Source organism: Neobacillus drentensis, from assembly GCF_036962125.1.
Taxonomy (GTDB): Bacteria; Bacillota; Bacilli; order Bacillales; family Cytobacillaceae; genus Neobacillus; species Neobacillus drentensis_B.
Genome location: NZ_JBALOA010000006.1, coordinates 1 through 57671 on the forward strand (window position 1 = coordinate 1; position 57671 = coordinate 57671).

Consider the following 57671-nt stretch of genomic DNA (forward strand, 5'->3'; position numbering starts at 1 on the left):
TATATGCGGAAGTAGTTCAGTGGTAGAACATCACCTTGCCAAGGTGGGGGTCGCGGGTTCGAATCCCGTCTTCCGCTCTCTATTTTTGCCGGGGTGGCGGAACTGGCAGACGCACAGGACTTAAAATCCTGCGGTAGGTGACTACCGTACCGGTTCGATTCCGGTCCTCGGCACCACAATTTATGTTGTAATTACGGGAAGTAGCTCAGCTTGGTAGAGCACTTGGTTTGGGACCAAGGGGTCGCAGGTTCGAATCCTGTCTTCCCGACCATTCTTATTTACAATACGGGGTCTTAGCTCAGCTGGGAGAGCGCCTGCTTTGCACGCAGGAGGTCAGGGGTTCGATCCCCCTAGACTCCACTTATTCGGAGGAATACCCAAGTTTGGCTGAAGGGATCGGTCTTGAAAACCGACAGGCGGGTCATACCGCGCGGGGGTTCGAATCCCTCTTCCTCCTCCATATATTCTATTGTCGCGGGGTGGAGCAGTCCGGTAGCTCGTCGGGCTCATAACCCGAAGGTCGCAGGTTCAAATCCTGTCCCCGCAATTTGGTCTGGTAGTTCAGTTGGTTAGAATGCCTGCCTGTCACGCAGGAGGTCGCGGGTTCGAGTCCCGTCCAGACCGCCATCTTTATTCCAGTAGGTTACCTACTGTTTTTTATATATTTTTTTTAAAATACATATCATTAGGCTCAGTAGCTCAGTCGGTAGAGCAAAGGACTGAAAATCCTTGTGTCGGCGGTTCGATTCCGTCCTGAGCCATTTATCAATTTTAAAACACCTTTTTTAGTTGGAGGGGTAGCGAAGTGGCTAAACGCGGCGGACTGTAAATCCGCTCCCTCAGGGTTCGGCGGTTCGAATCCGTCCCCCTCCACCATTATGGCGGTTGTGGCGAAGTGGTTAACGCACCTGATTGTGGTTCAGGCATTCGTGGGTTCGATTCCCATCAGCCGCCCCATTTATTTTAATAGTAAGGCAGCATAGCCAAGTGGTAAGGCAGAGGTCTGCAAAACCTTTATCCCCGGTTCAAATCCGGGTGTTGCCTCCAAACTTTATATGCGGGTGTAGTTTAGTGGTAAAACCTCAGCCTTCCAAGCTGATGATGAGAGTTCGATTCTCTTCACCCGCTCCAAAATGGGCCTATAGCTCAGCTGGTTAGAGCGCACGCCTGATAAGCGTGAGGTCGATGGTTCGAGTCCATTTAGGCCCACTATATTTTTATTCCGCAGTAGCTCAGTGGTAGAGCTATCGGCTGTTAACCGATCGGTCGTAGGTTCGAGTCCTACCTGCGGAGCCATTTTTCTACATACCATTATTCTTTTATATCAACCACCTTTAAAAAAGTAACCATTTTTTGAAGGTGGTTTTTTTGTCTTTAGATGACTTCAAAATAGGGTTAGCATGGTTCTATTTATGGGTTTCGCAAATAAAAGTGTCACTTTCGCAAATAAATCCTATGGTTTCGCAAATAAACTCTGTACTTTCGCAAACAAATCCTCTAGTTTCGCAAATAAACTCTTTCTTTAAAAAAATAGAAGTAACTTTTTGACCGATTACCACATATTTGAGGTTGTATTGGCGACCGAACGCATGAAAAATCGGCGAGGCCGGTAGCTAATCGCCCGTATTGGCGACCGAACGCATGAAAAGTCTGCGAGCCTGGTAGTTAATCGCCTGTATTGGCGACCGAACGCATGAAAAATCCGCGAGGCCGGTAGTTAATAGCCGACCGAGCACTCATAATGCATTTACTAGAACTAGAACCTTACTATTTCTTTCACTTTTCCCCTAGCTCCGCTCCGCCAGGCTTTCACTGCAGATAAAGATACCTTTTCTAGTTCGGCAATCTCTTTGATTGATAACCTACCACAGACGGTGTACAGGAGCCATTTCTTTTGATTAGGGGTCAGCGTGTGACAGTAAGATAGGAGGATTTCTTTCTGTAATGGTTCGTCAGAGTAGCTGTCCGCTGCTAAGTCCCAGAATTCTGTATCTGGTTGTACATATCTTTCCTGTTCTTGGTGGGATTTCTTTAATTCCATCAGGAGGTAGCCCTTGATGTAGGTGTAGGCATAGTTGGTGAAGCTGCCTTTTTTTGAGTTGAAGCGTTGGCTTGCTTCCCAAAGGGCGATGAGACTGTGCTGATAGAATTCGTCATGGTTTTTGTAAAGGTGGAGCGAGTGAATAATTTTGTGGAGCATGGGCTGGTATTGGTCAACTAATTGTTCAAAGCTTTCCAAGGGAGAGTCCTTCCAGAAAGCGCGCTTTTCATGTATTCCCGGGTACCTCTACCATAACGGGAATCCTGCAGCGGAGCGAACGAACATTTTTCACATTTGGAGGGATTTTTGGCCTTAAAGAGGCTATTTTTGCTTCCAAATATCATATTTGAAGGTGATTTATGCAATTTTAGTTAATTTTGGGGTGAATTGCACGCTAGGCTTTTTTTAAAATCCTCGAAATTAAAAAAGCTAGCCTTTAGGTTTTGCCATCAGATCCCAATCTGTTCCCCATGCCCTATGGCCAAATTTTCCTCCTTTGTCAGTATCAATTGTTTGACGTAAATCCTATATTGATATATTATGAATTCGAGATACTTATTTCAAGGATATTAAAAAAGGAGAGTTTAAATTAATGAATATATTAGTAGTAAAAGCCAATAACCGTCCAGCATCTGAAGCTGTTTCTAGTAAAATGTATGAAACTTTCATGGAGAACTTAGAAGGCGTCAATGTCACAACATACGATGTATTTGCTGAAGATATGCCTTACTTTGGACAAGATTTATTCAACGCATTTGGTAAGTTACAATCAGGTGAAGAAATGTCAGATGTTGAACAACGCATTTTAGCAGCTAAGCAAAAGGCAATGGATGCTTTGTCTGCTGCAGATGTAGTGGTATTTGCGTTCCCATTATGGAACTTAACGATTCCAGCTAAATTACAAACATTCATCGACTATGTTTACGCTGCGGGTTTCACTTTCAAATATAGCGAAACTGGTCAATTAATTAGCTTAATGAATGACAAAAAAGCAGTGATTCTAAGTGCGCGCGGCGGCGTATACTCTTCACCAGAAGCGGCTCCAATGGAAATGGCTGCTACTTATATTAAAAATGTGGTTGGCGGCGTATTTGGAATGCAGATTGTTGATGAAGTGATTATCGAAGGTCATAATGCAGCGCCAGATCAAGCTGAAACAATTATTGCGGAAGGCCTAGCTAAAGTGGCTGAAGTAGCTAAAAGTTTTTCAGCAGTAAAAGCATAAAACGTTCTAAATTATTAAAAATGCCCTGGTGAGATTCATCTCTCCCAGGGCATTTTTTTCGTGTTAGGACATTTACTGCATAGCTTGGAAATACTATACTAAAAGTATGCCTTATGACAAGGAGTAGTAGTGATGTTGATTAGTGATTTTATCGGTTCTTTGATTGGTGATCTACTAGGTGGTTTATTGGAGGCAATTATCCCTACTTCGAAGTCGAAACTAGAAAAAAACATTGATGAGTTAAGGGGAGAAGACTGGTTTTTTCAATTGAATCAGGACGTCCGTTATAATTACATCATTTGGCATAACCACAAGGTAAAACGCATCTTAAAGAAGCCTGAAAATATAAAACTTCTCAAAAGTAGTGACGAAGAACGCGAAAAATTTATTGAGCTTGTTATTAAGGAACATAAAAAATTCGTAGGGATTCGTTGAGTATTTTCCACGTTCCTGTTTGCACATGTGGAAATGGCCCATAGTGGAGCATTGAGCAATAGGGCACATATGCTGGTTCAGCAGCTACAAAAGGTTCCTTTTAAAAAGAAGGCGGGGATGAGTATGAGTAACTTACAAAAATTAGATTATCAATCACCGATTGGTGTGTTAGAAATTGTCGGCACGGATGAAGCTATTTGTTCCATCCTGTTCTCGGAGCAGGAGAAGGCTCAACATTTCCGTAACAATGAGACGAGCGAGGTTTTAGTTGAGTGCTACAGTCAACTGGATGAATATTTTAAGGGGACGCGTCAACACTTTACTTTCCCTTATATTTTTGAGGGGACTCCTTTTCAAAAATCAGTTTGGAACGCTTTAACAAACATACCTTATGCTGAAACTGGGTCCTACAAGGATATTGCTGTTTCGATTGGAAATGAGAAGGCGATTCGAGCGGTGGGGAGTGCGAACGGCAGAAATAAGTTAACGATTGTCATTCCGTGTCATCGTATTATTGGTTCGAATGGGAAATTGACGGGCTATGCCGGTGGTTTATGGCGAAAGGAATGGCTTCTTAAGCATGAGACAGCTTTTAAATAAGTAAGTCATGGAGCAGCCTGACAAGGTTGCTTTTTATTGTGAATTTTACAGATATTATTCGACTTCTCTTCTTAGTATGTCATCGAGTTTTTTTTGTATTTGGTTGACTTTGTTTATATCCAGATGGTTTTCTTCGATTTCTTCCATTTTCCACAAATTAATATCATGTTTTAATTCTGTTAGGCGATGTAAGGTGGAGGTTTTCTGTTTGATAATTTTTGAATCTGCAATGACTCCCTCATAGGCAATTAAGGCAGGTATGACGGCACTAAAAAGTGCAATTAAAACATTAATAATTGCTTCATTCAAGCCAATGAAGGTGAGATTTGCTCCCGATAAAAAGGTTATAAAGAATGAAAAGACGATGGTTGAAATTTTTATTTTCCTAGCCTTTAGTTTAATTTTTCTTATGCAATTCGAGTACAAAATGATTTTCTCCTCGATATCACCTCTAACATCATCTAGGTGTTCCGAATTAGTCACACAATCCCTCCTTAGCTTGTTCGATTATATTAGGATATGAGAAATACCCCAATCAGGTGAAAACCAAGCCAATAGTTATCCGCCAATTTTAAAAAAAATAACTGGAAGATTTTCTATTTTTGAAGCAAGGAAGAAATTGGTGGGTTCCCACCCCCATAAGACATTCTAGTGTGTTCGTATTCTATTAGTATAAGAACAATTTAACTACGAGGGGAATCACATGAAAAAAGTAACCAAGGGAGCTGTTGCCATGGTGTTAGCGGGGGCTGTTACGTTTTCTGCCGCCAACGCTTTGTTGGTCAACACTACTCCTAAACGATTAATAGAAGAACTTGCTACACCTCTATCGGCGGACCGAAAAAAAGCCGATGCATTCGACCAATCATCTAAGAAGAAGTTAGCTTCGGCGCCAACCACGAAGAGGAAGGACCAGGATCGTGCTGCTGTCCAGGTATCTTCAAAAAATAGCTATCTAGCAAAAGAAGCTATTCAGCCGAATCAACAAAGCGTAAGCAAAAAAACGACAACCAATCCTGATACTACGACAACTAGAACGTCTACACCAACACCGATATCAACCAGAACGGGAACAACTAGTGTGACGACAAAGCCTGTTGTGGCGACCAAGAATGTTGCCGTGACAAAACCTGTTACAGCGACAAAGCCCGTTGCGACGGCAAAACCCGGAGCAACGACAAAACCTGCGACAACGACAAAACCAGTGACAACTGCAAAAGCACCAACGACAACGTCGAAACCTAGGACAACAACTTCATCCACAACAAAGAAAAATACAACAGCAAGTGCAGCCACAACAAAAACGAATACCCAAAAGACATCCACCACCACAACTAACCGTGGACAACAGGTTTCTCAAGCAGCAAAAGAAAAGGCTGCAAACCGTAAAGATACAAAAGGAACCAACCAAAAGAAAATGTAGTTTATCCGAAGGAGTCACCATAAGCTGGTGACCCTTTCTTTTTGTATACAGAAAAGGCCTTCCCTAAATTAGGAAGGACCTGTTCAAAGATTGATTACATCGTTTCTTTCACCTTCACGATCGAGGTTTCCTGCGTTACATTTCCTTTGCGCTTTAGTTTACCCCAGCCAACGGTGACTCCCTTAATCGCGGAGAAGATTGATTTTACTACCACATAGGTCATCAGTTGTTTGTACAGGATTCGTTGTAGGAACAAGGACGCTAGTGGTTTCGGACTTTCTTTTTCTAAGCGGAACGCATAGAGAGATGTACCCAAGTCCAGCAGGTAAAATAGGATAAAGCCAATCGCTGCTTTTTCAGGATGCGGGTTAAATAGAGCGATAATGAACAAAAGATCGGCAATCGGTGAGATCGTTTGATAAATATATTGGAACAGCCACATATTTGGCAGAGCGAGATAGCCTAATGAGTGATGCTTTTTATTGAATAACGCCGAACGATGCTTCCATAGGCATTGTAAGGTACCATAAACCCAGCGGTACCGCTGCTTGGCTAGACTCCTAATATCCTCCGGCACTTCTGTATAGGCATACGCTTTTTCTTCGAATTCAATTGTTTTCCCCATTCGTAAGAGGGTAAGCGTGATATCAGTATCCTCTGCCAGTGTATCTTCTTGATAGTAGCCCGCCTCTGCTACGTCCGATTTCCGCCATGCGCCAATCGCACCTGGTACAACGGTAATACAATTGAGTGCGGCGAAGGCCCTTCTCTCAAGGTTAAAGCCTGTCACATATTCGATATGCTGCCAGTTTGTTAGGAGTGTCCCTTTGTTACCGACCTTGACATTACCGGAAACCGCTGCAACATTTTCATTTTTAAAATGGTTGACTAGCAAGGAGATTGCATTTTCAGCGATGAGTGTATCAGCGTCCAGGGCGACGACGATTTCTCCGTTTGCTTCTTTAAATCCAAGATTGACAGCGGAAGATTTTCCTCCGTTTGGTTTTTGAATTAAATGGACGAGAGGATGGTTTGCATATGTTTCTAGGACAATATGCGCTGTCTCATCCTTTGATCCGTCGTCGATTACCAGTATTTCAAAGGCAGGGTAATCGCTCGCTAATATTGAATCAACGGTTTTGCAAATGACTTTTTCTTCGTTATAGGCGGCAATTACGACACTAACCAACGGGATAAAACTTGGGTCAATTTCGGTCTCCTTATACCTTTTTACCTGTTTTCTCGAAAGGAACACGAAGAGAATCAGACGCAAGATTCCTAAAATGATTGCGGAATAAAACAGAAAGCTTACTCCGGAATGCCAGCCTTGAAGGACATTGAAAACAGCTTTGTCATAAATCAGATACGGGTTATCACCGTTCGTGGCAGCCGGCATGATCTGAGTAGCCTTTTTTTCCGTTAGACCAGCAATGGTCGTAAAGGTGTAGCCGCGCTGTTTGAGCTCATTAATCATCATCGGCAGGGCCTTTACGGTATTTGAGCGGTCCCCGCCAGCATCGTGCATCAAAATTATATTACCTTCTGGGAGTTGTTTTATCGCCCGGTTGACAATTTCCTTACTGGATAGACGCTGCCAGTCATCTGTGTCAATTAATTCACCGACAGTGGTATAGCCCATCTCTTGTGCCCGCATGATGGGCTCGAGTTCGTTCTTTGTGTTCGGTTCCGCATCGGCAACATAGGGCGGCCGGAAAAGAGTCATCGAATGACCGGTAATTTCTTGAACCAAGCGTTGATTGGCGTTCAGTTCTACTTTCGTTTGAAAAGGGGTGGTCGATGCGATATCGCGATGGGTAAAGGTATGGTTGCCAATTTCATGGCCCTCCTCATACATCCTTTTTACCAGCTCTGGGTATTGCATCGCATTTTCGCCTAGGATAAAAAAGGTCCCTTTTACGTGATTCTTGTTCAAAATGTCCAATATTTGCGGTGTATAGGTTGGGTCGGGACCGTCATCAAAAGAGAGAACGATTTCCTTCCCTGTTGATTTTCCATACCTTTCAACCACAATAGGCTTAGGAAATTTAAGATAGCTTTCCGCTTGAATCATCCCTTGGGAATCCATTTGGATGGTTCTTTTTCCTTGTTCTAATTGAGAAGTAATTTTTAAAATCTCTCCAGCCCCGGTAAAGTGAACAGGCTTAGGATTAACTAAGGTCTCCAGAGCCTGGGAAGGATCGTTTAGAGCTTTTGGTTTATTGATATAATTCCATATCGCAGGATCTTCAGAACCGAGACGCCATATCGCCAGACCGCTTGAACCTCGATTACTCACTAACTTCATTTGGTTATAAAAGGTGGCGGCATCTAAGAACCAAACGGTATGATTTTTTCCATTTACTTTGTAGCGTAAATAAGGATTGCCTGCTTGTTGATTCCAATGGATTTGGAGGTTGGTTCCGATTCCTAAATTCATGATATCAGCGAATGTCCTCGTTTCGGCAGGCTGATTGGAACCTTCTTCCCAGTCATAGCCGAAGCTTCCTAAACCGATAATCAATTTTTCGGAAGGAATGTTGAGCTGGTTTAGGGTTGCTTGGACCCAATCTGCCTGTGCCACAGGTCCAGGCTTACTCGTGGAGTGGTGTTGGTCATAGACCATTACAATCATTCGATCAACAGTAGTTGCTAATGCAGGATAGTTAAAACTATTATTCTGCGGCGGAACATCCACTGTCACCATGAGTCCGTACTCGTGAAAAGCCTCATTCACTTTTCCGATAAACTGTGTGAAATGGTCTTTGTCACTTGCATTGACTTCTTCAAAGTCGATATTTATTCCGTCAAAGTCATTTGTTCTTACATAATCCACCATCTTTTTGATAAAAAGATCTTCCGCACCTGGTGTAGTAAATAGGCGGTGAAGCGTTTGGCCATCCCATTTATTATTAATAAAGTTATTTACTAATGGGAGAATCTTGATATGGTGCGCCTTTGCCTCTTTAATAATCGATTGGTCTGTGCTGGTTGAAAGGGTAAGGCTCGAATTGAGCTGCAGCCACCCAGGTACTAAGGTTGTAATCGAATCGAGATTCTTTTTAAAAGAATCACGGCTGTTTTTGTCCCAACCGACGTAAAAACCATAGACATCCTGTTCTTGGTTCAATTGCCCGGCCTTTTTTTGAATGGCAGGGGCTGGATTCATTTTTTGAACCTGCGAGGCGAGCTCTTTTGCACTAAAGCTGATATTAATCGGCTCAATTCCACTCATAGCGGTGCTTCGCTTTAAGTCCAGCTTGGGGAATTCTGGATTCGTATTCAAGCTTTCTATAAAAATAGTTGTTACTAAAATGATAAAAACTGTAAAGCCAGCGCTCATTCGTTTGATGACGGACCAGCGTCTTTTGGCAGGGTCAAGAAAAACATGATCAGGGTGATTCTCTTTCTTTTTCAGCCCTAAATTGTAAAACCAATGGAAGAAGAAATAACAGACAAGCCCAATTAAGCCCCCTAGGATTCCCGGTGCAATGCTGTGTGACAGTTGGATTTTGGATTTTAGGGTAGATATGAACCAGTAATCTTCAAACCGACTTAAATCAAGGATGGGTAGATGATTCATTTTTGGGATGAAAATCGGAATCAACGTTCCAAGAAATATGGCGATGATATTCAGACGTAACACGAGCGAAAGAACAAGCAACAAGGGAATTCTTAAATTATCTATTGGTAAAAATCCGAGGAAAAAGCCAAGCGTACTTGCGATCGCCCCGGCACTTCCAGTGACTGGTGCAAATAAAGATCTAACTATCCATCTAAACATTCGATTCACATAGACGCCTCCTTTTGGGTTCGTGTCGTTTTTCTATTTTAATAGAATGATTTTATCATTTAACGGAAGTTTGCGATTTAATAGGAAAGATTTTTCGACATAAACTGACTATCTCCAAAAGGTTAGCATGTCATGAGGAGATTTTGGGGGTAGGTGGGAAAGTTCTTTTAATTATTAATTGGTAATCGAGGGTGACTGGTACCAGTTTAGGGGAGAAATCGGGTCAGCGATCAACAGAGGGGCCGACTAATGCCCGTCGGGAGTGAAAAAGTGGTTCAACGGTAACTAGAGGAGCCGACTAAAGCTTGCGGAGGATATTTTGGTGATTTAAATTGGAAAAAAGTTGGGAATTACAGTATGATTTTTACTTAAAATGGAAATTTTAAAGTTACTAATACCTGAGGGAGTCAAATAATGGTTGGGATTATTCTAGCGGTTTTCATCTTTAACGTTATTGCACTAAAAGTAAGAAAGCGATTAACCCGAAGCGAAATGCTGCAAATTTGGTTATTTACATCTTTACTCCAGTTGGTATTTGATTTATTTGTCAGCCTGAAATACCATGGGTACTGGTACTTTAACAAAGGTGTAGATGGGGTGTCACTCCTTGTTTACCTTTGTTTAGTCCCACCCGTAAATATCATTTTCTTAAATTTGTTTCCTTTAAAAAATTCATTGTGGAAACAAATTTCCTTTTTTCTAGCGTGGAATGTTGGAATTGTTTTATATGAGGTATTAACGTTATTACCTGAACCATGGGGATATTTCCATTACGGTTGGTGGAGGCTGTATCACTCCATTTTGCTCAACCCTTTTCTGCTCCTCAGCTTATTGGGGTTCTACAAATTGATTGGCAGGTTAGAGCAGGGGAGTCATGGTAAGCAAGTATAGTTTAGGGGAGAAGTGTTCGCGCACTTCTCCTCTTTTCATGGTTATTTTGTTTGCTCGACGTTGAGTTCGATTAAGTTGCCATCAGGATCGGCACAGAAGATTTGGGCGAAGCCGCTGATGCTGTTGGGCTTCTCTAATAGCTCAACACCCTTACTTTTCAACCAATTCAGTGTGGCCTCATAATCCTTCACTCTAAGTGCAAAGTGACCCTCCCTGCTGCTCAAACGTTTATCTGGGCGAATGGTTTGGGAGGTGGGGAGAACGATGAGATGAAGCTGTTGTTCTCCTATTTCATACCAAGCACCCGGAAAATCAAAATTAGGTCGCTGGATTTCTCTCAAACATAAGATGTTACCATAAAAATTTTTAGCTTGTTCTAAATCAGTAACCGTTAGACTAACGTGATGGAGGCATTCATATTGAATCACGGCGGTATCTCCTTCATTTTTTAGTACCATAATAACATAGAATTATGGTTTGGCGGTTTATCATTGGCGCGATTTGTCGATCTGATTACAAGGCGGACTAGGTTCCTTTTTATAGGATGAATGTCGTTTCGCAAACAAATGCCCTACTTTCGCAAATAAACCGGTTGCCTTCGCAAACAAATGCCCTACTTTCGCAAATAAACCAGTTGCTTTCGCAAACAAATGCCTTAGTTTCGCAAACAAACCGGTTCCTTTCGCAAATAAATCACGAACCGCGGCAATACCAATAAAAAACACTGCATTAGAATGCAGTGCTGGTGTACATTTCCTATATAGTAGCCTTTTTATATCTCCGATAGATGGTATTTTCCATTAGATGGCCCAAACCACCCATCAATAATCCCAGTAAAAGCCCGTTAAAGACAGGGAAATCCAGAAATCTCAAAGCTGAATAATGCTGGATCAAGCCAGAGTCGTGCCAAAATAATCCGAAATCCATTCCTACTACAACTCCTATAAAAAAGCCAGATAAATAGGTGCGATGGTCTACCTCTTGACCATCGAGTTTATTATTATTGGCCCTGGCTGCATTATAGGCCTGCCAAATCCCATAACAATAAACGGAGGGGTAAAATAGCGCCCAGCGATAATCAATCTCGTGATGGGCTAAATGAATATCTCCGATAAAAGAATCTATTAATGAGAGGTTTAGGTTAGAATTCAAATTGACGATAAATTCCAAGCCTAGTAAGACTGCGCCGATGAGATAATCTTTGTTGTAAAATTGCCCGAAGCCTGGCAACACACATGACCATAACATTGCCGCATAGGGAGATTGATATTGGCGACTTGTTCTCATGGCGCAATCCCTCCAAATGAGTATGTTACTATAATTTCTCCAGCGTCCTTCTAAATCCCTCTATTTATACATATTTTGGTAAATTGATCCTATTTCAGCGATTTTTTGCAAACCTTATTTCTACCACTAATAGGTGAAAAAACTAGGTATCAAGCCCGTAGAGTTCTGGTAAGGCAGATAAAATAACATTATCTTTACAAAAGTTTTAAATTTTAAGATAAATTATAGAAGGATAATAGCTTACCTTGTATAATTGGTTAAAAAAGCATGCATTTTTGCTATATTCGGTATCTATTTCATGTGGAATCTACTACATAGATGATGCTAAATGGGGAATCGTTAATCATGAAGAAAAAGAAAAGTTCAATTCGGTTGTTCATAAGCATTTCATTTATTGTTCTTATGGTAGGGACGATTATTGTGATTGGCAATATTACTTTTTCAAATTGGAAATTATCTTCCTATAGTTTGATTGACCGAATGGGGAATGACGCAAGTAAGGATATATTCACAAGAATTGAAGCGCTGATTATGGTTCCACTGCATACAAATGAAAACAATCATTTTTTAATCCAAAATGGGATTGTTGACCTTAACAATAAGAAAAGGCGCGAAGCCTATTTTGCCGGTACCCTTCAATCAAGTAGCGAGGAAATCTATAGTTTTAGCTATGGTTTGGAGGATGGGGAATACTACGGGGCGCGCAGGAATACTCGTAACAACATCGAAGTTTATCAAAGTAATCGTGAAACCAATGGGCACTCTCTCTATTATTCGATGACAAGTGACATGACGGCAGGGAAATTCATCGAGGACTTTGGTGCGTTTGACCCACGGACAAGACCATGGTATAAAATGGCGAAGAAAAGTGGGAAGCCTGTTTTTTCTCCATTGTATAAGCACTTTGTCAAGAATGACTTAGTCCTTTCTGCTGCCTATCCGATTTATAGCAAGGATGGAAAGTTGCAGGGTGTATTAGGAACACATGTGACCCTTTCGGAATTAAGTACATCTTTGAAGGAAGCGGTAGCAGAGAAAAAGGCCATTGCCTATGTTATTGAAAAAAATACAGATATGCTTGTGGCTAGCTCAGTAGATAATCGAACCTTTCTACCGCTTGCCAATGATTCCTTTAAAAGGATAGCGATGGACGAAATTGATAACAAATCAATCAAACAGGCCTATCAAAGGTTTAAAAAAACAGCAGACACCAAGTTTACGATCAAATCTAATGATGATCAATTCCATATCAAACTATCAGAGTATAAAAAGAATGGCATTGATTGGCTCGTAATGACAGCCATTCCAGAAAGCCAATTTACGGGTGAAATTAATAAAAATATCCGGACAGCATTAATTTTATCGTTGATTGCCCTCGTTATATCAATATTCATCTATATAAAAAGTACGAAGTACATTTTAAAGCCGATTAACAATTTAATCGATGTCGCCGAAAAATTTTCAAAGGGAGATTTATTACAGCGGGCGGAGATTTTTAAAAATGATGAAATTGGCCGGCTTTCCGGTGCGTTTAATAAAATGGCGGATGAAATTTTCACTCATATTATTACCCTGGAAGAAAAAGTAAAAGAACGAACGGTTACCCTAGAAAAAATTAATCGGGAATTAAAATATGCCAAGATGGAAGCAGACCGGGCAAATGAAGCTAAAAGTGAATTCCTTGCCAATATGAGCCATGAAATTAGGACCCCTCTTAATGCGGTGATTGGTTTTAGTGAACTGCTCCAACATACGTTAAAAGAGGAAAAAGAAAAGCGATATATTAAATCCATCCATCTGGCTGGGAATAGTTTATTGACGATAATTAACGATATTCTTGATCTTTCGAAGGTGGAGGCAGGGAAAATTGAGCTGCAATACAAGCCTGTTAAGCTCAGAAATATTATTAAAGAGATTGAGAATATTTTTTCGGAGAAGGTTGAGGCAAAAAATCTGGAATTGATTGTTGAGATTCAAGACGATTTTCCGAGGACCATACTCATAGACGAAGTGAGAATCAGGCAAGTCCTGCTGAATACAGTCGGAAATGCAGTTAAGTTTACAGAACATGGCTATGTGAAAATTTCATTAACCGCAACGGCCGCTGCCGCTTCGAATGACTTTAGCAGTATCGATATTCATCTTTCTATTGAAGATACAGGAATTGGAATTCCCGAAAGTGAGCGTGCGAATATCTTTGAAGCATTTAAGCAAGTATCGGGTCAAAGTGCCAAAAAATATGGCGGGACAGGACTAGGGCTTTCGATTACCAAAAAATTGGTCGAAATCATGAATGGAAAAATGGATGTAGAAAGTACGGTCGGCAAAGGAAGCATTTTTTATGTGGAGTTTGCGAATGTGGAGATCGCGGCGACTGAGCAGCTACCCGATGTCATTGAGAGATCTTACTTTGAAAAGTACAAGTTTTCTCAAGAGAAAGTCCTCGTCGTTGATGATATCGAGACGAACCGTGTTTTATTGATGGAATTGCTTTCTAAGGCAGGAATGAGGGTTTTGACTGCTGAAAATGGGTATGACGCACTGCAGATTTGTGAGGTGGAGCGACCGGATTTGGTGATTACAGACTTGGTGATGCCGGTGATGGATGGATTTCAAGCTTGCCGAGAACTAAAAGGGAACCCTGAATTATCCCATATCCCAATCATCGCTTTAAGTGCATCGACGGCCCATGCCTTGCCTGAAGTGAACCTATTTGATGATTTCTTAATGAAACCAGTACATGCGGAAGAGTTGCTCCGCAAAATATCACTGTACCTGAATAAGAACACACAGTTGGAAAATGACTTTTTTTCAAATGCAGGCTCAACGATTGGGATGGTACATACCATGGACCCTGAAATTCTAACAGAAATTAGAGAAAAATTGAAACCTCTCATCCTAAAATTAGAAGCCTCGCTCATCATCGGCGATGTGAAAAATTTGGCCGACCATTTCATTTCATTAGGGCAGCACTATCAATTGAGGTTTTTAGTGGCTGATGGGATTGAACTGATGAAGACTGCAGAGTGCTACGATATTGTTAGTATAAAATCAAAATTAAAACAAATAGAAAGATTCATAGATGAGGATAATCCAAATGAAAAATAGAAAAAATGATTTGGTTTTAATAGTTGATGACAACCCTAATAATATTCAGGTATTAGCGATGATTCTTGCAGAGTACGGTTATGAGCTTGGAATTGCTCAAAATGCCTATGAAGTCTATACGTTTCTTGATGAAAACACTCCTGAGCTCATTTTACTAGATGTAGAGATGCCGGATATCGATGGCTACGAGGTGTGTCGGACGATCAAGGCAACTGAAGATTATAACGATATTCCCATCATTTTTCTAACAGTAAAAAGTGAGCAGGAGGACATTGTCAAGGGCTTTGATTTAGGTGCGGTAGATTATATGACCAAGCCTTTTCATCGGAAGGAACTGATATACAGAGTAAGAAACCATATCGCATTAAAGCAGTCAAAAGATGATCTGGGAAAGAAGAATAAGGAACTCGAAAGGGCGTTAAAAGCTAGAGAAGAAATAGAACAAGAACGTGATCGGTTAATGATTGACCTATGCAAGCATCGCGATCAGCTCGAGGAGATTGTGCTTGAGCGCACGAAAGAGTTAAGGGATTCCAATCGGCGGTTTATTCATGTAGCCGAAAGTATTAATGATGGATTTTTATTATTGGATAAAGAATGGAGGTTTATCTTCGTCAATCGAGATGACTTCTTACCTTTGAACCAATCAAAAGAATCTGTCGTTGGCAAAAATATTTGGGAGTTATATCCAAAAGATATTGGTACAACCCTGTTTGATGAGTTTCACCGTGCGATGAACGAGCGGATTCATGTTCATTTTGAGACGGGTTCTAAATATACCGATATCTGGTATGACCTGTCGATTTATCCCTTTGATGATGGAATCTGCTGCATTATTAAGGACATTACGGATAAAAGGAAATACGAGAAAGAATTGAAGCGATTATCCGGCTTAGATTTAATCGGGCAAATGGCCGCCGGCATCAGTCATGAAATTAGGAATCCGATGACAACGGTACGAGGATTTTTGCAGCTCTTAAATAAAAATGATGACTTTGATCAATATAGTGAAATTTTTGATTTAATGATAGAAGAACTTGACCGTGCCAATTCAATTATTTCTGAATTCCTATCAATGGGCAATACAAGGAGCACCGATTTACAAACATTCGATTTAAATGAAATCATCCATGACCTAACTCCACTTATGATGGCTGATGCGTTAAGTAAGGATAAGTATATTGAATGTGAAACGAGTGACATTCCAAGATTACGGTTAAACCGTGATGAGATCCGGCAGTTATTACTTAACCTTACCCGTAATGGGATTGAAGCGATGAGTCCTGGAAAGGGCCTTATCATAAAAACCTATCAAGAAGATGATTGTGTGGTTCTTGCCGTCGAGGATCAGGGCGAAGGGATTAAGCCGGAGGTATTAGAAAAGTTAGGTACACCGTTCTTCACGACCAAGGATAACGGGACTGGCCTCGGCTTAGGTGTATGCTATGCCATTGCTGCCCGTCATCAGGCAAAAATTGATATTAAAACAGGAGACGGGGGCACGACCTTTTTTGTGAGATTTCGTGCGGGACACCCATCGGATTCACTGAAGATTGATAGTGTGTCAAAGTAGTAGAAAATTTATTCTGAGGTTAGTTAATAAAAAATAGGTGCAATCCCGGTAACTCCCAAAGATTGCACCTTTTTCTTTTTTTATGCTATTTTCGCTTCTCGATTATCCTCTTGTTCCTTCCCTTTGTTACTCTCCCATTTTGTAATAACAAGGGCGGCTAATGAGTTGCCAACGATATTAACGGCAGTCCGTGCCATATCAAGGATTCGGTCAATTCCGGCAATAAAGGCCAGTCCTTCTACAGGAATTCCGACACTTCCAAGGGTTGCAAGAAGAACAACAAACGAAACCCCGGGAACACCGGCAATTCCTTTGGATGTCAGCATTAAAACAAGAACGAGAGTGATTTGATGACCGATACTCATATGAATTCCGTACATTTGCGCGATAAACAAGGAAGCAATCGCTTGATACAAGGTCGACCCATCCAGGTTAAAGGAATAACCCGTTGGAATGACAAATGAGGTAATTGTCTTCGGACAGCCTAACTGCTCCATTTTTTCCATGAGTTTAGGAAGCACGGTCTCGGAACTGGCTGTCGAATAACCTAGTAATAGTTCGTCCTTTAAATATTTTATGAGATTAAAAATATTATAGCCTGCGATTTTCGCCACAATTCCCATAACGACGACGATAAAGAAAATCATTGATCCATAGACCACGAGGACTAATTTTCCTAACGGAATTAAGGAAGATAGACCGAATGTCGATACAGTCACGCCGATTAAAGCAAATACCCCAAGCGGCGCCAATTTCATAATTTGGTTCGTTACATAAAACATCGCTTCCGCCGTTCCCTTGAAGAACTGAATCACTGGTTTCCCTTTTTCACCGACCGCCGCTACACCGAGCCCAAACATGACGGAGAAGAAAATGATGGCAAGCATGTCGCCATTGGCTAAAGCTTGAATGACGTTAGTTGGAACAATGTTGACAAACGTGTCTATCATTGAATGTGACTCTGTTGTTTGCGCTGTTGTTACATAGGTATTGATATCTGTTTTGGTCAGATGGGAGCGATCGATACCTGTTCCTGGATGGAAAAGGTTGGCTGCCAAAAGCCCGACCAAGATGGCAATCGTTGTAATTATTTCAAAATATAAAAGGGTTTTCCCGCCTAATCTGCCTAAGGACTTCATATCGCCTGCACCCGCAACACCGACAATCAAACTGGAGATGACAATTGGAATCACAATCATTTTGATTAAGCGGATAAATATCGTCCCAATGGGCTGTAAATACTCAACTACATGAGGGTTTCCGTAAAAAAAACCGCCTACGGCAATCCCTAAAACCAATCCGATAAAAATTTGCCAAGCTAATCCGATTCTTCTCATTTCATCTACTCCCCATAAAAAATCTCTATGAAGTTATTCTAGTATTTCTTTATTAATATTAACAATATATAATATGGATAGAAATCATCTCATTTTGAGATAGGAAGGTCGATATATGGAACTAAGACAATTAAAGTACTTTATCGAGGTGGCCCGGCTCGAACATTTTTCAATGGCAGCTGAAACCCTACATATTGCCCAGTCAGCGTTAAGCCGCCAGATTAGTCTTTTAGAAAAAGAATTAGGAGTCGATCTGTTTGAGCGGGAAGGTCGGAACGTCCGATTAACATTAATTGGGAAATTGTTTGCCGACCAGGCTGTGGTTGCTTTAAAGGCGATTGACAATGCGACACAGTTAATTAATGAATATTTGGACCCAGAACACGGAACGATTCGGATCGGGTATCCGTCCAGTATCGCGAGCAGCACCCTGCCAACGATTATTTCAGCTTTTAAAAAAGAGTATCCAGAGGTAAAGTTCCATTTACGGCAAGGGTCGTATGAATTTCTTACCGAGGGAATCAAGAATCGAGAGATTGATTTAGCGTTGATTGGTCCTGTGCCGGATAGCGATCCAGATTTACGTACCAATATCCTTTTTTCAGAGGATTTTGTCGCGCTCTTACCTGAAACGCATGCGTTAGCAGCGAATGGCAGTTTATCGTTATACCAACTAGAGCAGGATCCCTTTGTGTTATTTCCAGAAGGCTTTGTTCTTCGGAAAATTGCCGTGGATGCCTGCCACCAGGTTGGATTTCGACCCATTGTTCCATATGAAGGGGACGATTTGGACGCGATCAAAGGATTAGTTTCAGCAGGGATGGGCGTTACACTTCTCCCAGAAACAACCCTTTATAAAAATATGCCAAGCGGAACCGTAAAATTAAAAATTAACCATCCGGAAGTGAAAAGAACAGTCGGTGTCATTACTCCTAAGAATCGCCAACTGTCACCTTCTGAAAATCTATTTTACCGGTTTGTGCTGGATTACTTTAAGAATATTCAGTTACGGATATCGGATAAAAAAAGAAAGGTATGAGGAGAATAGATGGGTTACCCCAATAGATATATTGATGAACAACCAAATGAATCATTAAAAGGAACTAAACGAACGTCATTTTTTCAAGATTTATCAAGCCAAAATATTTCTTCTGGTTTCATTTCAAGTACGTTGGTGATGACAGGACCGGCGCTGATTATTCTCCAGGCGGCAGCCACAGGGAATTTTTCTAATCAGCAAACCATCAATTGGATGTTTGCGGTCTATTTCTTTGGCGGTCTTTTTGGCATCGTTATGCCGCTGGTATTTCGAATTCCAATTACAGGTGCACATTCGATTTCGGGAGTGGCTTTTTTAGCGACTGTGACCGCCCATTTTAGCTATCCACAGCTGATTGGCGGCTATGTGATGTCAGGGCTGTTGATTTTGCTGGTTGGGTTGTCAGGACTTTTTACTAAAATTATTAAATGGGTTCCGAAAGAAGTTATTGCTGCCATGCTGGGGGGCTTGGTCACTAATTATGTGGTTCAGATTGTGGATGGCGTCAAGGCACTGCCTATAGTAGGTGGAGCTGCCTTGCTTAGTTTTTTAATCTGTACGAAAATATCCAAACGGATTCCTGCCGTCATGGTCGCGGTGGTGGTCGCGTTTATTAGCTTGTTTTTAACCGAGGATTTGCAGATGTCATCTAAGGGAATTGCCTTTTTCTTACCTTCCTTACAAATGCCGGAATTTACTTGGATGGGGATGGTCACGCTTGGCCTGCCATTGGCGATGTTAATTCTCAGCAATGATGTAGCGCCAGGAATCGGAGCGCTAGAAAGCTCCGATTTTAACCCACCGATTCGAAAAATTGTTTCGTTTAGTGGAGTGTTTTCAATTATTGCTAGTTTTTTTGGAGGGCAAAGCGCAAATATTGCCGGAATGATGACGGCGATTTGCTCAAGCGAGGAAGCAGGAATGAGTTCCAAACGCTATATGGCAGCGGTGGTATCAGGGATTTTGACGTTACTCTTTGGTGTGTTTGCGTGGAAAATTGTTCCCTTTATCCAAACTTTACCGCAGGCATTTGTGTCGATGCTGGCAGGGTTTGCGTTAATCGGGGTCCTATTATCCAGTTTGCAGCTGGGCTTTACCGGAAATAAATATCGCCTCAGTGCCCTGTTTGCCTTTCTCATTGCACTCTCGCATGTATCGTTTTTCCATATTAGTGCGCCTGTATGGGGACTGGTCGTTGGGGCGATAATTGCGAGAACAGTGGAAGCTTAGACTATTTTTTAAAATAAAAAAATCCTCTTCGTCCAAAGAAGAGGATTTCGTCTATATTCAGGTTAAGTTTCTCTCGAGAAACAAAGTATCAACTATTCGAAGCAACCAATTCTTTGCTCCGCTCATCCCCTGAGTTATCAAACTCCTTAATCATCGCTATAAATGGTTCAATAAATTGAGGATCAAATTGTTTTCCAGAGCAGGCACGTAATTCAACAATCGCTTCTTGAAATGTTTTTGTTTTTTGATAAGGCCGCTCCGTTGTCATTGCATCAAAGGAATCAATCACACAAAGAATGCGCGCAAGCTTTGGAATGGATTTTCCTGCTAAACCATAGGGATAGCCAAACCCGTCATACCGTTCATGGTGGAGTTCAACGAGTGGAATCAGATCTTCTAGTTTCTTATTCGTTGCAATGATTTCTTTTCCAAAGGTGACATGCTTCTTCATCAATTCCCATTCATGGGGCTCGAGCTTTCCTTTTTTACTTAAAATATCGCGAGGAATTTCAATTTTTCCGATGTCATGGACCAGTGCTCCAAGAATCAGCGTTTTCCTTTCATGAACGCTTAAATTAAGCATCCTGGAAAAATCAACAGCATATTGATAGACACGTTTACTATGGCGGTAGGTATAAACATCCTTGGAAAGAAAGATTTTTAACTGGAATTCTGCTTCCTCTAACTCTTTATCAAGCGAAAGAGACTGTTGAACAGAGTATTCGGAATAACCGTTGTAAATTTGGACCAGATTCTTTCCTTGATTCTTTGCTGCATACATCGCTTGGTCCGCCTTGTTCAAAAGCTCGGAAATACTATAGGTCTCCTTTTCACATTCAGCAATCCCAGAGGAAAAGGATAAGCATCCATAGGGAAGACCTTCGACCCCCTTATAGTAGGTGTCATTTACTTTCTTCCGAAATTCATTCATAAACGAATAAGCTGTCTTGCGCTGGGTATTTGGCATGATAATCGAAAACTCTTCACCGCCATAGCGGGCAACGATAAAATTAGCTGCATCAGATTCTGCTTTCAAAAGGGCACCAAACTCCTGGAGCAGCTGATCTCCTTGAATATGCCCGTAGAGATCGTTGTACTTTTTAAAATCATCAATGTCGAGGATAACCACACACAAAGGCTGATCATTTTCCTTCGCCGCTGCCACTTCTTTTTCTAAAATCTCTTTAAAATATCCGTGGTTATTCAGACCAGTAAGGAAATCCTTGTTTGCTTTCTCAGCCACTTCTTTAAATAAGTTAAAATGTTGTTTAAATGCTAACGATAATAAAAAGGCAATACAAGTAAAAAGCAACAGTCCAAAAAGTCTTTCGTTTTTCATTAAAATGACGAGGACTAATGAAAGCACAAGTGTACTTAGATAAGTGGAAATTGTTTCTTTAATGATTTCCTTAAAATAGTTTATTATGTTTTCGGTTGCCAATATAAAAAATAACCCAACTAGTAGTAGATTCAATGTAAAATAGGTGCAAAAAGAGATCAAATATGGAATGACATTATCAATATGGATTGCTCCAATGGTTCCATTTGTATAGAAAAAAGCATAATAAGCGCAAATAATCATTAAAGAATAAACTGCAAAATTAAACAAATGTTTCCACCAGACAACTTTCCGTTGTAAACCAGCAAAAATGACGCTATGTATGAATAAAACGAGTAATGAAAAATGTAAACCATACAAAAAAAGGCTTGCTAAATAGATCGATGAATCCATAGAAAGGGAATTACCCTTTGGTGGGATTAGTATGGTGTAGTAATTAAGCAATATAATAGATAAGGAAAGTGCAAAAATAACCATCCAATCCATTTGGGAGTACTGTGGGATTTTAATCAAGAAAGTAAAAAACAAAATGCCTAAGGCTGAAACCAAAAAAAGATATATATTTTCAGGTGTCTTTAAAATACGCATACTCATCACTCTCATAAATCAATTTAGGAGAAGTAAATAGATTACTTCTCCCCATTATTATACTCTTAAACTAATTTATATCCAGAAGTTAAAGAAATAATGATAGCACCGATAATAATTGCATTGAATAGAATTCCTGTTAATTTGATTCCCTTTTTTTGTTCGTTTTTCATCCTTTTTCACCCCCCTTCAAGGAGACAGGGAGAATCTTCACCTTTTTTGCCAATGGATGATGAACCATCAGATACTGAATGAAAAAGAAGATTCCAATATTCATAATAATATCGCCGATACTTATGACTTGTGTACGAGGGTAGGGGTCTGAAATTGGAATGACATCACCCAAGATTCCTAGATGCGATGACGAAGTTAGCATGGTATGCTTTGCATATAAGCTTTCTTTAAGGACTTTGATATAGCTTGAATCTAAAACAGCAGCAGCATCTACTGATACCGGCATTCTTCCACCATTTAGGACCATAACTAAAAAGTTTAGAAATACTCCTATCAAAATTAAGATAAATCCAGGATTCTTGCGGTTAATATATAAAAATAGTAAACCGAATACATAAACCACAATGTAAATATATCCACTAATCTGTCCAAGAAATTTGCTACCATTTTGGAGCTTGAAAACAGCTAGTTCAACAATCAAAAGCAAAGGAAAGACCCAACCCCACTTGAGCTTTAGTTGTGCTAGCGCCCGTAGGTTCCCTTTGCGAAGGAACCCTACTATAAATGAAAGTACAATACCGTCAAATACCATCGTTGTTACCTGCCTATGCCAGAATATATGAAAAGATAAATAAAAGTTGAAAAATTCCATGAAGGAAAAATATTCCCAAAATAATAATAATCAAATAGGTTCGTTGAAGGCAAGTGAAAATCTTGATGAATTATGTCGTTTTTGTGGATGTCTACAAGTAGAGTGAGATATTAAGGTAATAGGGAGGGTGGTCAAAAGCGTAACTGTTATCGAGGAAAAAGGCATCCTGCATGAATAGGATGCCTTGAAATGGAGGTCGGTTTGTGGTTTGCAATTTCTTATCCGTTTCAACTCCAGAACGGATTGTTCGTTCATTAAGAGCCTTTTTTAATAGTAAAATTATCCGCTAACAATGCCCAGTTTGACGGATAAGGGTAGCCTAATGCCCAGTAACTAATTCCGCGGAGATTGAATTCTTTTGCCAAGTCGAACTTCGCTTGAGCGCTTCGTGCATCCTCGAACCATACTTCATGGCCTCGGCCTTGTTCGTCGACGTAACGGAAAAATGGTGATTGGGTAGTTTCATCATATTGAATACTTGCTCCGTATTTGACCGCACGCGCAATCGCTTCTTGTGTGCTAAAGGTTTCCGCTTCTTGTCCCTGTACATGTGGAAGGAGCCAATCGCGGGCGTAAATCTGAAATCCTAGGAAAATTTTTTCTGCAGGCATAACGGTCCGGGCATATTCGACGACTCGTCTCATTTGGTTAAGCGGTGAAATAGCTTGTGGCGGCCCTAGCCGGTATCCCCATTCATAAGTCATCAGCACGACAAAATCAACAATTCGCCCGTGTGCCTCATAATCATGTGCTTCATAAAGCAGCCCGGCTTGTGTGGCACTTTGCTTGGGAGCCAGGGCCGTTGAGACAAAATATCCGCGTGGATGAAGGCGGTCCACGGTTTCTTGGAGGAATAGATTGTAAAATTCACGATCCGCCGGTAAAACATTTTCAAAATCAATGTTGACGCCCTTATAGCCTTTTTCATCCATAATCCGCAGCATATTTGTTAGTACCTTTTCACGTAATACCGGACTAGATAAAAGGGTATGAGCGACGTTTGATCCCGCTGCGCTTGAGGTGAAATTGGTAATCGACATCATTGGGATAACATTATTTGTTTTTGCTGCTTGAATCGTCAATGTATCTTTCGCTGGAGCGAGATCGCCATTTTCATTGATTAGGTAAGCAAATGGACCGATATACGTTAATAATTGGCGAAGTTCTCTTACTGTGTCAGCAGCAGCCTGATCGGGTTGGTAGGTGTAAGCATTGACTTCAATGGTTGGTTTCTTAATTGGTATTCTTAACTGTGTTCCTGAATAAATGAGATTTGGATTTTGAATTTGGTTTTCATCGATAATCGCTTGGACAGTCACTCCGTAACGTCTTGCAATTTGTGATAAGGTCTCCCCAGTTTTCGTCACGTGAACTCGCGCGGGAATAATCAGTTTGGCCCCTGGGTATAAGAGCGAGGGATTTATCAGTTGATTAGCCTGAATAATCGAGTTAATATCCACCCCATACTGTTGTGAAATTGACCACAACGTGTCTCCAGACCGTATGATGTGAGATGTTCCGGGGACTGGAATGACCAATGATTGCCCAATCAACAGCTGGTTCGGGTTTTCGAGCCCATTTGATTGAATAATTCCATTCATATTTACTTTGTAACGAGCAGCAATTTGCCAAAGCGTTTCACCGCTCCGGACAATATGGATCACCATCTGCCTCTCCTCCTGTTTCACCTCAATAATGTAGATTATGTGGATGAAAAGGATTGGTTAATTGTCTATATAAATTTACTTAATAGTCAACTTTTTCATAAGTAAATCTAACTATTATATGGTAATTAAATGTATAAAATCCAATTCTATTAAGAAATCTCTGATAGATCTAAATCTCTTTAATTAAAATATTATCTGAATGATAAGTTTTTTGTAATAGTATTGACAGTTTTCCGACATAATTATAAGATTACACTGAAATATGAATCTATGGCTTTCTAATTGAGAGGAGGAATAACTAAACCGGCTTATTATTACACTACCCTTTCCATAATAACATCTCCGTTCAAAGGTAGGATTGGAAAACTTCAGTTGAAATTTTCACTATGAAACTTTTATTTTTTTGAACCCATATGAAAACGTTTCCAAATTTTTCAATATTGAATTTACAATCCGAATAAACATCACGAGAAGGTTATGAAAAGAACTAAGGGGTAATTTATAAGGAGGAATTATTTTGGCAAAACAGACTTTAAAGGACTTCTTAACACCCCAACTGAACGAGTTGCGGGAAAACGGCCTCTACAATGTCATTGACACGATAGAAGGACCCAACGGCCCTATCGTTACCATCAATGGCAAATCATTAATCAATATGTCTTCTAATAACTACCTTGGCCTTGCTAATAATGAAAGAATGAAGCAAAAAGCGCGTGAAGCAATCGAAGAATATGGAGTGGGAGCAGGTGCGGTCCGTACCATTAATGGTACATTAACCATCCATAATGAATTGGAGAAAACCATTGCTCAGTTCAAGCATACCGAAGCGGCGATTGCTTTCCAATCGGGATTCAATTGCAACATGGGTGCCATTTCAGCCTTAATGACAAAGAAGGATGCCATTCTTTCTGATGAATTGAACCATGCATCGATTATTGATGGATGCAGATTATCAGGTGCGAAAATTATCCGCGTCAAACATCAGGACATGGACGATTTGCGCCGCGTTGCGAAGGAAACAATTGAAAGTGGTTTATACGAAAAAGTCATGTACATCACGGACGGAGTTTTCTCAATGGACGGTGATGTAGCAAAGCTTCCGGAAATCGTTGAAATTGCTGAGGAGTTTGGGTTAATTACATATGTAGATGATGCTCATGGCTCTGGTGTAATGGGAAATGGTGCGGGTACAGTCAAGCATTTTGGCCTTTCAGACCGAATTGACTTACAGATTGGGACCCTTTCAAAAGCGATTGGTGTTGTAGGAGGATATGTGGCAGGTACCGAGCAGTTGATTGATTGGCTGAAGGTGCGGGCACGTCCATTCCTGTTTTCCACCTCTTTGACTCCAGGAGATGCGGCCGCCTGTATGGAAGCAATCCATATCATGACCGAATCAACAGAAAAAGTTGAAAAGCTTTGGGAAAACGGAAGATATTTAAAAGAAGGCTTAAAGAACCTCGGTTTTGATATTGGCCATTCAGAAACACCAATAACCCCATGTATCATAGGGAAAGAAGATCTTACCCAATTATTTTCGCGCAGGCTGATGGAAGAAGGCGTCTATGCCAAATCAATCACCTTCCCGACCGTTCCTAGAGGTACTGGCAGGGTTAGAAATATGCCTACTGCTGCACATACCAAGCAAATGCTCGATGAGGTACTAGCAGTCTATGAAAAAATAGGCAAAGATTTAACGATTATCTAATCATACAAAATTTCACAAAGACAGAATACTTACATCATGAAAAAAGAAACTTCAGGAGGTATTGTCCTATGAAAAAAATCCTTATTACTGGCAGTCTTGGCCAAATCGGCTCTGAACTGACACACCAACTCAGGGAAGTGTACGGAACAGAAAACGTCATTGCAACAGACATTCGCCGGATTGAAGGCAATCCAGTCATTGAAAGAGGGACATTTGAAATCCTTGATGTGATGGATTACGAAGCCATGCTTAACCTTTGCCGAAACTATCAAGTGGACACACTCATCCATCTTGCGGCGCTATTATCAGCAGTAGGAGAAGCAAAACCAAAATTTGCATGGGACCTGAATATGGGCGGTCTATTGAACGCACTTGAAGTTTCCCGTGAGCTACAGCTGAAACTATTTATACCGAGCTCCATCGCTGCATTCGGACCGGAAACACCAGCAGACTTGACACCACAGGATACGGTGCAAAGACCTACCACTATGTATGGTGTAACTAAGGTAGCCGGAGAATTGCTTTGCGACTATTACTTCTCTAAATTCGGTGTAGACGTACGCGGTGTCAGGTTCCCAGGTCTGATTTCATACAAGACTCTTCCAGGCGGTGGAACAACTGACTATGCAGTAGATATTTATTATGAAGCTCTTAAAAACAAGAAATATACATCTTTCATTGGTAAAGGAACCTATATGGATATGATGTATATGCCTGATGCAATCCAAGCAATCATTCAATTGATGGAGGCTGATCCATCACGATTGAAGCACCGCAACGCTTTTAACATTACGGCGATGAGCTTTGAGCCGGAACAAATTGCTGCATCCATTAAGAAATTCATCCCTGAATTCGAAATGTCCTATCATGTTGACCCTGTACGCCAAGGCATCGCAAATTCCTGGCCGAATAGCATTGATGCCTCTGCTGCACGAGAAGAATGGGATTTCAATCCACAATACGATTTGGATCGTATGACAAAAGACATGTTGGAAAATTTATCAGAGAAATTAGGCATTCCTTTTAAGGAACTTGCATTAGCCTAATAGTTTCTGAAGACTGACCAAAGGGGTAAAACTTCTATCTACTAAACTATTATAATCTATCCACCTAAAAAACACAATTGTATTTTTAGGGTGGACTGTTTCCTGGGGATTATGTTATCTTAAGTTATCCTGCAATAACAAAATATGAACAAAGGGTTATATGAATCTTGCTTAAATTTGACAATAAGCAAAACAGGGGAGGAAACGAAATGGCAAACAAGGAATTGAATAGGGGCTTAAGTTCGCGCCATATTCAGATGATAGCTTTGGGTGGAACGATTGGTGTAGGTCTATTTATGGGGTCTTCTAGCACAATTGGCTGGACAGGTCCATCCGTCATGCTCGCCTATGGAATTACTGGTATTTTTCTATATTTAATTATGCGCGCTATGGGCGAAATGCTCTATTTAGAGCCAAGTACAGGTTCGTTCGCCACATTTGGTTATAAGTACATCCATCCACTAGCAGGATACATGACTGCCTGGAGCAACTGGTTCCAGTGGGTCGTTGTCGGCATGTCGGAGGTTATCGCAATCGGCACATATATGCATTATTGGTATCCAGATCTTCCTGCATGGATTCCTGGTCTGATTGCAATGGTCATTCTTGGAGTAGCAAACTTTATTTCTGTAAAATCATTTGGTGAATTCGAGTTTTGGTTTGCTTTGATTAAAGTAGTAACGATTGTCTTGATGATTGTTGCAGGTTTTGGCTTGATTTTCTTCGGTTTTGGCAATGGAGGAGACGCAATCGGCATTTCAAACCTATGGAAAAATGGCGGTTTCTTTACTGGCGGACTGAAAGGATTCCTTTTTGCCTTATCCCTAGTGGTTGGTGCTTATCAAGGTGTTGAGCTTATCGGTATTACAGCTGGTGAAGCGAAGGATCCACAGAAAACAATTAGAAACGCGATTCAAAGTACCATTTGGCGTATCCTCGTTTTCTATATTGGCGCCATTTTTGTTATTGTTACCGTTTATCCTTGGGATCAATTGCATGCAATTGGAAGCCCGTTCGTAGCAACTTTTGCAAAAATCGGTATTACTGCTGCAGCTGGAATCATTAACTTTGTTGTTATCACGGCTGCATTGTCTGGCTGTAACAGCGGTATCTACAGCGCAGGGCGTATGCTTTATACGCTTGGAGTCAATGGTCAAGCTCCAAAAGTGTTTTCGAAGGTTTCAAGTAACGGGGTGCCTTTATTCGGTACGATAGGCGTACTGATTGGCCTTGGCGTTGGCGTTGTGTTAAGTTATATTGCACCAGAAAAACTGTTTGTCTACGTCTATGCTGCAAGTGTTCTTCCGGGGATGGTTCCTTGGTTTGTTATCCTGATCAGTCAACCAAAGTTCCGGAAAGTTCATGCGGCAAAAATGGCAAGCCACCCGTTCAAAATGCCGTTTGCGCCGGTTACGAACTACGTGACCATTGCCTATCTGGTAGCGGTGCTTGTCGGTATGTGGTTCAACGAAGATACTCGTGTTTCACTGATTGCGGGTATTGTGTTCCTGGCAATTGTGACCATCAGTTTTTATGCTTTCGGAATCAATAAACGTGTACCAGCGGATCTTCAAGCAGAGGACCTAACAGGTAAGAAGGCAGTTTAAACCATTTAAATAGTAACATAGGGACAGTTTTGATGAATTGTCCCTATTTTTATTAATTCACATGCTAAGAAAGCAAACTTAACATATTATATAGAATCTTAATTATAGAATTCAGGTGAGATTAATGAAGTATCGATCAGCATTTGAAATCATTGGTCCGATTATGATTGGGCCATCTAGTTCACATACTGCTGGTGCCGTCCGGATTGGCCGCGTGGCCCGAACTCTGTTCGAAAGCCAGCCGAAAAAGGCCGTCCTCTCGCTTTATGGCTCCTTTGCAAAAACGTATAAGGGGCATGGGACAGACTTAGCTCTTGTTGCGGGCCTATTGGATTATGATACGTACGATGAGCGGATTTCCGACGCATTGGATGTAGCAGAACAATTGGGTATGGAGATCATCTTTAAAGAAGAATCGGCTGTTACGGAACATCCGAATACGGTTAAAATCAATCTCTTTGATGAAGATAAGAAGTTGGAGATCATTGGCATCTCTATTGGTGGAGGGGCCATTGAAATAACCGAAATTAATTCGTTCAAACTAAAATTATCAGGTGACCCAGCCATCCTGGTCATTCATAATGACCGTTTTGGAGTAATCAGCGCGGTCACAAGTATTTTTTCACAAAATAAAATAAACATCGGCCATATGGAAGTGGCTAGGAAAGATAAAGGGGACACAGCCATTATGGTGATTGAAGCTGATGAAAGAATAGATGACCAGTTGGTAGGCGAGCTGCAAAAGCTGGATAACGTTTTAAGTGTCATCCGTATGGTTTTATAAATAGATATTTTAATAGAAGACAGCAGGGGGAAATACTATGTTTCGTAATGTAGCTGAACTTGTTTCGCTGGCGGAACAACATCAGGTTAAAATAGCTGAAATCATGATTAGACAGGAAGTAGAAGTTACTGGTCTTACCCGTGAAGAAGTGATGGCCAAAATGGATCTGAATCTGACGGTAATGGAACGGGCAGTGGAACGGGGCCTAAATGGAGTGAAATCACGGACAGGACTGACGGGCGGTGATGCCGTATTGCTGCAAAACTATATTAAGAGTGGGAAGTCGCTTACGGGAACATTGCTGTTGGACGCGGTGAGCAAGGCGGTGGCTACCAATGAAGTCAATGCCGCCATGGGTATCATTTGTGCGACGCCAACTGCCGGTTCGGCTGGAGTGGTCCCAGGGACATTATTTGCAGTAAAGAATCAGCTTAATCCAACCAGGCAGGAAATGCTAGAATTTTTATTTACGGCAGCGGCATTTGGATTTGTCGTTGCCAATAACGCATCGATTTCAGGTGCGGCAGGAGGCTGCCAAGCAGAGGTGGGGTCAGCTTCTGGAATGGCAGCCGCTGCAATCGTTGAAATGGCTGGCGGTACGCCTAAGCAATCAGCCGAAGCAATGGCGATCACCTTGAAAAATATGCTAGGTCTAGTGTGCGACCCAGTTGCCGGGCTTGTTGAAGTGCCTTGCGTAAAACGGAATGCGATGGGGGCATCGAATGCCTTGACAGCAGCTGATATGGCCCTTGCCGGAATCACGAGCAGGATTCCATGTGACGAAGTCATTTCAGCCATGTATGCGATCGGCCAGTCGATGCCGTCTGCTTTACGGGAAACAGCCGAGGGCGGACTAGCGGCTACCCCAACCGGGCGGAGACTGGAAGCGGAAATCTTTGGCCAGCCAAAACCAAAACTGAAAGATTATTTAGTGTAACGGCTTTAAAAAAAGCTGCCGTTTATTCCCGGCAGCTTGATTTATTTTAACTAATTATGTTTGACTTTATTTTTGGGGTTGGTTTTCCATATATTGTCTATTTGTACTAAACCCCTTGATTTTTGTACTTAACCCTTTGATTTTTGCACTAAACCTCATGAATTTTGTACATAACCCAAAATTCTTATCTTAAGGCCCTTTGATTTTTGTACAAAACCCATAGAAAAATAAACAAAACCCTAAAAATGATTATTCCACAACTGCATCCGATTAAATTCTCCGTTTATCCTGCATATATTTCATCCATTTTTTCAATTTATAACAACAAATAATATACCCTGTAAGCGAGAACGCGGCTATTCCAGCTGACAGTTCCCAGATTAGATTGTGTGCAGTATAGAGCCCCGCCGCAATTCCTATCAGTCCGAATAGGGTTAACTGGAATAATTGCCTTTTTGTATTTTCATAGATGGTAAATTGAAAGTGTCTGCGCTGTTCAGTTTCCTTTAACTGCTCCCATTTCTGCGGGGCATTCAGGAATTCTGTCACAGAATGAAAGATTTTAAAGAAGGGCTGTGATTGGAGCCATTGCCAGACGAACACCCATTTATTATTGCCTTGCCTGTTTAGCCACTCCATAAACACCGGTTTCCCTAGCTCTAAGAGCTCCGCCTCAGGTGCCAGATTGCGAATGATCCCTTCAATGGTGACAACGGATCGGCCTAAAAAGACAAACCGGGTCGGAATTTGAATGGGCAAAGCTTGAATCATGTCGTTGATTTCTAATTTTAAGGCGAGCAGATCCATTTCTTTTAATTGAGCGGGTTGAAAGGTGATGAATTCTGCCAAAATCCGTTCAATCTTCTTAGATTCGGCCTCTGGAAGCAACACGCCTAAATTGAATAAGCAATCGACGGCCTTCGGAAAATTTTTAGCAAGAATGCTTTCAATTAATCCTTGAAAATAACCAGCATCCTTTTTGGAAAGTTCGCCGACCATTCCAAAATCTAGTAAAATAATTTTTCCTTCCTTTGAGACGAGAACGTTGCCTGGATGCGGGTCGGCATGGAATATACCAGGCTCCATCCATTGGGGAAGGAAGACCTTCAACAGTCGACGGGAAAGTTCTTGCCGGCTCACGGGTAATTGGTCGATCGCCTCGTGATTGGTCAGCCGTAAACCTTCGAGCCACTCCATAACTAGGACATTTGCGGTACTAAGTTCGGCGTAGACCGCTGGAATTTGAACGATATCCATCCCTTTCAAGCGTTCTTTAAATTTAACCATTGTATTCCGTTCCTGATCATAGTTCAGTTCACGCATAATGACTTGTTTTACTTCTTTAAAGAGAACTTTAAAGTTCATAAATCCTTTTGGGAGCGGAACTACGCGGTCAACTAGCCACATGACAATACTTAAAATTCGAAAATCGGTTTCGACAATCGTATCAATATGGGGGCGCTTAACCTTAATGGCCACTTCGGTACCATCTTGAAGCACTCCTTTATATACTTCTCCAATCGATGCGGAGGCGATGGCTGTTTTTTCAATCGACTGGAAGTGTTGCTGGTACAGGCTGCCCCATTCCTTTTCTAAGATTTCCTCAATCTCGGACCAGTCTGAAGGGGGAACTTTATCAGTCATATCTTCGATTTGCTGGATAAAGGCAGGAGGCAGCAAATCCGCACGTGTGCTGAGGATTTGTCCAAGTTTAATTAGCAAGCCTTCTAAATCATACAGGGTCTGGCGAAACTGGACGCCGATTTCTCCCCAAAGTTTTTCCCACTCCACTTTCGGTTTCCGGCGGAGTTTATACCAATAAATTCTTAGGAAGATGCTAAAAGTCAGCGAGAGGACCTTCGCCATCCGCACTAGCTTATTCTTTGTCTTCATCCGAGTCCCCACATTCCATTCTAGTTTTTACTACTTACTACGATTTTGATAGATAGAAAGTTTCTGTCTAGAGTGGTCCCTCATTAGATGTGATGTAAATTTATTTTACTATATTTTAACATTTTTTAATCATTATAAAACTAATTTTAGGAGGGGAATTTATTAATCGTGCCCATCCAGGCTGAAGAGTGGAGTGAACGGTAACGAATAGCATCTAATCATGCCCATCCGAGGTTAAAATGATGATAAATGGTAAGGAATAGATGTTAATCGTGCCCATCCAGGCTGAAAAGTGGAATGAACGGTAACAAATAGGGGCCGCCACTAAAATAACCACTTCTATCGCCCTGAACTAAAATCTCAATTATCATAATATACTATATTGACATAATTAACTGAATATAGTATTCTTTTAATAATAATTTCATATTCACCTCACTTTTTAAGTGAGGTAGAGGCGCGGTATTTAACAGTCTTTAGTGGAGCTTGAGGAGCTTTGATGCTAGGGAGAAGGAAATATCGCCGAAGTTAGTAATCTGCTCACGATTACTTGCTGGGTCTGTAGTTAAGAGCTGCAGGACTGTCTCAATAAACCCCCTAGTTTATTGAGTTGTGCTATCTCACCTGGGAAAAGAGAGGACTTAAGGGCAACTATGCATACATATTGCGACCTGAGTTTATCTCAGGTCGTTTTTTGTTGTAATAAACTGCCTGAATTAATAGGAGGAGAATAACATTATGAAAAAAGCATTATTATTTTTTGTATCATTGCTTTCAGCCATGATTCTACTAGCTGGATGTGGATCAAGTGGAAAGACAACAGCGGGTGAAGATACATTTAAAGTTGGTTTAGAAGCAGGTTATGCACCATTTAACTGGACGCAAAAAGACAACTCTAATGGCGGTGTAAAAATTCAGGGCACGAAGGAATTCGCTGGGGGTTATGATGTGGAAGTTGCCAAAAAAATTGCCGACGGACTTGGTAAAAAACTAGTGATTGTCAAAACAGAATGGGATGGTCTTGTTCCAGCGCTAACCTCTGGAAAAATTGACGCGATTATCGCAGGGATGTCACCAACAGCTGAGCGGAAGAAGACAATCGATTTCTCAGAAAACTACTACAAGTCCAATCTTGTTATGGTGGTAAAAAAAGGCGGTAAATATGAAGGGGCGACTTCAATCCAAGATTTCACTGGAGCAAAGATTACTGCACAATTGAATACCTTCCACTATTCCGTCATTGACCAAATCAATGGGGTGAAAAAAGCAACAGCGATGGATAACTTCCCGGCGATGCGAGTGGCGCTTGAATCCGGAATTATTGATGGATACGTCTCCGAACGTCCAGAAGCAGTGAGTGCTTCTGGTGCAAATGATCAGTTTGCGATGGTTGAGTTTAAGGATGGATTTAAAACATCTGAAGATGATACGGCGATTGCTGTTGGCCTTAAAAAAGGTGATAAAAATATCGACAAGATCAATGAAGTGTTAAAAGGCATCTCAGAGGAAGCACGGACGCAAATTATGGATGAGGCAATAAAGAATCAGCCTGCAGCAGAATAATGAATTCATAAAACCGGCTGTATCGTGATGCAGTCGGTTTTATGATGATGGAATTAAGGGGGAGAAAGATGAGTATCGATTGGATTATCAAAATCGTATCAGAAAATTGGCCCATGTTTCTGCGCGGTGCGTGGGCTACACTGTATATTTCCCTGATTGGTACGATCTTAGGGGCAGTCATTGGTTTGCTGGCGGGAGTGGTTCGGACAATTCCTGTACCTGGCAGAGGTGCGAAAAAAGTTCTTCTAAAAATAGTTAATATTATTCTTTCCATTTATATTGAGTTTTTCCGCGGAACACCGATGATTGTACAAGCGATGGTTATTTATTATGGTTCTGCATTAGCATTTAATATTGATATGAATGTTGTTTTGGCAGCGATTATTATCGTTTCAATTAATACAGGAGCCTATATGGCAGAAATCGTCCGCGGCGGGATTGTTTCAGTGGACCAAGGGCAATTTGAGGCAGCGCAAGCGGTCGGGATGAACCATATGCAAACGATGATGAATGTTGTTTTGCCCCAAGTGATACGCAACATCTTACCGGCAACAGGGAATCAATTTGTCATTAATATTAAAGATACGTCGGTGCTGAATGTTATTTCCGTGTCAGAGCTTTATTTCTTAACGAAATCAGTGGCTGGAAACAATTTTAGATACTTCGAATCGTTTTTTGTTGCTTGTGTGATGTATTTTGTAATGACCTTTATCGTTACAAGAATTCTTCTTTATGTGGAGCGGAAATTAGAAGGTCCAGATAATTACACAATGCTCGGTGAGGAAAGCCAGACAAGCAAATAATCTTTTAAAGAAGGAGGAGAGCCCATGGGAAATGTCATTGAAATTCAAAATTTAAGTAAAACGTTTGGAAATCATGAGGTCTTAAAGGACATTGAGTTTACCGTTAAAAAAGGGGAAGTCGTCAGTATCATTGGTTCGTCAGGATCCGGTAAATCAACGCTGCTCCGCTGTATCAATCTCTTAGAAAAACCAAGCGGCGGTCAAATTATATATCATGGAGAGAATATTTTAGATGACAAGCATGATATTTTCTCCTACCGCAGGCATCTAGGAATGGTTTTTCAACATTTTAATTTGTTTAATAATCACAATGTCCTTAAGAATTGTGTGGTTGGACAAGTTAAGGTCTTGAAGCGCTCCAAGGAGGAAGCGGAGAAGGTGGCAATGAAATACTTGAAGGTTGTCGGCATGGATCGCTATATTAATGCGAAGCCCAAGCAGCTTTCAGGCGGTCAAAAACAACGGGTCGCGATTGCACGAGCGCTTTCGATGGAACCGGATGTGATGTTATTCGATGAGCCAACATCTGCTCTCGATCCTGAAATGGTCGGCGAAGTGTTAAAAGTCATGAAGGAACTGGCCGGAACGGGTCTGACGATGTTGATTGTTACGCATGAAATGGATTTCGCAAGGGAAGTTTCTGACAGAGTCGTCTTTATGGATAAGGGTGTGATTGCCGAGGAAGGAAGCCCTGAACAAATCTTCAGTCATCCGACACAAGAACGGACGAGAGAATTTTTAAAACGGACGTTAAAAGACTAATGGTATCGAAGTTTATGCTCCAAGCAAAAATAACCCCCCTTATCCAAGCAGGTAAGGGGGGGTGTCATGTAAGGAATGCTATAAATAACGTGCCGCTGCTAATTTAACAGATCTGCGGTTTTTTCATCAAAATATTGATGCATAAGTGATTGTAGTTTTATGGAAAGCGTAATATACTCTGAGCTGCTAGGACCTATTTGCTTATATATATCGCTTAGTTTTGTTTTTAAAGTAACGATTTCCAATAATAATTCCATATTTTCACTTTGAACAGATTCGTACGTTTTCATCATCCACCTCGTAAAATTAATATTTTTAATAATGGATTGGAAGGCATGATGAAGTAAACTTCTAGTCTATCGTTTCCAATGATAATACAATTCCAATTCCATAACTGATCGTAACACAGTCGATTTTTCATGTGAATATAGATTTTAAAAGTAAAAATATTAGAAAAAAGGTAAATAATATTGGTATACCAAGTGGATAGCACGCGATACTTCAAATGGCTTGTAAATAAACAAACAACATATTTCGACAAATTATATTGTTATAATAACAATATAAAAATAAATATATTTAGAAAATTTAAAAAATAAACCAATACAAAAAAAATCCGGCCCGATGCCGGATCTACAAAATATATCAAAGGGGGTCATGAAAAAGAGAGAGATGATGGTTGTCCTTTTCATGTATTTATCTTACTGCTTAAACATGAATAAACTATGAATATTTCATTTAAATACTATTAAATCTTTGTGTTTATACAAGATGAGATTGTTGGCTTAATTCTGCAGCCGTGTTTATAATCTGTTCGAATGATTGATTAAATTCTTCCATCTTAACTGACTGTTCCAGGGAATCGAAAGCAATATGCTGAATCTTAGTGATGATTTTTTCTAGGTTAGCGATCATACCCTTTAACTGTGGTTCCACACCTTCTACAGTTTCCCTGTTATTTTCAGCCATTTTTTCAATTTCTCTTGCCACAACAGCAAATCCTTTTCCATGTTCTCCAGAACGTACAGCCTCGATCGAGGCATTTAAGCCAAGAATACGGGATCTAACCGACGTTTTTTTTAATAATCCAAGGATTTCTTCGATGTTTTTAATTTCATTTCTAAGTAAAGTAGTTTCTTCATTAAGATCTTTAAGTTCTAAAGCGATACGTTCGGTTACTTTTGTGACGTCTTCCGAGGCTGTAGCAAGTTCTTCACTTACTCCAGTTAGTTTGTGAGCACTTTGGCGCAACACATCAACTTTATTATTAGAAACAATTGTAGAAATAACTCCTATCACTTCGTCATTCTCCATAATTGGCGTTGCAGTAGAAATGTACGCGATCCCAAAAGATTCTGGACCTCTTTCTTCCTTTTGCGGCTTCCGAGTTATCAATGCATTGTATGTGACAGTTCCTTTGAAATTATCAACAGAAGCACCGATAGGAATTTTTAAATCAATAGTTTTACCTGAGATATAACCAATAACCTTTTCTGTATTTGCCAAAACGATACATGCGTCTTCTGCATGTGTTGATTGTATTAATTCCAAGTTGTTTAGCAATTGTCCTAACCGATCCAAAGTAATTCCTCCGTAAAGAACTATAATGTAAGTATAATAAATATACCATTTTTTTCGTAAGGTAAGCGCTATTAAAGAAATAAATTTTCATTATAATCTGTGAAGAATATATTTTTATGTATGCTAGGTAATGATACAATAGAATGATGAATTTGGGTAATATGTAATGGTCTTACCGTATGAAGTGTCACATGTTAGGTAATAAAAGTATTACATTATAAAACATTTAAGGGGATTTAGAAATGCCAGTCATGAAAGAAATAAAGACACCATTCCTTCTTTTTAAAGTTCGCTATTTTCAAGATGAAAAAGGAATTTACTATAAAAAGATAGGTGAACATCACCGTAAAACGGTTAGACCTTTTTGGAAGTTGAAACGAATTGTTTGGGGGATTCCGGTGATCATCCTGCTTGTCCTTGGGGGTGTGGGCTACAGGATTGGTATGAACCTGGTTTCTGATAAAATGGTGGACGAGCTTGCGAGTCAAATAACGAAGGAAGATTACAATAAACTTTTAAAAGACCCAAGTGTTCAGCAAATTATTGAGAAAGAGATGGGATCAGACAAAAAAAGTGAGTTGCTAAATAGTATTTCCTCTGATCCGGCGATCAAAGATACGGTGAATAATGGACAGGCTATTCCAGTCTCAGCGACAACCACAGAAAATACAAACAATGAAAAGCAGCCTGCCACAACGATTGCGGATTCGGGAAAAGATAAGGATAAAAACGTAGCTGCTGTTACTCCTGATAAGGGCAAGACTGAAGAGCAAAAACCTTCAGTTGAACAAGAAAAACCTCAGCCTGGATTACATTTTAACTCCCGTTCAGAGGCGATGAAATTTCTATTATCAAAGTTTTCAATGAGCGAGCTCAGTGCGTTTGCGAAAAAGGCAGAAGGCGGGGTTACACCAGAGGAGAAGGCAGAAATTAAAAGTGCTGTGTTAGGGAGACTTTCAGCCGAAGAATATAATGCCTTGAAGGTTTTCGCGTTGGTTGAAGCGAGTAAAAGATAACGGATTCTTTCTATTATAATAGTGTTACTTAGGACCTCCTGTCTTTAAGGAGGTTTTAATTTTTCTACTGAAAAAAACACAAACAGGATTATTCTCTGTTTGTGCTTTTTTGTAGGAGATTATCTTTTTCCGATTACTGAGATTACTCTTGGGCTACTGCTGTTATTAGATTTATCTTTTGCTGTTATGGAAATTACTGTACCTTTCTTTTGGGCCTTAATTTTTACACTATAGTTTCCATTAGAAGAGGTTTTACCAGTTCCTATTACTTTAGAGCCTTTTTTGATTATAATTGTTGAGCCAGCTTCTGCTGTACCTTTGACTACTTTATCATTTGAATGAACATAGTATACTCTTGGTTTAGCTGGAGCAATTCTATCAAGTACTTTGGTTGATTTTGCTTTACTTACGTTACCGGCCGCATCCTTAGCTGTTACATAAAGGGTTGAACCAGCTTTTTGAGCAGTCTTAATTGTGAAGCTGAACGTACCTTTGGAAGAAGTTTTTCCTGTTGCAATTGTTGTTTTTCCATTTTTGATTGTAATGTAGGAATAAGCTTCTGCTTTACCTTTAATTGTTTTATCATTATTATCCACTGAATAAACAGTTGGAGTTGCTGGAGCCGTCCGATCAAGCACTTTGATTGATCTTACTTTACTTACATTACCAGATGCATCTTTCGCAGTTACATAAAGTGTGGAACCAGCTTTTTGTGCCTTCATGGAAATACTGAACGTACGGTTGGTAGCCGTTTTACCGATAGCAACGGTTGTGCTGCTGTTTTTGACTGTAATTGTTGAGCCAGCTTCCGCTTGTCCTTTGATGACTGTATCATTATCGTCCACAGTATAAACAGTTGGTACCGCAGGAGCAGTTTTGTCCGGATTAATCGTAATTTCTTTTGTGATAATTGGTTGGTTTAAATAATACGCAACTACTTTTACTTTCCCAGCTTTTTTAGCAATTAGTTTATTGCCAGTAAAAGTAGCGATGGTAGAGTTATTTGTTTTCCAAACTACATCGTTTTTTAGATCTAAGGTCTCACCCATAAAAGGTACTTTCAAGCTATATGTAGGTGCAGTATTTCCTATAGTATATGTGCTAGCACCATATACATATCCGCCTTCGCTTCGAATCAAACCTGAGGAAAGAGCGGCAGATGCCATTTTCGTCGGATCAACAGCTTTTTCTAAATTTGTTTTCATTGTAAGGAGTTCAGGTACTGTGATTCCTAATCCCTGATAAAGTCCATCAAAATTGCTGAACTCCTTTTGAGTATCATCAATTGCTGCTGTTACAAGTTGATCAAAGCTTGTATACTCTTCATCATAATAAGATTTAATAATTTCAACTTTTAGGTTATCTTCAAATGCATTTAAGATGGAAATGACATCATTCGCTGATAATTTTCCAGTAAAAATTTGGGAATGAGCACTTTTGAATGCTTCTAATTGTTTGCTGAAATCAGAAGAATTAGTTTGATAGAGAAGTTTTGCAATATCTTTTGCAAGAATAATAGCTGTTCCAGATCCCATTTTTGTATCGATTTTATTGATGATATTATTTCCAAGAATAGTAGAGAAGTTTGCTTTCGAGATATTATTATAGGCAACTTTAATATCAGCAACATCGGAAGCAGTAAGATTTTTATAGATTTTGCTCTGTGCTACTGCAGTGATATCCTCAATTCCTGACGCATGTACCGCATTAGGCGCAAACGCTAGGTTAGCTGCAAAGGGTGTTAGGGCTATGGTACTAGCCAAGATTAAATTGATGGTACGTTTACGAAACGGTGTCTTCAAAATTAATTCCTCCAAGTTTTTAGTCTTTTATTATTATACTTTAAAGAATGAAAGGATGAAAGAAAAATAAGTTAAATTGGGGAATTTTGTCTTATTGGGTAAATATCCTTAAAAAGTTGGTAGAGAATAGGAATAAAGTAGCGAAATTCCTGTAATTTTTTCGACAATATTATGTGAAGAAAATAAGATAATTTGTTATACATATAGCCGTTTTATTCCATCAGCAGTTATACTAGATTAGTTGATGGTTGTCGAAAATTGTCTAATATTAGGAGGAACCATGTATCTTAAAGTAGATTCTTTAGCATTGCTTAATAGTTTTAACCAGATATGGATGGAATGTTGGCTGGAAAAAGGATATGTTTTGGAAAATGAAAATGGTACATCGGATCGTTATATTATCACGGACACTAAAGATCAGCGCGTAGGAACAATCGAATTTAAGCCGTATAGTCTCGGCCTGGATAATAATATTAATAGCGTCTTCCCTTTTTATGAGATTGAAGACATTGCAAAAAATCCTCAATCAGTTATTGAAATTGATAAGGTAGCAATCTTAAAACAATATCGAGGCAAAAATTTGGACCGGTTGTTATCCGTGTTTGTTCATTATTCCGAGAAACATCAGATTAGTCACTGTGTGGTCCTGCTTGAAAGAATGTTCTACAAAGCATTAAGAAATGTCTATAAAATACCATTGCAAGCCGTCGGGGATAAAATATATTATAAGGGAGATTATGTAATCCCAGCGATTATTTATCCTCAAGAAATCTATCAAAATAAGAGCCACTATAGTTGGGTATTACATGACCAACCTGTTCCAAAAAGAAAACTTATTTTTACGTAATTTAGATTGGAGAACGACATGTTTAGTTTAAAAACTAAAAAGTTTGCTTATTCCTTTATCTCTGTTTTTATTGTTACGAACGTTCTCTGGAATATGATCTTTCAGCATAATCAAACTTTTTTAGATTGGGGCGGTGTTACATTTCAAATCATTGCCTGTCTCACTTCAATTGCTTGGCTCATTAACACTTTTTTCAAGCATAAAGGAATGGCTAAAAGTTTTTGGTTAATCCTGGGTTTGGGGATCCTTAGCTATTTAATTGGGACCTTAATCTGGACCTTTCATGAGTTTGTACTAAAGCATAATGGCGGAGCAAGCGATCTCCCGGGGATATTTTGGATCAGCCAAAATGGCTTTTACATTATCGCATTGCTTGTACTAATGAATGCAATTAGAAGTCATCTCTTAACGATTCGGTTCTTTTTAGATATGTTAATTGTTATGTCTGTGGCAATGAGCTTTAATTGGATTTTCATTGTAAATCCTTTGATTAATCATATTGTTTTTAAATATACTGATTTAATGTATCCCATTTTAGATTTAGGTGTCCTTGTCGGCGTATTGAGCTTTTTTGCAGCATCCAATTCAATCTTTAACAAACCGACTTCCTTTCTACTGATTTCTGGATTTTTAATTCAAATTATTGCGGACTCTATCTATTCTTATTTAAAGGTAATGGATATCTATTCAGTTGGCAGTGTCAATGAACCTTTATGGATTCTTTCCATTTTTTTAATTGGATTATCCGGCATTTATCATGTGCCCTCTATTGCAAAAGAGACACGGGTCAAGCGCCCTAAAAGGGGGATGATTTTTAGACATAGCATTCCTTATTTAAGTGTCCTGTTTCTTTCGGTTTATGTGATTGCTTCGCTGTATAAAACCCACCCTATTGTAGTGGGACTGTTCTTCTGTATCCTATTAGTTATCCTAAGACAATTATTTACGTTATTAGAGAATGACAAATTAGTAAATGATTTAAATAATCTAAATGAAGATCTTGAAGTGAAGGTTAAAGAGAGAACGGATAAATTAGTAGAGACGGTCAATTCGATGGAACATCTTGCCTACCATGATGTCGTCACAGGCTTGCCTAATCGAAGATTTATGGAAAAGAGACTTTCTCTTGCCATTGATAATAAAACAGGACATCGTAAAATTGCCTTTATGCTACTTGATTTGGATCGTTTTAAACATATTAATGATAGTTTGGGACATTCCTATGGCGATCTCTTGCTTAAGGAAGTTGGGAAACGACTGGTTGCTTGTTTAAAGCCCAATGAAGTGGTTTGTCGCTTTGGCGGGGATGAATATGCTTTACTAATTGAGAATACGTCCATTCAAGCGATTGAAAGAAAGGCATTACGGATTTTAACTACCTTAAGAGAGACTTATATAATAGAAGGTTTTGAACTTCATATTACGCCGAGCATTGGTGTATCGCTAATTCCTGATCATGGAAGTGATTTTGAAGCGTTATTGATGAAAGCAGATACAGCTATGTACAAAGTAAAAGAAAAAGGTAAGAATCATTTTATGATTTATAGCTGTTCAATGAGTATGGAACCGATGATGGAGTTAGAAAGTTCGCTCAGAAAGGGACTGGAACGGAATGAATTCTTACTGTATTACCAGCCGCAAATCTCAATCGCTACGAATAAAATTGTTGGGGTTGAAGCTTTAATTCGGTGGGACCGACCCGGCTACGGAATGGTGCCGCCAGCGGAGTTTATTCCTTTATGTGAAGAAACAGGGTTAATTATACCACTTGGAGAAAAGGTTTTCCACGAAGCGTGTAAGCAGTCCGTTGCATGGAGGAAAAAGGGTTTCACTGATTTAAGAATTGCTGTGAATATTTCTTCCTTACAATTTCAACACAGTGATTTTATCGAGTCAGTTGCAAGAATCATTAAAGAAACGGGGGCTAACCCTAATCAAATCGAATTAGAAATTACCGAAAGTATTGCGATGGGACCGATAGAGAAAACCCTCGCTAAATTAACTTTCTTAAAACAAATGGGCTTTCAAATTGCGATGGATGACTTTGGGACTGGCTATTCCTCGCTACATTATCTTAGCCAATTTCCCATCGACCGCCTAAAGATCGACCGTTCGTTTATTTCTTCTTTAGAGAAAGGTGACAAGGATGCAGCCATCGTTCGGTTGATTGTTATGATGGCGAAAGGTTTGAATTTCAAGGTTCTTGCCGAAGGGGTGGAAGAGGAGACTCAAAAGGCGTTTTTAGATGACATTCGCTGTGATGAATTTCAAGGCTACCTCTTTAGCCGCCCATTAGGTGTCGAGGAATGTGAGCAGATGATCTTAAAATACCAACAGGAACCGAATCTCAGAGTGGTTCATTGTTAAAAGCGTTAAAATAGAAATGTGGGACAAGGTGCGAATGCACTTAGTCTCTTTTTTTTGCTTACAACTGTGGTGATATTCCTACATAAGTTGTCAAAAAATAATATTTTTTATAAAATTCAGAAAAAAACGTTGTAAAAAAGGTCTATATAGTAAATAATTAAGGTGGAAAAAAATGTTTTTTTGTCGGAAAAAGGTTTGTGATCTAGTAGAAAAGTAGGGGTAATGCAGACAACGGATAGAAGGATGTTGTCGATAATAGACGTAAGTTGATCTTAATTAAAAAAGAAAGGAAGGAATCATCACTTGAAAAAAATGAATTTCAAAACACTTGTTGCCTTTATGTTGGTTTTACAACTGACGCTGATTGGGCCATTAGGTACGATTCAGCATTCTTCGGCAGCGAGCAACCCAATGTCTGAACAACTAATCCATGAATTTACTCAAAATACGTGGGCGTATAATCATTTATTTACAAGTCCAAGTGGACAGCTCTTTCTCTCTCATGTGAAAACTAATGCAGAAATCGTTGTGAAAAAATGGAGCCAGAATACGTGGGAAGAGGTTACCTCCATTAAGAAAAGTGTCACTGGTGATAACTATTTTAATGGCGAATCGGACTTAGCCGTAGATGCAAACGAACGGGTCCATATGGCTTTTTTATTTGAAAAGGGAACAGGCCTTACGAGCCAGCGGGGTGTAAAATACGGAGTCTATCAAAATGGCAGTTGGACTTTCCAAACCATTGATGCTGCCTCGGACACATGGGGCTGGAAAAACATGTTCGATCCAAGTATTGCCATCGATACCGATGGCAAGGCCCATGTCGTTTATGTTTATAATGATGCGAACGATCCGCGAAAATATGAAATTCGGTATGCTACAAATCAATCAGGATCGTGGGTAGTTAAGACCCTCGCCAGCGGGGCAAATTCGAAGGATGAAGTAAAAGACCCGCAAATTGAAATCGATTCAAACAATAAGATTCATATTACCTATGTCAAGGAAGATAATCAGAATAGTTACTATGGAAATTATTATTATACTCACAAACAAGTGAATGAAGCAGAGTTTTCTTCGGCAGATAAGATCGTTGACGCAGTTGCAGATCAAAAGGGATATATCTATACCCCGTTTGTGGTAGATTCGGCTGGAAAAATAACCTTTGCTTTCTATCAAGGCAATCGATACTCTAGCAATCTAGCGAATGAAACGTTTATCAGCCATGTTCAAAGCAATCAATCGGGCTCATGGCAAAAAGAAGTAGTTAATTCTGATCAAAGTAAAATCACTTACCCGATCCAAGTATCCCAAGTTGGTTCGAAAAGTATTTTATTAATGTATTCCGTTTCGAAAGATTCCCCTGCATCCTCATTAGGCTTTTTTGCGATGGAAAAGGATGGCGGAGCATGGACAAAGGGAACAACGGACGTTATCCCCAGCTTAACCAATCAGACTCCAGGTGAAATGACCTATTCTATCGATGATCATGGAAATGTGACCGTCGTCCTGTTAGATAACGGGTTACGAAAGATATCCTATCTACGTGGGACAGGTGCAGACTTTGGTTTGAATTTTAAGTCTAGTAATGCTGATTTGAATCAGTTAACGGTGAGTCCTGAGGGATTGCAGCCTGGATTTAGTCCGGCCATCACCAACTACACCTCGTCTGTTGGAAATGCCGTTCAATCGGTCTCTGTTACCGCAACTGTCGCGGATGCAAAGGCAACGGTTACTGTCAAGGGAATAGCGGTGAATAGTGGAAGTTCTACTTCGATTCCATTAAATGTGGGAAGCAATTCAATTCCTGTGGTTGTCACAGCTGAAAATGGTGCAACCAAAGTTTATACTGTAACGGTGACAAGAGCAGCCCCATCAAATAATGCTAACTTAAGTCATTTAACCGTTAGCACAGGATCATTGAACCCTTCCTTTGATCCGACGAAACAGCAATATCAAGTGAGTGTACCTGCTAGTACGGATCAGATTCGTGTGAAACCAACAGTCGCAGATGCCAATGCAACAGTAACGGTGGATGGTCAGGTTGTTCCAAGTGGAATGGAAACGAATCCGATTAGTTTAAAACCAGGAGACAATCCGATTTCTGTGGTTGTTACTGCCCAAGACGGAACGACAAGGACCTATACCGTCACAGTGGCTCGAAATCATCCTCCAACGGCAAAGGACACGACCCTTGCTGTTGATGAAAATGCAGAAAGGGGAACCATGGTAGGGAACTTAGCAGCAAATGATTCAGAGGAACAACCACTGACCTATCGCATTTTATCAGGGAATTCTAGCAATATTTTTGACTTAAATTCCGCGACCGGAGAAATAAAGGTGGCGGATGGTAGTTTACTAGATTATGAAACAACGAAATCCTATTCATTAGCGATCCAAGTAAGTGATGGAATCGACCAAACAACTGCCATTGTAACCATCAATGTGAATGACCGTAATGATAATCTTCCTGTTCCCAAAGGATTTACGGTAACCATTCAGGAAAATACAGCAACTGGAACCTTGGTTGGAACCGTAACGGCAGCCGATGTGGATACAGTCAATACCTTTACGTACAAGATTACCGCCGGTAACACGTATGGTGCGTTTGCGATTGACGCTAATACTGGAAAAATAACGGTCGCGGACGGAAGCAAACTAGACTATGAGACGGTCCGGACTTTTACCTTAACGGTACAAGTAAGTGATGGAACAAATTCGGCCGACACCACCGTGTCGATTGACTTAAGCAATTTGAATGACAATCGACCGGTGGCCCATGATGCAAGTTTTGTTGTTGATGAAAATGCCGTGAATGGCTCCATCGTTGGAACGGTTACTGGCAGTGATGCCGATGGGGACTTCATCCAATATTCGATTGTTCTAGGAAATGAAACAGGCGCCTTTACGATCAATCCGACTAGCGGGGAAATTCTCGTCCTCGATGGCGGCCAACTCGATTTTGAGACGAAATCAAGCTATACATTAACCGTCCTAGCTAGTGATACAATTTTATCAACTCGATCGCTTTCAGCTTATTCGGTCTATACATCCTTGTTTGCGACAAGTTTGACTGAAACAGATTTAGCGACAATTACGATTCATGTGAATGATCAAAATGATAATCGTCCAGTTCCCGTGCCTTTTACAAAAAGCATTGCTGAAAATAGTGCAAATGGGACGTCGGTTGGAACGGTTTCCGCAACTGATGCAGATGCGGGAAGCACGTTTACCTATAACCTGAAAGACGGAAACTCAGCAGGTGCGTTTACGATTGATCCATCAAGCGGTGAAATCAGCGTGGCTGATGCAAGCAAACTAGACTATGAAACGGTCCGGGGTTTTACTTTAACCGTTGAAGTAAGTGATGGGAAAAATACGGCTGATACCACCGTAACGATTAACTTAACGAATCAAAATGATAATTCGCCGCTTGCTGAAGATGGAGCCTTTACGATTGCTGAGAATACGGCGGCCCATACAGTTATTGGTGCTGTTAAGGCAAGCGATGCGGATGGAGATTCGCTAAACTACCAGATTATTAGCGGAAATTCAGCCGGCGCTTTCATAATTGATGCTAGTAATGGGGACATTTCCGTTTTGGATGGTTCACTGCTAGACTATGAAACAACCAAAAGCTTTGCTCTAACCGTACAAGTAAGTGATGGAGTGAAAAGTGCAGAGGCACAGCTGACGATTACCTTAACCAATCAAAATGACATGGTACCAGTAGTAAAAGACGGCAAGTTTTTGATTGAAGAAAATGCTGGAATTGGTTCCGATGTCGGTGTGATTGAAGCAAGTGATGCAGACGGTGATTCGCTAAGCTATCAGATTACAACGGGAAATGAAGCCACTGCGTTTACGATTGATGCTGCCACTGGAAAAATAACTGTAGCAGACAGCAGCAAACTAGATTTCGAAGAATACGAGAATTATCAGCTAACGGTACAAGTCAATGATGGCATCCATACAGCTGATGCACATGTAACCATTAACCTAACGAATCTAAATGACAATCCACCGGTTGTCGATGATGGAACGTTTACGATCGATGAGCAGGCTGCGAACGGTACTGTCGTCGGAAATGTTACTGCTCGTGATGCCGATGGCGAGGCTGTCACGTATACGATTGCCTCTGGTAATGACAAAGGGATTTTTACCATAACTGACACAAAAGGAGAATTGACGATTGCGGATGCTTCACAATTAGATGCGGCAACCCAAGCAGTTCATACCCTATCGATTCGGGTAAGCGATGGATTGCATACCGCTACTTCAACTGTTACTGTTCATCTTCTTTCGAGTGATGCAACACTCAGCGATTTAACGAGCAGCAAAGGGAAGTTAACCCCTGAATTTAACCCTGGTACGACTCAATATAAGATGACGGTAGGGGAAAGTATTGCTAGTCTCAAACTAACACCAACCACTGCAAATTCAAACGCCACTGTCAAAATTAACGGGAAATCAGTTTTGAGTGGAAAAGCTAGTGATGAGATTGCGTTAGCGTTTGGGAAAAACAAGATTACCATTGAGGTAACAGCTCAAAATGGGAAAACAAGGACTTACACAATCACCGTGATGCGTTTAAAATTAGTTGTGACGTCCGGTCCAGTCCTTCATGGAAAAACGGTAACGGTGTCTGATGAAGAAGTGGAATTGCTTGATAATCATGGAACACTTGTGGTTGAACTAAAGAAAAGTCTGGACAATGTAACCCAGATTAAATTGACAAGCGCACAACTAGAAACACTCGTCAATCAGCAGGCACGCATTAAGATTGTCAAGAATGATGTGGAACTGCAGATCCCAGCGGTTACTTTTGAAAAGGGGAAAGACCTGATCGTTAGTTTAGAACGACAAGATAAAAATCCGAAAAAGCTTCCTTTTTCCAATTTAGCAATTAGTAGTGTATATGACTTTACTATTTTACAAGGGGACCACATCATCCATCAGTTTGACGATGGGATTGAATTAGTGTTTCCAACAGCTGGTGAAAATCAGGCAGGTAAAGTGTATTATTGGAACGAAGCGAAGAAAAAATGGGAGCTAGTAGGCGGAACGTACGAAAATGGTCAGATTAAAGCATCGACCCATCATTTTAGTACATTTGCAGTTTTTAATCCAAAGGTTCTCGCGGTAAAAGCACCAACAACCAACCCAGCGGAACCCGGAAAAAAACCATCAAATGACTCAGGAGCACCTGTGAAAAAGCCAACCTCCGATTCGGAATTACCATCGACAGCCACGAACATGTATAACTGGCTGGTTGCGGGGATTCTGATTTTAATCCTTGGAGGAACCATGCTGGTAGTTCAGCGATTAAGACAACGAGACGAAAATATTTAACAGACTGATGATAAAAAGGGCCGAATCAAAGTTAGGAAATTAATAACTTTGATCCAGCCCTTTTCATTTTTTTAATAATCTATGCTTGGATAAGTGAAGGCAAAATTATTCAAGCTTTAGATTATTAAATGTGCCCTTTTTATATTCCTGACTTAATTTATGAGCCTTTTTATAAAGGACATTGTTTTTCCCTTCGCTTATTTCCCCAACAAATTTAACCTCAAATTTCCCCTTCAGTTCAGTTAATAACTGATTAAACAGTTTGATAAAGGGCTTTACTGAACCCTGATAAGAATTTTCACCAATAGAAATTCCTTTTGACCATGGTTCTTGGTCTGTTACGATAATCGCTTTATTAATATTCTTCTTTTTCATCCATCGTAAAGCATCAAATAATGCCAAAAATTCTGAGACGATCGATTTGGTGGTTTTTAGATTCCGTACATTTGAAATACCGGTTACTGTTTGATTATGTTTAAATACTACTATTCCTGTTCCCGCAATATGATTATCAAAATTATATGATCCATCAACGACAATCATATAAGTATCCTTAGGAATAGTTCCATTGACAGGGTTTAATAATTTCTGCTTGGACTGATTTGTCACCGGTTCTTTCGTTTTACCAACAGCGCCCTTCCGATAATGCTCAAGGATATCCTGAATATGAAAAAACTCTTTTTCCCCAACTCTTTCAAAAGGCATCCCTTTCTTACAAAGTGCCTGCAGATTCTCTTTGGTGATCCTCAATGTGGCTAGGATGGTCTCTTGTGTTACATATTCTTGGATGGTTCGTCCTTTTTGATCACGGAAGTCATTCTCTAAGCGTTCCTGAGATGGTTGGTAAGTTTTATGCCATTCTACGACTTCACTCTCTAAGAACCTATAGTCATTCCCAATTAGAAAGTGAGGCATTCCATCCTCAAGATAGGCGTTCAATTTCTCTTTTTTTACCTTTAGTCTACTTCCAATTTCATTTGGTAAAAGTAAAACTATTGGCGCTTTCTCTTTTGGTATTTTACTGATTGAACTCACCTGCGTTCCGTTTATGTTGTATATAAATTATACTATTTCAGGAAGACTTATCCAAGTAATGAAAAAAGATTAGGAGGTTCTCCTAATCTCTTTTGCCAGTGAACGATTATTTTTCCATCAGCCATTTCATAACGGTTTTAGAAGCTTCTTTATCTAATAGGTTGCCAGGCATTTTTTGCGTGCCTTCATTGACGATTTTTAGGACGTCAGCTTCTGAATACTTACTTTTCATATTTGTTACAGGCGGGCCGACTGCGCCTTGTAATTGATTTCCGTGACAAGCTGCACAGCTTTCCTTGTAGATTGTTTCCCCATCCATCGCCGTATTTGTTTTCCCTGATGAACAGCCTGTTAATAATAGAAGCACTAATGCAGTAATAGCCCAAAGTCGATTCACGTTGTTTCCTCCAAACACATTAAAATAGTAAAAATGTTCTATATCTCTATCTTAATAGAGTTTGAGTATGAAAATTCATAGCAAATATGAACAAAAATAAAAACTTCATCGCTCTCTTCAAAACCTATCAAACAAAATTCGTTTTGTCGAAAAATAATGTCTGAATTAAGTGACATTTGAAACAGTCAAAATTCGACATTTCCTTTATGATAGGCAGTATATGGATAATAATAAATGAGTATTTATGCACCATGCATTGAGAGGGGCCCTCTATGAGAAATCAAGGTAAAAAGTCTGATTTAAGTATGCTTATTCAAACCTTTAAATCCGTTCTGTCAACTCTGCCTGTTCCTTGTTTTATACTTGATTTAGAGGGGACGTTTGTCTTTTCCAATGATGCAACGACCGCGCTGACGGGGTATCAAAGAGAAAGAGATTTCAAACGGAGTTTTCTCTCTCAACTGGATGATGAATATATTGATAAAACGATCGAGCATATTAAAAACGTACTTACGGGAGAAAGCCTTCGAGTTCAGATTGAAATCAGGCATCAAAGTGGGAAGAATATCCCCGTTACTATCACTTCAATTCCCCTAGAGATTCGTGGCCTCGTTCAAGGAATATGTGGTTTTATTTTAGAACAAACCGAAAAATCCGCGAGTATCCATCAACTTTATGATCCAAGCAATTGGGATAAGATTTTTAATGAAATCGATATATGTTTATGGTCCGTCGATGCAAAAACGATGGAGACGCTGCAAATCTCCTCAGCCTGCCAGCGTGTTTTGGGTTTTACTGAGGAGGAATTTGTTCAGAATCCCTATTTGTGGTTAGATATCCTCCATCCCAAGGATAAATCCGCCGTCTTAGAACAACTCGGGGTATTAGAGACGGGGGAGTCCGTTAGACTTGAATACCGAATTCGCAATAATCAAGGAGACGATAAGTGGATTTATGATTATATCGTTCCCATCTTTGATGATGATTTAATGGGTCCTGTCAGATATGATCGAGTTGTCATGGATATTAATCATCGTAAAAAAACCGAAGCAGAATTGAAATATTTAGCTTATCATGATCCGTTAACCGGATTACCGAATCGACGGGAATTTGATAAGCAACTTCGTAAAGCAATCATGGAAGCTAAGAGAAATGAGCAATTTGTTGGAATCTTATTTATCGATATTGATCGGTTCAAGGATATCAATGATTCACTTGGGCACAAAATGGGCGACCGCTTGATAAAAATCTTGGCTAACCGCTTAAAAAGTCACTTACGTGCTGACGATGTAGTTTCACGTCGAGGCGGAGATGAGTTTGTCATTTTATTAAAAAGTCTGCCGAATGGCCAAGTGATTGATGAAATGGCTGCAAGAATCAGTCAAGTGGTGGCGGAACCGGTCACACTACATGATCATGAGTATCGAATGAGTGTCAGTATTGGGACGAGCTTCTTTCCAGACCATGGGCATGATGGTGAGGTGCTAATGATGAGGGCCGATCAAGCGATGTACCTAGCGAAGGAGAATAAAGCGGGGATTCAGCAGTATCAACAAGGAATGTCCAAGAGCCTGTCACGAAAAATGCTCCTTGAACAATATCTTCATCGTGCGATTGAAAAAAATGAGCTGTATTTAGAATATCAACCGATTTTCGATGTGTATGCGAAGAAAGCAATCGGTCTTGAAGCACTCCTCCGTTGGGAGCATCCTGTCCTGGGGAGCATTTCTCCTGTTGAATTTATCCAAATTGCCGAAGAATCCGACTTGATTATTAAACTAAGTAATTGGGTCTTAGAATCAGTCTGTAGCCAGCGCCGGATTTGGTTAGACCGGAGTCAGTCGTCCTTTTATATCTCTATTAATGTGCCTGCAAGACAAATACATCAAGATGATTTCATTGATTCAATCAAACAATCATTACAAAAGTATGACCTGCCACCGGAGCTATTGAAAATAGAAATTACCGAAAGAACAGCGATGACCCATGTCGAAAAAACACTGAAGACGATGCGCGAGCTGCAGGAATATGGCGTGGATATCATTCTCGATGATTTCGGGATTGGTTACTCATCGATTAGTTATCTAGTTCAGTACCCGTTTAATACGATTAAGATTGACAAATCATTTATTCAGGGCTTGGATAATAAAAATCAAAAGTCGGTGTGCCGGGCATTAGTGGCTATGGGCAGAAATCTTGGGATGAATGTGGTTGCTGAAGGTGTCGAGGAAATGGAGCAATATCAATACTTATGCAGCATTGGCTGCCATAAAATCCAAGGTTACTATTTTAGCAGACCGACATCGGTCGAGAAGGTGGAGACGTTTTTCTAGGCGGGGCCAGCAAACCATATTCATCTGTATAAAACTTCAACTATTTTCATAAAGTTATTGAAAGGGGAGTGATCGGAATGACCTATACGAAATCGATAAGCGCTGGACTTATTGCTCTGGTTATTATCGTAGTTGGCATTTTTTCTGGTACTACCGTCGACTCTGGATATCGGGGGGTTCTGTTGCAATTAGGCGCGGTTAAACCGACGATTTTAACAGAGGGATTTCATTTTAAGATGCCATTTATTCAAACCGTTCAACCGATTGAAGTCCGTGTCCAAAAAGAAGAAAGTTCACAGACTGCGGCATCAAAGGACCTTCAAATGGTCACCGCAATGGTGGCAGTCAACTATTCCGTCGACCCGGAAGCGGTCAATAAGCTTTATCAACAAATCGGCTTAGATTATCGCTCCCGCATCGTGGACCCTGCGATTGCAGAATCATTAAAGGCGATTACCGCCCAGTACACGGCGGAGGAATTAATTTCAAAACGGCCAGAGGTATCAGCGAAAGTAAAAGACATGCTTGCTGGAAAACTGACAAAATACTATATGATTCTTGAAGATATTAATATTAAAGAATTTGCTTTTTCTGATGAATTCAATAAAGCGATTGAATCGAAACAGACAGCTGAACAAAATGCACTGCGAGCCAAAAGGGATCTTGAAAGAGTCAAAATTGAAGCGGAGCAGAAAGTCGCTCAGGCGGGTGCCGAAGCGGAAGCTTTACGCTTGAAAAAGCAAGAAGTAACTGAGGAATTGATCCAATTAAAGCAAATTGAAGTCCAAGAAAAGGCCTTAGAAAAATGGGATGGGCACCTGCCAAGTGTTACAGGCGGAGCAACGCCATTTGTTGATTTAAATGGGCTTTCGAAAAAATAAGAAAGAACTTTTTTCAAAAATATACAGAAGGTAGCCATTGCTGATGGCTACCTTCTGTGTATTTCTTGTACTATTGGGATGGAATCAGGTGAATCGCTAATTTCTCCCTCGCTTTTCCAATCAATTTGTGGACTACTTTAATTCGGTTCAACATGGACATGTACATCATAGACATGATGTTCTTTCATTAATTCATTTTCCACCTTGGTGGCAATATCATGGGCTCCGCGAATATCTAAATCAGAATTGACAAGAATTACAATATCTACAACCACGTTATTTCCGTAACTCCGGGCTTTGATGTCTTTAACACCTTTAACCCCATTACAATCAATGATCGTTTCTTTATAGGTCTCGATTTGTTTTTCGTCAAATCCATCGGTTAAATGATGGGAAGCATCTCTAAAAATCTCCCAACCGGTCTTACAGATAAGTAATCCAACGATGACCGCAGTAACAGGATCGAGCCAAGGAAGACCGAATTGGGCACCAATGATCCCGATAAAGGTACCGACACTGACCCAGGCATCTGATAGGTTATCCTTTGCTGCCGCCATGACAGATTGGCTATGTGTCACTGTAGCTAATTTTTTATTATATCGATATACAAAATACATGACCAATGCACAAACGAGGCCTGTCCATGCTGAAACCAAATCTGGCGTTTCATTTCTAGCATAAAATATGCTCGAAACTGCTTCAAATGTTACTTGTATCCCTACAGCGATCATTATAAATGAAGCGACCATTGAGGCCACTGTTTCGGCTTTCCAGTGTCCATAGGGATGGTCATCATCAGCTGGACGCTGCGATAATTTAAGACCGATCAGTACAGCTATTGATGCAATAATATCTGTTAAATTATTTAATCCATCTGCCTTAAGGGCTTCAGAGTTTGCTATAAAACCGATTGTTAATTTTAATGAAGATAAGCAGATATAAGCAATAATGCTTATGATCGCTCCCCGCTCGCCTCTTTTTAAATCCAGATATCCCTGTTCTTTCATGTTTCTATCCCCCAACATTTCTCCAATTATATTATGGAATAAAACTATCTAGTGGGTCTAGAGAAACCTTTTGTCATCATTGAAACTATGTAATGTTGATGAAAGATAGTTTCACTGAGGCAACTTTAGGAATTATTTTAGAAAAGGAACTAGCCATACCTCTAAACCACATCGCCAGCTTTGAGAAAAATTAATAAACATTGATGAATCTTCTAATACTAATGATAGCCCTTATTCTAAGGGAAGTGGTTAAATGCGGAGATTTTAGGGAGATGCAAAGTTGGAAACATTTTATCGTCCATTAATCGTTTTTATCGCTGGATTTTTGTTTTTAAAGGTGACGGGAAAAAAGGCCGTATCGCAGATGCATGCCTTCGATTTATTGTATATATTTGTCCTCACTAATATTATTAGCGCACCAATTGAAGTCAGACATTTAGGAAAAGCCTTAACCTATGCTGTAATGGTCGTCATTTTATATAAAATTTTTATACGTTTATCCTTACATAATAAATTAAGATGGATTTTATATGAAAGTCCTACGGTATTAATTCAAAATGGTGATATTGATAGAAAAGGGCTTAAAAAAGCACGTATGCCTATGAATGAATTATTATCCCATTTACGAGTACAAGGCTATACAGATACCCGAGAGATTGCGATGGCAGTGATGGAGGAAACAGGAAGTATAAGTGTCATTCCCAAGTCTGAATACCGCCCGATTGAACCCAATGATTTACATTTAAAAGTTAAGAAAGCGTATCTTCCTATTCCATTGATCATGGACGGTCAAATTCTTGAACATAATCTAAAATATCTTCAGGTCGACCAAGGATGGCTACTTGCAGAAGTAGAAAAACAGGGGGAAAAAGTAAATGAAATCTCATTAGCCACGTATTTAGAAAATGGAAAACTGTCTATTGATAATAATGATATAGAAGAACATCCTAGCGACCCTTATTTCTATAAGCCAGGAAAAGATAACTAATGGGTATTGTAATAGGGTTCCAATGGACAAAAACAAAGAGCTAATCGACATCCTACGATTAGCTCTTTTTTAGTGGTTTGATGATGATTGAAAGTGAAATCATATTTTTCTTAATGTAAAAATATCATTAGTAATAAAGTTAGGAAAGGAGAAAAATTAGCAAAAAATAATGATCGAAGGGGTGGAGTCGATGGCTAAGGTAGGAAAGGATGATTTTGTAAACGGGTTTGTTCCGCACCATAATCATGGTTCAGTCGACTATACTGGGGTTGAGGCAGGGCATGTTCATCAATGTTTAGATGTCACCTCTCCTCCGATTCAGACTCAGGACCATAATCATATTCATTATACTGAAGGATATGTTGTCTTTGAAAACGGACATACCCATCATTATAAGGCATACTCAGGTCCCGCTATACCAGTAGGAAATGGAATGCATGTACACTATTATGACTTTTATACCACTGAGGACGATGGACATCGGCACCATGTTAGAGGTGTCGATCAGCCTGCTCCAGGTAATAGATAACAAATGTAACTTAGGCACCTGACACCGGCGGTAATGTTAGTAAAACCTTTAATGGTTACCGCCCTTGTCTTTTACTTTTCCGCTCATTTGATTTTTTAATTCTCATTACTTTAGTGGATGGCTGTTTTCGAATCCATTGAATAAACCGTGCTAGTTTCTCGTCGGCACGTAACTCAGGAAGGGTTGTTAATCGTGCGGCGATTTCCTCATTTGTATAGAGAGCATGGATTTGCTTATGACAGGGGATACATAAATTTGCTGTTGAACCAAAGGTTCCACCCATTTCTTTTGGAAGCAGGTGATGGACAGTCGTTTCCACCTTCTCTCGTCTACAAAGCTCACATCTCTCCATTGTATTCCCCTCCAGACATTTTGAAGATAGTATTTACCATGCACTTTTGTATCATTCTCCTCCTCCTCTAGTAGAAAAATATCTCTAATAAAATAACACTTTGGAAAGAATAAATTAGGAAAGGGGAATGTATATGAGTATGGAATTAACTATTAACTGGAAAGAAAAGATGGCCTTTTCTGGCGTCTCACCGAGTGGGCATGAATTTATTATGGATGCCGCTCCGGAAGTGGGTGGAGAGAATACGGGCCCGAGACCCACGGAACTGCTGCTCCAGGCGGTTGCCGGGTGCACAGGGATTGATATTATCTCCATCCTACAAAAGATGCGTCTCGAGCCTACTGCTTTTCAAATGGATGTAAAAGGGGAGCGGGCCGAGGAACATCCGAAACGCTTTACATCGATTAATATTCATTATGCGCTAGACGGTGAATTACCTGAAGATAAGGTGGTCCGGGCGATTCAGTTGTCAAAAGACAGATACTGCTCCGTTTCCCATTCCTTAAATGCAGAGATTACCGTCAGCTATTCGATCAATGGAGTGAAAGGGGAAAAGGTGGTATAAAAAGAAGAAGTAACAACCGCCGGGCTGTTACTTCTTCTTTTTTAATATTCATTCTAACCATTATCCGTCATTAACATATACCGCAAAATCGCAGCAAGTCCTGCACCATGCTTGAATTCACCCTTCTCAACTAAGGTTTTCACTTCATGCATCGTCAATTTATGTACTTCTATTTGTTCACTCGATTCCAAGTTTTGCTCGGTAGTGCTGAGGCCCGCTGCGGCAAATAAATAAATCTCCTCACTTGTTGAGCCTGGAGAAGGAAAGAAGCTTCCTAAATCCAGCCAATATTCAGCTTTATGACCGGTTTCTTCCTCTAGTTCCTTTTTGGCCGTTTCCTGCGGTGAATCACTTTCTTTTTCAATCATCCCAGCTGGCAGTTCCCATTCCCAGCTTTTTATTGCATGACGATATTGTTTTATGCAAATGATTTCTTTCTCCTCCGTAATCGGAAGGATACATACACCCTTCGCAAAATCTAAATAGGAAAAGTCCTTTTCCTCTCCATTTGGAACGATGACCTTTTCAATCACCACACCAAAACGATCTACTTGTTCTTTCCTCGAACTACTTATTTTCCAAACCAATTTCCTTCACCTCAAATTTCATCATCATAAATCCATTTTACACTCTTTTTTATAATTGGCGAATTGTAGTCAGGGCGGATAATTTTCCCATCATTTGCAAACGATAACACGTAAACGCATATTTAGTAAGGGAGAAGGTGCGGCGGATGAACCAAATACCTCCATATCGCAGGCAAAGGTCTTATCTATCCCAATTTACAACTGGACAAATGCATTTAAAGAATCCGTGGGTTACCGCTTTCTTTTCCTTTTCCTACCCTGGGTTTGGGCATATCATGCTCCATCGCTACATGGTGGGCTATATTCTTATTCTTTGGGAGACCTTTATTAACGAAAGGGCGAAAGTAAACCTTGGAATTTTATATACATTAATAGGTGAATTTGAAAAAGCAAAGGAAGTTCTAGATGATCGCTGGTTAATTTTATATCTGGCAATGTACATGTTTGGAATCTGGGATAGTTATCGGACAACCATTGATATCAACAAACAGTATATCTTAGCCGACCGAGAAGATGCTCCTGTCCTAAACATC

General features: G+C 40.2%; 44 protein-coding genes, 14 tRNA genes, 2 pseudogenes and 1 riboswitch (1 of these 61 running past the window's edge). Of the genes and pseudogenes, 42 read left to right on the forward strand and 18 right to left on the reverse strand.

Annotated elements, in window-relative coordinates:
- Window positions 1-5: 5 nt before the first annotated feature.
- From V7121_RS07020 to V7121_RS07085, 14 genes are all read left to right on the forward strand, one after another.
- Window positions 6-77, forward strand: a tRNA-Gly gene (locus tag V7121_RS07020).
- 10 nt (window positions 78-87) lie between these two features.
- Window positions 88-176 (forward strand) — tRNA-Leu (locus V7121_RS07025).
- 18 nt (window positions 177-194) lie between these two features.
- A tRNA-Pro gene (locus tag V7121_RS07030) sits at window positions 195-271 on the forward strand.
- Between the two features lie 16 nt (window positions 272-287).
- Window positions 288-360, forward strand: a tRNA-Ala gene (locus tag V7121_RS07035).
- A gap of 7 nt (window positions 361-367) precedes the next feature.
- Window positions 368-460 (forward strand) — tRNA-Ser (locus V7121_RS07040).
- Window positions 461-473: 13 nt separating this feature from the next.
- A tRNA-Met gene (locus V7121_RS07045) sits at window positions 474-547 on the forward strand.
- Window positions 548-550: 3 nt separating this feature from the next.
- Window positions 551-627 (forward strand) — tRNA-Asp (locus V7121_RS07050).
- Window positions 628-688: 61 nt separating this feature from the next.
- Window positions 689-761: transfer RNA gene (locus tag V7121_RS07055), tRNA-Phe, on the forward strand.
- A gap of 30 nt (window positions 762-791) precedes the next feature.
- Window positions 792-876, forward strand: a tRNA-Tyr gene (locus V7121_RS07060).
- Window positions 877-881: 5 nt separating this feature from the next.
- Window positions 882-957, forward strand: a tRNA-His gene (locus tag V7121_RS07065).
- 16 nt (window positions 958-973) lie between these two features.
- Window positions 974-1047 (forward strand) — tRNA-Cys (locus V7121_RS07070).
- Between the two features lie 10 nt (window positions 1048-1057).
- Window positions 1058-1131, forward strand: a tRNA-Gly gene (locus V7121_RS07075).
- 4 nt (window positions 1132-1135) lie between these two features.
- Window positions 1136-1209, forward strand: a tRNA-Ile gene (locus V7121_RS07080).
- A gap of 12 nt (window positions 1210-1221) precedes the next feature.
- Window positions 1222-1296: transfer RNA gene (locus V7121_RS07085), tRNA-Asn, on the forward strand.
- Between the two features lie 460 nt (window positions 1297-1756).
- On the opposite strand, the gene V7121_RS07090 is transcribed toward V7121_RS07085, so the two are convergent.
- Window positions 1757-2239: a sigma-70 family RNA polymerase sigma factor gene (locus tag V7121_RS07090; RefSeq protein ID WP_335546168.1), complete on the reverse strand. Its 483-nt coding sequence runs from the start codon at window positions 2237-2239 to the stop codon at window positions 1757-1759.
- Between the two features lie 394 nt (window positions 2240-2633).
- Here V7121_RS07090 and V7121_RS07095 point away from each other — a divergent pair, with 394 nt between their 5' ends.
- The 3 genes from V7121_RS07095 to V7121_RS07105 all read left to right on the forward strand — a co-directional run bounded on the left by V7121_RS07095 (window position 2634) and on the right by V7121_RS07105 (window position 4301).
- Window positions 2634-3266, forward strand: a complete 633-nt coding sequence (locus V7121_RS07095; protein ID WP_335502220.1) for an FMN-dependent NADH-azoreductase — start codon at window positions 2634-2636, stop codon at window positions 3264-3266.
- A 132-nt stretch (window positions 3267-3398) separates the two neighbouring features.
- Window positions 3399-3701 (forward strand): hypothetical protein, encoded by a 303-nt coding sequence (locus V7121_RS07100; RefSeq protein ID WP_335502222.1) that lies wholly within the window; start codon window positions 3399-3401, stop codon window positions 3699-3701.
- Between the two features lie 123 nt (window positions 3702-3824).
- Entirely contained in the window at window positions 3825-4301 is a 477-nt protein-coding gene (locus V7121_RS07105; protein ID WP_335502224.1) for a methylated-DNA--[protein]-cysteine S-methyltransferase, read from the forward strand.
- A gap of 54 nt (window positions 4302-4355) precedes the next feature.
- On the opposite strand, the gene V7121_RS07110 is transcribed toward V7121_RS07105, so the two are convergent.
- On the reverse strand, window positions 4356-4784 hold the full coding sequence (locus tag V7121_RS07110) for a hypothetical protein (RefSeq protein ID WP_335502226.1): 429 nt from the start codon (window positions 4782-4784) through the stop codon (window positions 4356-4358).
- A gap of 220 nt (window positions 4785-5004) precedes the next feature.
- On the opposite strand from V7121_RS07110, the gene V7121_RS07115 reads away from it, so the two are divergent.
- The gene (locus V7121_RS07115) at window positions 5005-5724 is read left to right on the forward strand and encodes a hypothetical protein (protein ID WP_335502228.1); all 720 of its coding nucleotides are present in this window, start codon (window positions 5005-5007) and stop codon (window positions 5722-5724) included.
- Between the two features lie 94 nt (window positions 5725-5818).
- On the opposite strand, the gene V7121_RS07120 is transcribed toward V7121_RS07115, so the two are convergent.
- The gene (locus tag V7121_RS07120; protein ID WP_335546170.1) at window positions 5819-9514 is read right to left on the reverse strand and encodes a polysaccharide deacetylase family protein; all 3696 of its coding nucleotides are present in this window, start codon (window positions 9512-9514) and stop codon (window positions 5819-5821) included.
- Between the two features lie 414 nt (window positions 9515-9928).
- On the opposite strand from V7121_RS07120, the gene V7121_RS07125 reads away from it, so the two are divergent.
- Entirely contained in the window at window positions 9929-10405 is a 477-nt protein-coding gene (locus tag V7121_RS07125; protein ID WP_335546172.1) for a hypothetical protein, read from the forward strand.
- A 41-nt stretch (window positions 10406-10446) separates the two neighbouring features.
- Here the strand turns inward: V7121_RS07125 and V7121_RS07130 are convergent, their stop codons facing one another.
- Genes V7121_RS07130 through V7121_RS07140 form a run of 3 tightly spaced genes read right to left on the reverse strand, consistent with a single transcriptional unit; the run spans window position 10447 to window position 11692 of the window.
- Window positions 10447-10833, reverse strand: coding sequence for a VOC family protein (locus tag V7121_RS07130; RefSeq protein WP_335502232.1), 387 nt, complete (start codon window positions 10831-10833; stop codon window positions 10447-10449).
- A gap of 60 nt (window positions 10834-10893) precedes the next feature.
- A complete protein-coding gene (locus V7121_RS07135) occupies window positions 10894-11130 on the reverse strand; it encodes a hypothetical protein (RefSeq protein ID WP_335546174.1) in 237 nt (78 codons plus the stop codon).
- A gap of 31 nt (window positions 11131-11161) precedes the next feature.
- Window positions 11162-11692, reverse strand: a complete 531-nt coding sequence (locus V7121_RS07140; RefSeq protein ID WP_335546176.1) for a hypothetical protein — start codon at window positions 11690-11692, stop codon at window positions 11162-11164.
- A 345-nt stretch (window positions 11693-12037) separates the two neighbouring features.
- Here V7121_RS07140 and V7121_RS07145 point away from each other — a divergent pair, with 345 nt between their 5' ends.
- From V7121_RS07145 to V7121_RS07150, 3 genes and pseudogenes are all read left to right on the forward strand, one after another.
- Window positions 12038-14800, forward strand: coding sequence for an ATP-binding protein (locus V7121_RS07145; protein WP_335546178.1), 2763 nt, complete (start codon window positions 12038-12040; stop codon window positions 14798-14800).
- A pseudogene (locus V7121_RS24915) lies at window positions 14790-15137 on the forward strand (response regulator); the annotation flags it as partial. The gene V7121_RS07145 and the pseudogene V7121_RS24915, both read left to right, overlap by 11 nt.
- Window positions 15138-15278: 141 nt before the next feature.
- Window positions 15279-16373 (forward strand): annotated as a pseudogene (locus V7121_RS07150) (two-component system sensor histidine kinase NtrB); the annotation flags it as partial.
- An 80-nt stretch (window positions 16374-16453) separates the two neighbouring features.
- On the opposite strand, the gene V7121_RS07155 reads toward V7121_RS07150, so the two are convergent.
- Window positions 16454-17710, reverse strand: a complete 1257-nt coding sequence (locus tag V7121_RS07155) for a cation:dicarboxylate symporter family transporter (RefSeq protein WP_335502239.1) — start codon at window positions 17708-17710, stop codon at window positions 16454-16456.
- A 115-nt stretch (window positions 17711-17825) separates the two neighbouring features.
- Here V7121_RS07155 and V7121_RS07160 point away from each other — a divergent pair, with 115 nt between their 5' ends.
- Window positions 17826-18749, forward strand: a complete 924-nt coding sequence (locus V7121_RS07160) for a LysR family transcriptional regulator (protein WP_335502241.1) — start codon at window positions 17826-17828, stop codon at window positions 18747-18749.
- A 9-nt stretch (window positions 18750-18758) separates the two neighbouring features.
- The gene (locus tag V7121_RS07165) at window positions 18759-19979 is read left to right on the forward strand and encodes a benzoate/H(+) symporter BenE family transporter (RefSeq protein ID WP_335546180.1); all 1221 of its coding nucleotides are present in this window, start codon (window positions 18759-18761) and stop codon (window positions 19977-19979) included.
- A gap of 88 nt (window positions 19980-20067) precedes the next feature.
- Here V7121_RS07165 and V7121_RS07170 read toward each other — a convergent pair whose 3' ends face one another.
- The 3 genes from V7121_RS07170 to V7121_RS07180 all read right to left on the reverse strand — a co-directional run bounded on the left by V7121_RS07170 (window position 20068) and on the right by V7121_RS07180 (window position 24399).
- Window positions 20068-21588: a bifunctional diguanylate cyclase/phosphohydrolase gene (locus V7121_RS07170; RefSeq protein WP_335502245.1), complete on the reverse strand. Its 1521-nt coding sequence runs from the start codon at window positions 21586-21588 to the stop codon at window positions 20068-20070.
- Window positions 21589-22075: 487 nt separating this feature from the next.
- Window positions 22076-22672, reverse strand: coding sequence for a DUF5317 domain-containing protein (locus V7121_RS07175; protein WP_335502247.1), 597 nt, complete (start codon window positions 22670-22672; stop codon window positions 22076-22078).
- A 314-nt stretch (window positions 22673-22986) separates the two neighbouring features.
- Complete coding sequence (locus tag V7121_RS07180) at window positions 22987-24399, reverse strand: LysM peptidoglycan-binding domain-containing protein (protein ID WP_335546183.1); 1413 nt, start codon at window positions 24397-24399, stop codon at window positions 22987-22989.
- Window positions 24400-24916: 517 nt separating this feature from the next.
- On the opposite strand from V7121_RS07180, the gene V7121_RS07185 reads away from it, so the two are divergent.
- The 5 genes from V7121_RS07185 (at window position 24917) to sdaAA (ending at window position 30481) form a co-directional block, all read left to right on the forward strand.
- Window positions 24917-26107, forward strand: a complete 1191-nt coding sequence (locus V7121_RS07185; protein ID WP_335502251.1) for a glycine C-acetyltransferase — start codon at window positions 24917-24919, stop codon at window positions 26105-26107.
- A 68-nt stretch (window positions 26108-26175) separates the two neighbouring features.
- The gene (locus V7121_RS07190) at window positions 26176-27153 is read left to right on the forward strand and encodes an L-threonine 3-dehydrogenase (RefSeq protein ID WP_335502253.1); all 978 of its coding nucleotides are present in this window, start codon (window positions 26176-26178) and stop codon (window positions 27151-27153) included.
- A 209-nt stretch (window positions 27154-27362) separates the two neighbouring features.
- Window positions 27363-28760: an amino acid permease gene (locus tag V7121_RS07195; protein ID WP_335546185.1), complete on the forward strand. Its 1398-nt coding sequence runs from the start codon at window positions 27363-27365 to the stop codon at window positions 28758-28760.
- 124 nt (window positions 28761-28884) lie between these two features.
- Window positions 28885-29544 carry an L-serine ammonia-lyase, iron-sulfur-dependent subunit beta gene (gene sdaAB, locus V7121_RS07200; protein WP_335546186.1) on the forward strand — a complete coding sequence of 220 codons (660 nt, stop codon included), beginning with the start codon at window positions 28885-28887 and terminating at the stop codon, window positions 29542-29544.
- A 37-nt stretch (window positions 29545-29581) separates the two neighbouring features.
- Window positions 29582-30481: an L-serine ammonia-lyase, iron-sulfur-dependent, subunit alpha gene (sdaAA, locus tag V7121_RS07205; protein WP_335546188.1), complete on the forward strand. Its 900-nt coding sequence runs from the start codon at window positions 29582-29584 to the stop codon at window positions 30479-30481.
- Between the two features lie 270 nt (window positions 30482-30751).
- Here the strand turns inward: sdaAA and V7121_RS07210 are convergent, their stop codons facing one another.
- Complete coding sequence (locus tag V7121_RS07210) at window positions 30752-32374, reverse strand: ABC1 kinase family protein (RefSeq protein WP_335502262.1); 1623 nt, start codon at window positions 32372-32374, stop codon at window positions 30752-30754.
- A 444-nt stretch (window positions 32375-32818) separates the two neighbouring features.
- A riboswitch (Lysine riboswitch) is annotated at window positions 32819-33000 on the forward strand.
- Window positions 33001-33112: 112 nt separating this feature from the next.
- On the opposite strand from V7121_RS07210, the gene V7121_RS07215 reads away from it, so the two are divergent.
- The 3 genes from V7121_RS07215 to V7121_RS07225 all read left to right on the forward strand — a co-directional run bounded on the left by V7121_RS07215 (window position 33113) and on the right by V7121_RS07225 (window position 35502).
- Window positions 33113-33937: a transporter substrate-binding domain-containing protein gene (locus V7121_RS07215; RefSeq protein ID WP_335546190.1), complete on the forward strand. Its 825-nt coding sequence runs from the start codon at window positions 33113-33115 to the stop codon at window positions 33935-33937.
- Between the two features lie 68 nt (window positions 33938-34005).
- Window positions 34006-34740, forward strand: a complete 735-nt coding sequence (locus V7121_RS07220) for an amino acid ABC transporter permease (RefSeq protein ID WP_335546192.1) — start codon at window positions 34006-34008, stop codon at window positions 34738-34740.
- 24 nt (window positions 34741-34764) lie between these two features.
- Window positions 34765-35502 (forward strand): amino acid ABC transporter ATP-binding protein, encoded by a 738-nt coding sequence (locus V7121_RS07225; RefSeq protein WP_335502268.1) that lies wholly within the window; start codon window positions 34765-34767, stop codon window positions 35500-35502.
- A 762-nt stretch (window positions 35503-36264) separates the two neighbouring features.
- Here V7121_RS07225 and V7121_RS07230 read toward each other — a convergent pair.
- Window positions 36265-37083, reverse strand: coding sequence for a methyl-accepting chemotaxis protein (locus V7121_RS07230; RefSeq protein ID WP_335502272.1), 819 nt, complete (start codon window positions 37081-37083; stop codon window positions 36265-36267).
- Window positions 37084-37325: 242 nt separating this feature from the next.
- Between V7121_RS07230 and V7121_RS07235 the strand changes: the two genes are divergently transcribed.
- Window positions 37326-38099, forward strand: coding sequence for a hypothetical protein (locus V7121_RS07235; protein WP_335502274.1), 774 nt, complete (start codon window positions 37326-37328; stop codon window positions 38097-38099).
- Between the two features lie 119 nt (window positions 38100-38218).
- On the opposite strand, the gene V7121_RS07240 is transcribed toward V7121_RS07235, so the two are convergent.
- Window positions 38219-39901: an Ig-like domain-containing protein gene (locus V7121_RS07240; protein ID WP_335502276.1), complete on the reverse strand. Its 1683-nt coding sequence runs from the start codon at window positions 39899-39901 to the stop codon at window positions 38219-38221.
- Window positions 39902-40181: 280 nt separating this feature from the next.
- On the opposite strand from V7121_RS07240, the gene V7121_RS07245 reads away from it, so the two are divergent.
- From V7121_RS07245 to V7121_RS07255, 3 genes are all read left to right on the forward strand, one after another.
- Complete coding sequence (locus V7121_RS07245) at window positions 40182-40748, forward strand: hypothetical protein (protein ID WP_335502278.1); 567 nt, start codon at window positions 40182-40184, stop codon at window positions 40746-40748.
- Window positions 40749-40766: 18 nt separating this feature from the next.
- Window positions 40767-43115 (forward strand): EAL domain-containing protein, encoded by a 2349-nt coding sequence (locus V7121_RS07250; RefSeq protein WP_335502280.1) that lies wholly within the window; start codon window positions 40767-40769, stop codon window positions 43113-43115.
- Window positions 43116-43427: 312 nt separating this feature from the next.
- Window positions 43428-48464, forward strand: a complete 5037-nt coding sequence (locus tag V7121_RS07255; RefSeq protein ID WP_335546236.1) for a cadherin domain-containing protein — start codon at window positions 43428-43430, stop codon at window positions 48462-48464.
- 105 nt (window positions 48465-48569) lie between these two features.
- On the opposite strand, the gene V7121_RS07260 is transcribed toward V7121_RS07255, so the two are convergent.
- Both V7121_RS07260 and V7121_RS07265 read right to left on the reverse strand, forming a co-directional pair.
- Window positions 48570-49499 (reverse strand): reverse transcriptase-like protein, encoded by a 930-nt coding sequence (locus V7121_RS07260; RefSeq protein ID WP_335546194.1) that lies wholly within the window; start codon window positions 49497-49499, stop codon window positions 48570-48572.
- Between the two features lie 106 nt (window positions 49500-49605).
- Window positions 49606-49896, reverse strand: a complete 291-nt coding sequence (locus V7121_RS07265; protein WP_335502285.1) for a c-type cytochrome — start codon at window positions 49894-49896, stop codon at window positions 49606-49608.
- Between the two features lie 272 nt (window positions 49897-50168).
- Between V7121_RS07265 and V7121_RS07270 the strand changes: the two genes are divergently transcribed.
- Window positions 50169-52229 (forward strand): sensor domain-containing protein, encoded by a 2061-nt coding sequence (locus V7121_RS07270; protein WP_335546196.1) that lies wholly within the window; start codon window positions 50169-50171, stop codon window positions 52227-52229.
- A 77-nt stretch (window positions 52230-52306) separates the two neighbouring features.
- Entirely contained in the window at window positions 52307-53110 is an 804-nt protein-coding gene (locus V7121_RS07275) for a prohibitin family protein (RefSeq protein ID WP_335502287.1), read from the forward strand.
- Window positions 53111-53247: 137 nt separating this feature from the next.
- Here the strand turns inward: V7121_RS07275 and V7121_RS07280 are convergent, their stop codons facing one another.
- Window positions 53248-54117 carry a cation diffusion facilitator family transporter gene (locus V7121_RS07280; protein ID WP_335502288.1) on the reverse strand — a complete coding sequence of 290 codons (870 nt, stop codon included), beginning with the start codon at window positions 54115-54117 and terminating at the stop codon, window positions 53248-53250.
- Between the two features lie 280 nt (window positions 54118-54397).
- On the opposite strand from V7121_RS07280, the gene V7121_RS07285 reads away from it, so the two are divergent.
- The gene (locus tag V7121_RS07285) at window positions 54398-55105 is read left to right on the forward strand and encodes a DUF421 domain-containing protein (protein WP_335546198.1); all 708 of its coding nucleotides are present in this window, start codon (window positions 54398-54400) and stop codon (window positions 55103-55105) included.
- Between the two features lie 190 nt (window positions 55106-55295).
- Window positions 55296-55634, forward strand: coding sequence for a YmaF family protein (locus tag V7121_RS07290; protein WP_335546200.1), 339 nt, complete (start codon window positions 55296-55298; stop codon window positions 55632-55634).
- 55 nt (window positions 55635-55689) lie between these two features.
- On the opposite strand, the gene V7121_RS07295 is transcribed toward V7121_RS07290, so the two are convergent.
- A complete protein-coding gene (locus tag V7121_RS07295) occupies window positions 55690-55986 on the reverse strand; it encodes an HNH endonuclease (protein ID WP_335502291.1) in 297 nt (98 codons plus the stop codon).
- Window positions 55987-56125: 139 nt separating this feature from the next.
- Between V7121_RS07295 and V7121_RS07300 the strand changes: the two genes are divergently transcribed.
- Window positions 56126-56551 carry an OsmC family protein gene (locus V7121_RS07300; RefSeq protein ID WP_335502303.1) on the forward strand — a complete coding sequence of 142 codons (426 nt, stop codon included), beginning with the start codon at window positions 56126-56128 and terminating at the stop codon, window positions 56549-56551.
- Between the two features lie 53 nt (window positions 56552-56604).
- On the opposite strand, the gene V7121_RS07305 is transcribed toward V7121_RS07300, so the two are convergent.
- Window positions 56605-57138, reverse strand: a complete 534-nt coding sequence (locus tag V7121_RS07305; protein WP_335502293.1) for an NUDIX hydrolase — start codon at window positions 57136-57138, stop codon at window positions 56605-56607.
- Window positions 57139-57284: 146 nt separating this feature from the next.
- Here V7121_RS07305 and V7121_RS07310 point away from each other — a divergent pair, with 146 nt between their 5' ends.
- Window positions 57285-57671 carry the 5' portion of a hypothetical protein gene (locus V7121_RS07310; RefSeq protein ID WP_335502295.1) on the forward strand. 378 nt of this gene lie beyond the right edge of the window, so the window shows 387 of its 765 coding nt (coding positions 1-387); its start codon is at window positions 57285-57287; its stop codon lies off the right edge, out of view.

Coding starts and splice junctions, on each gene's coding strand:
- V7121_RS07215 (WP_335546190.1), top strand. CDS start 33,113: ATGAAAAAAGCATTATTATTTTTTGTATCATTGCTTTCAGCCATGATT.
- V7121_RS07220 (WP_335546192.1), top strand. CDS start 34,006: ATGAGTATCGATTGGATTATCAAAATCGTATCAGAAAATTGGCCCATG.
- V7121_RS07140 (WP_335546176.1), bottom strand. CDS start 11,692: ATGAGAACAAGTCGCCAATATCAATCTCCCTATGCGGCAATGTTATGG.
- V7121_RS07155 (WP_335502239.1), bottom strand. CDS start 17,710: ATGAGAAGAATCGGATTAGCTTGGCAAATTTTTATCGGATTGGTTTTA.
- V7121_RS07270 (WP_335546196.1), top strand. CDS start 50,169: ATGAGAAATCAAGGTAAAAAGTCTGATTTAAGTATGCTTATTCAAACC.
- V7121_RS07195 (WP_335546185.1), top strand. CDS start 27,363: ATGGCAAACAAGGAATTGAATAGGGGCTTAAGTTCGCGCCATATTCAG.
- V7121_RS07165 (WP_335546180.1), top strand. CDS start 18,759: ATGGGTTACCCCAATAGATATATTGATGAACAACCAAATGAATCATTA.
- V7121_RS07125 (WP_335546172.1), top strand. CDS start 9,929: ATGGTTGGGATTATTCTAGCGGTTTTCATCTTTAACGTTATTGCACTA.
- V7121_RS07145 (WP_335546178.1), top strand. CDS start 12,038: ATGAAGAAAAAGAAAAGTTCAATTCGGTTGTTCATAAGCATTTCATTT.
- V7121_RS07180 (WP_335546183.1), bottom strand. CDS start 24,399: ATGGTGATCCATATTGTCCGGAGCGGTGAAACGCTTTGGCAAATTGCT.
- V7121_RS07225 (WP_335502268.1), top strand. CDS start 34,765: ATGGGAAATGTCATTGAAATTCAAAATTTAAGTAAAACGTTTGGAAAT.
- V7121_RS07280 (WP_335502288.1), bottom strand. CDS start 54,117: ATGAAAGAACAGGGATATCTGGATTTAAAAAGAGGCGAGCGGGGAGCG.
- V7121_RS07100 (WP_335502222.1), top strand. CDS start 3,399: ATGTTGATTAGTGATTTTATCGGTTCTTTGATTGGTGATCTACTAGGT.
- V7121_RS07290 (WP_335546200.1), top strand. CDS start 55,296: ATGGCTAAGGTAGGAAAGGATGATTTTGTAAACGGGTTTGTTCCGCAC.
- V7121_RS07250 (WP_335502280.1), top strand. CDS start 40,767: ATGTTTAGTTTAAAAACTAAAAAGTTTGCTTATTCCTTTATCTCTGTT.
- sdaAA (WP_335546188.1), top strand. CDS start 29,582: ATGTTTCGTAATGTAGCTGAACTTGTTTCGCTGGCGGAACAACATCAG.
- V7121_RS07295 (WP_335502291.1), bottom strand. CDS start 55,986: ATGGAGAGATGTGAGCTTTGTAGACGAGAGAAGGTGGAAACGACTGTC.
- V7121_RS07160 (WP_335502241.1), top strand. CDS start 17,826: ATGGAACTAAGACAATTAAAGTACTTTATCGAGGTGGCCCGGCTCGAA.
- V7121_RS07210 (WP_335502262.1), bottom strand. CDS start 32,374: ATGAAGACAAAGAATAAGCTAGTGCGGATGGCGAAGGTCCTCTCGCTG.
- V7121_RS07175 (WP_335502247.1), bottom strand. CDS start 22,672: ATGGTATTTGACGGTATTGTACTTTCATTTATAGTAGGGTTCCTTCGC.
- V7121_RS07275 (WP_335502287.1), top strand. CDS start 52,307: ATGACCTATACGAAATCGATAAGCGCTGGACTTATTGCTCTGGTTATT.
- V7121_RS07255 (WP_335546236.1), top strand. CDS start 43,428: ATGAATTTCAAAACACTTGTTGCCTTTATGTTGGTTTTACAACTGACG.
- V7121_RS07300 (WP_335502303.1), top strand. CDS start 56,126: ATGGAATTAACTATTAACTGGAAAGAAAAGATGGCCTTTTCTGGCGTC.
- V7121_RS07105 (WP_335502224.1), top strand. CDS start 3,825: ATGAGTAACTTACAAAAATTAGATTATCAATCACCGATTGGTGTGTTA.
- V7121_RS07095 (WP_335502220.1), top strand. CDS start 2,634: ATGAATATATTAGTAGTAAAAGCCAATAACCGTCCAGCATCTGAAGCT.
- V7121_RS07115 (WP_335502228.1), top strand. CDS start 5,005: ATGAAAAAAGTAACCAAGGGAGCTGTTGCCATGGTGTTAGCGGGGGCT.
- V7121_RS07245 (WP_335502278.1), top strand. CDS start 40,182: ATGTATCTTAAAGTAGATTCTTTAGCATTGCTTAATAGTTTTAACCAG.
- sdaAB (WP_335546186.1), top strand. CDS start 28,885: ATGAAGTATCGATCAGCATTTGAAATCATTGGTCCGATTATGATTGGG.
- V7121_RS07235 (WP_335502274.1), top strand. CDS start 37,326: ATGCCAGTCATGAAAGAAATAAAGACACCATTCCTTCTTTTTAAAGTT.
- V7121_RS07190 (WP_335502253.1), top strand. CDS start 26,176: ATGAAAAAAATCCTTATTACTGGCAGTCTTGGCCAAATCGGCTCTGAA.